This is a genomic window from Vibrio sp. THAF190c, assembly GCF_009363355.1.
Taxonomy (GTDB): domain Bacteria; phylum Pseudomonadota; class Gammaproteobacteria; order Enterobacterales; family Vibrionaceae; genus Vibrio; species Vibrio fortis_A.
The window spans coordinates 57,672-115,342 of sequence record NZ_CP045341.1 but is presented as its reverse complement, the minus strand read 5'-3'; the positions used below and the strand labels follow the sequence as shown (position 1 = coordinate 115,342).

55 protein-coding genes and 1 pseudogene (2 of these 56 cut by a window edge) are annotated in these 57,671 nt (G+C 40.9%); 20 read left to right on the top strand and 36 right to left on the bottom strand.

What is annotated here, in order from left to right; genetic code table 11:
* From FIV04_RS25745 to FIV04_RS25590, 32 genes are all read right to left on the bottom strand, one after another.
* Window positions 1–323 carry the start of a hypothetical protein gene (locus tag FIV04_RS25745; RefSeq protein WP_152471267.1) on the bottom strand. It extends 859 nt beyond the left edge of the window, so the window shows 323 of its 1,182 coding nt (coding positions 1–323); it begins with the start codon at window positions 321–323; its stop codon lies beyond the left edge, outside the window.
* Between the two features lie 11 nt (window positions 324–334).
* A complete protein-coding gene (locus tag FIV04_RS25740) occupies window positions 335–1,900 on the bottom strand; it encodes a hypothetical protein (RefSeq protein WP_152471266.1) in 1,566 nt (521 codons plus the stop codon).
* Between the two features lie 2 nt (window positions 1,901–1,902).
* A complete protein-coding gene (locus FIV04_RS25735; protein WP_152471265.1) occupies window positions 1,903–3,264 on the bottom strand; it encodes a hypothetical protein in 1,362 nt (453 codons plus the stop codon).
* A gap of 1 nt (window position 3,265) precedes the next feature.
* Window positions 3,266–4,279: a hypothetical protein gene (locus FIV04_RS25730; RefSeq protein WP_152471264.1), complete on the bottom strand. Its 1,014-nt coding sequence runs from the start codon at window positions 4,277–4,279 to the stop codon at window positions 3,266–3,268.
* An 852-nt stretch (window positions 4,280–5,131) separates the two neighbouring features.
* Window positions 5,132–5,851 carry a hypothetical protein gene (locus FIV04_RS25725; protein WP_152471263.1) on the bottom strand — a complete coding sequence of 240 codons (720 nt, stop codon included), beginning with the start codon at window positions 5,849–5,851 and terminating at the stop codon, window positions 5,132–5,134.
* Window positions 5,852–5,869: 18 nt separating this feature from the next.
* A complete protein-coding gene (locus FIV04_RS25720; protein WP_152471262.1) occupies window positions 5,870–8,023 on the bottom strand; it encodes a DNA topoisomerase in 2,154 nt (717 codons plus the stop codon).
* A gap of 87 nt (window positions 8,024–8,110) precedes the next feature.
* Window positions 8,111–8,890 (bottom strand): hypothetical protein, encoded by a 780-nt coding sequence (locus tag FIV04_RS25715; protein WP_152471261.1) that lies wholly within the window; start codon window positions 8,888–8,890, stop codon window positions 8,111–8,113.
* A gap of 187 nt (window positions 8,891–9,077) precedes the next feature.
* The gene (locus FIV04_RS25710) at window positions 9,078–9,722 is read right to left on the bottom strand and encodes a hypothetical protein (protein WP_152471260.1); all 645 of its coding nucleotides are present in this window, start codon (window positions 9,720–9,722) and stop codon (window positions 9,078–9,080) included.
* Between the two features lie 316 nt (window positions 9,723–10,038).
* Window positions 10,039–11,181, bottom strand: coding sequence for a lambda-exonuclease family protein (locus tag FIV04_RS25705; protein ID WP_152471259.1), 1,143 nt, complete (start codon window positions 11,179–11,181; stop codon window positions 10,039–10,041).
* A gap of 4 nt (window positions 11,182–11,185) precedes the next feature.
* Window positions 11,186–11,830 carry a hypothetical protein gene (locus FIV04_RS25700; RefSeq protein ID WP_152471258.1) on the bottom strand — a complete coding sequence of 215 codons (645 nt, stop codon included), beginning with the start codon at window positions 11,828–11,830 and terminating at the stop codon, window positions 11,186–11,188.
* A gap of 160 nt (window positions 11,831–11,990) precedes the next feature.
* Complete coding sequence (locus FIV04_RS25695; protein WP_152471257.1) at window positions 11,991–13,241, bottom strand: hypothetical protein; 1,251 nt, start codon at window positions 13,239–13,241, stop codon at window positions 11,991–11,993.
* A gap of 263 nt (window positions 13,242–13,504) precedes the next feature.
* Complete coding sequence (locus tag FIV04_RS25690; RefSeq protein ID WP_152471256.1) at window positions 13,505–14,803, bottom strand: hypothetical protein; 1,299 nt, start codon at window positions 14,801–14,803, stop codon at window positions 13,505–13,507.
* On the bottom strand, window positions 14,800–16,035 hold the full coding sequence (locus tag FIV04_RS25685) for a ParA family protein (RefSeq protein ID WP_152471255.1): 1,236 nt from the start codon (window positions 16,033–16,035) through the stop codon (window positions 14,800–14,802). The genes FIV04_RS25690 and FIV04_RS25685 overlap by 4 nt, the downstream gene beginning before the upstream one ends.
* 223 nt (window positions 16,036–16,258) lie before the next feature.
* Window positions 16,259–16,450, bottom strand: a complete 192-nt coding sequence (locus FIV04_RS25680; protein ID WP_253895679.1) for a helix-turn-helix domain-containing protein — start codon at window positions 16,448–16,450, stop codon at window positions 16,259–16,261.
* 106 nt (window positions 16,451–16,556) lie between these two features.
* Window positions 16,557–16,832: a hypothetical protein gene (locus FIV04_RS25675; protein ID WP_152471253.1), complete on the bottom strand. Its 276-nt coding sequence runs from the start codon at window positions 16,830–16,832 to the stop codon at window positions 16,557–16,559.
* 47 nt (window positions 16,833–16,879) lie between these two features.
* Window positions 16,880–17,449: a hypothetical protein gene (locus FIV04_RS25670; protein WP_152471252.1), complete on the bottom strand. Its 570-nt coding sequence runs from the start codon at window positions 17,447–17,449 to the stop codon at window positions 16,880–16,882.
* A 79-nt stretch (window positions 17,450–17,528) separates the two neighbouring features.
* Entirely contained in the window at window positions 17,529–19,313 is a 1,785-nt protein-coding gene (locus tag FIV04_RS25665) for a conjugal transfer protein TraG N-terminal domain-containing protein (RefSeq protein ID WP_152471251.1), read from the bottom strand.
* A 10-nt stretch (window positions 19,314–19,323) separates the two neighbouring features.
* Window positions 19,324–21,021 (bottom strand): conjugal transfer protein TraG N-terminal domain-containing protein, encoded by a 1,698-nt coding sequence (locus FIV04_RS25660; RefSeq protein ID WP_152471250.1) that lies wholly within the window; start codon window positions 21,019–21,021, stop codon window positions 19,324–19,326.
* Window positions 21,018–22,391, bottom strand: coding sequence for a hypothetical protein (locus FIV04_RS25655; RefSeq protein WP_152471249.1), 1,374 nt, complete (start codon window positions 22,389–22,391; stop codon window positions 21,018–21,020). The genes FIV04_RS25660 and FIV04_RS25655 overlap by 4 nt, the downstream gene beginning before the upstream one ends.
* 215 nt (window positions 22,392–22,606) lie before the next feature.
* Window positions 22,607–22,930, bottom strand: coding sequence for a hypothetical protein (locus tag FIV04_RS25650; protein WP_152471248.1), 324 nt, complete (start codon window positions 22,928–22,930; stop codon window positions 22,607–22,609).
* Window positions 22,931–23,181: 251 nt separating this feature from the next.
* On the bottom strand, window positions 23,182–23,514 hold the full coding sequence (locus FIV04_RS25645; RefSeq protein ID WP_152471247.1) for a hypothetical protein: 333 nt from the start codon (window positions 23,512–23,514) through the stop codon (window positions 23,182–23,184).
* 18 nt (window positions 23,515–23,532) lie between these two features.
* Window positions 23,533–23,760, bottom strand: coding sequence for a hypothetical protein (locus FIV04_RS25640; RefSeq protein ID WP_152471246.1), 228 nt, complete (start codon window positions 23,758–23,760; stop codon window positions 23,533–23,535).
* A gap of 202 nt (window positions 23,761–23,962) precedes the next feature.
* On the bottom strand, window positions 23,963–24,142 hold the full coding sequence (locus FIV04_RS25635; protein WP_152471245.1) for a hypothetical protein: 180 nt from the start codon (window positions 24,140–24,142) through the stop codon (window positions 23,963–23,965).
* A 213-nt stretch (window positions 24,143–24,355) separates the two neighbouring features.
* Window positions 24,356–24,520, bottom strand: a complete 165-nt coding sequence (locus FIV04_RS27065) for a hypothetical protein (RefSeq protein ID WP_172974339.1) — start codon at window positions 24,518–24,520, stop codon at window positions 24,356–24,358.
* 173 nt (window positions 24,521–24,693) lie between these two features.
* Entirely contained in the window at window positions 24,694–24,891 is a 198-nt protein-coding gene (locus FIV04_RS25625; RefSeq protein WP_152471243.1) for a hypothetical protein, read from the bottom strand.
* 330 nt (window positions 24,892–25,221) lie between these two features.
* Window positions 25,222–26,358 carry a DNA polymerase III subunit beta gene (gene dnaN, locus FIV04_RS25620; RefSeq protein ID WP_152471242.1) on the bottom strand — a complete coding sequence of 379 codons (1,137 nt, stop codon included), beginning with the start codon at window positions 26,356–26,358 and terminating at the stop codon, window positions 25,222–25,224.
* 176 nt (window positions 26,359–26,534) lie between these two features.
* A complete protein-coding gene (locus FIV04_RS25615; RefSeq protein ID WP_152471241.1) occupies window positions 26,535–27,635 on the bottom strand; it encodes a DUF3150 domain-containing protein in 1,101 nt (366 codons plus the stop codon).
* A gap of 72 nt (window positions 27,636–27,707) precedes the next feature.
* Window positions 27,708–28,922, bottom strand: a complete 1,215-nt coding sequence (locus FIV04_RS25610) for an AAA family ATPase (RefSeq protein WP_152471240.1) — start codon at window positions 28,920–28,922, stop codon at window positions 27,708–27,710.
* 256 nt (window positions 28,923–29,178) lie between these two features.
* Window positions 29,179–29,655 (bottom strand): hypothetical protein, encoded by a 477-nt coding sequence (locus tag FIV04_RS25605; RefSeq protein WP_216651677.1) that lies wholly within the window; start codon window positions 29,653–29,655, stop codon window positions 29,179–29,181.
* 448 nt (window positions 29,656–30,103) lie between these two features.
* Window positions 30,104–30,658 carry a Dna2/Cas4 domain-containing protein gene (locus tag FIV04_RS25600; protein ID WP_152471238.1) on the bottom strand — a complete coding sequence of 185 codons (555 nt, stop codon included), beginning with the start codon at window positions 30,656–30,658 and terminating at the stop codon, window positions 30,104–30,106.
* Window positions 30,659–30,910: 252 nt separating this feature from the next.
* Window positions 30,911–31,642, bottom strand: coding sequence for a hypothetical protein (locus FIV04_RS25595; RefSeq protein WP_152471237.1), 732 nt, complete (start codon window positions 31,640–31,642; stop codon window positions 30,911–30,913).
* The gene (locus FIV04_RS25590; protein WP_152471236.1) at window positions 31,639–31,995 is read right to left on the bottom strand and encodes a hypothetical protein; all 357 of its coding nucleotides are present in this window, start codon (window positions 31,993–31,995) and stop codon (window positions 31,639–31,641) included. The genes FIV04_RS25595 and FIV04_RS25590 overlap by 4 nt, the downstream gene beginning before the upstream one ends.
* Window positions 31,996–32,382: 387 nt before the next feature.
* Here FIV04_RS25590 and FIV04_RS25585 point away from each other — a divergent pair, with 387 nt between their 5' ends.
* Window positions 32,383–34,386, top strand: a complete 2,004-nt coding sequence (locus tag FIV04_RS25585; protein ID WP_152471235.1) for a hypothetical protein — start codon at window positions 32,383–32,385, stop codon at window positions 34,384–34,386.
* Window positions 34,387–34,456: 70 nt separating this feature from the next.
* Here FIV04_RS25585 and FIV04_RS25580 read toward each other — a convergent pair whose 3' ends face one another.
* Both FIV04_RS25580 and FIV04_RS27060 read right to left on the bottom strand, forming a co-directional pair.
* Entirely contained in the window at window positions 34,457–34,957 is a 501-nt protein-coding gene (locus tag FIV04_RS25580; RefSeq protein ID WP_152471234.1) for a hypothetical protein, read from the bottom strand.
* A gap of 58 nt (window positions 34,958–35,015) precedes the next feature.
* Window positions 35,016–35,159 (bottom strand): DNA cytosine methyltransferase, encoded by a 144-nt coding sequence (locus FIV04_RS27060; protein ID WP_172974338.1) that lies wholly within the window; start codon window positions 35,157–35,159, stop codon window positions 35,016–35,018.
* Between the two features lie 84 nt (window positions 35,160–35,243).
* On the opposite strand from FIV04_RS27060, the gene FIV04_RS25575 reads away from it, so the two are divergent.
* Genes FIV04_RS25575 through FIV04_RS25565 form a run of 3 tightly spaced genes read left to right on the top strand, consistent with a single transcriptional unit; the run spans window position 35,244 to window position 38,798 of the window.
* The gene (locus tag FIV04_RS25575; RefSeq protein WP_152471233.1) at window positions 35,244–35,867 is read left to right on the top strand and encodes a TnsA endonuclease N-terminal domain-containing protein; all 624 of its coding nucleotides are present in this window, start codon (window positions 35,244–35,246) and stop codon (window positions 35,865–35,867) included.
* Between the two features lie 2 nt (window positions 35,868–35,869).
* Window positions 35,870–37,735: a Mu transposase C-terminal domain-containing protein gene (locus tag FIV04_RS25570; RefSeq protein ID WP_152471232.1), complete on the top strand. Its 1,866-nt coding sequence runs from the start codon at window positions 35,870–35,872 to the stop codon at window positions 37,733–37,735.
* On the top strand, window positions 37,704–38,798 hold the full coding sequence (locus FIV04_RS25565) for a TniB family NTP-binding protein (RefSeq protein WP_172974337.1): 1,095 nt from the start codon (window positions 37,704–37,706) through the stop codon (window positions 38,796–38,798). The genes FIV04_RS25570 and FIV04_RS25565 overlap by 32 nt, the downstream gene beginning before the upstream one ends.
* Here the strand turns inward: FIV04_RS25565 and FIV04_RS25560 are convergent.
* A complete protein-coding gene (locus FIV04_RS25560) occupies window positions 38,795–39,109 on the bottom strand; it encodes a helix-turn-helix domain-containing protein (protein ID WP_152471230.1) in 315 nt (104 codons plus the stop codon). The genes FIV04_RS25565 and FIV04_RS25560 overlap by 4 nt on opposite strands.
* Before the next feature lie 101 nt (window positions 39,110–39,210).
* Here FIV04_RS25560 and FIV04_RS25555 point away from each other — a divergent pair, with 101 nt between their 5' ends.
* Entirely contained in the window at window positions 39,211–39,756 is a 546-nt protein-coding gene (locus FIV04_RS25555; RefSeq protein ID WP_152471229.1) for a hypothetical protein, read from the top strand.
* The gene (locus tag FIV04_RS25550) at window positions 39,750–41,129 is read left to right on the top strand and encodes a DEAD/DEAH box helicase (protein WP_152471228.1); all 1,380 of its coding nucleotides are present in this window, start codon (window positions 39,750–39,752) and stop codon (window positions 41,127–41,129) included. The genes FIV04_RS25555 and FIV04_RS25550 overlap by 7 nt, the downstream gene beginning before the upstream one ends.
* A 160-nt stretch (window positions 41,130–41,289) precedes the next feature.
* On the opposite strand, the gene FIV04_RS25545 is transcribed toward FIV04_RS25550, so the two are convergent.
* The gene (locus FIV04_RS25545; RefSeq protein ID WP_152471227.1) at window positions 41,290–43,770 is read right to left on the bottom strand and encodes an ATP-binding protein; all 2,481 of its coding nucleotides are present in this window, start codon (window positions 43,768–43,770) and stop codon (window positions 41,290–41,292) included.
* Window positions 43,771–44,020: 250 nt separating this feature from the next.
* On the opposite strand from FIV04_RS25545, the gene FIV04_RS25540 reads away from it, so the two are divergent.
* From FIV04_RS25540 to FIV04_RS25475, 14 genes and pseudogenes are all read left to right on the top strand, one after another.
* Entirely contained in the window at window positions 44,021–45,232 is a 1,212-nt protein-coding gene (locus FIV04_RS25540) for a TniQ family protein (RefSeq protein ID WP_152471226.1), read from the top strand.
* 2 nt (window positions 45,233–45,234) lie between these two features.
* Window positions 45,235–47,315, top strand: a pseudogene (locus FIV04_RS25535) (type I-F CRISPR-associated protein Csy2).
* A 13-nt stretch (window positions 47,316–47,328) separates the two neighbouring features.
* Entirely contained in the window at window positions 47,329–48,360 is a 1,032-nt protein-coding gene (csy3, locus tag FIV04_RS25530) for a type I-F CRISPR-associated protein Csy3 (protein ID WP_152471225.1), read from the top strand.
* Between the two features lie 9 nt (window positions 48,361–48,369).
* On the top strand, window positions 48,370–48,987 hold the full coding sequence (gene cas6f, locus FIV04_RS25525; RefSeq protein WP_152471224.1) for a type I-F CRISPR-associated endoribonuclease Cas6/Csy4: 618 nt from the start codon (window positions 48,370–48,372) through the stop codon (window positions 48,985–48,987).
* Between the two features lie 678 nt (window positions 48,988–49,665).
* The gene (locus FIV04_RS25520; protein WP_253895671.1) at window positions 49,666–50,100 is read left to right on the top strand and encodes a MerR family transcriptional regulator; all 435 of its coding nucleotides are present in this window, start codon (window positions 49,666–49,668) and stop codon (window positions 50,098–50,100) included.
* Between the two features lies 1 nt (window position 50,101).
* Window positions 50,102–52,822 carry a heavy metal translocating P-type ATPase gene (locus FIV04_RS25515; RefSeq protein WP_152471222.1) on the top strand — a complete coding sequence of 907 codons (2,721 nt, stop codon included), beginning with the start codon at window positions 50,102–50,104 and terminating at the stop codon, window positions 52,820–52,822.
* Between the two features lie 180 nt (window positions 52,823–53,002).
* A complete protein-coding gene (locus FIV04_RS25510; RefSeq protein ID WP_152471221.1) occupies window positions 53,003–53,290 on the top strand; it encodes a hypothetical protein in 288 nt (95 codons plus the stop codon).
* 20 nt (window positions 53,291–53,310) lie between these two features.
* A complete protein-coding gene (locus FIV04_RS25505) occupies window positions 53,311–53,535 on the top strand; it encodes a hypothetical protein (protein ID WP_152471220.1) in 225 nt (74 codons plus the stop codon).
* A gap of 419 nt (window positions 53,536–53,954) precedes the next feature.
* Window positions 53,955–54,335 (top strand): DUF3316 domain-containing protein, encoded by a 381-nt coding sequence (locus tag FIV04_RS25500; RefSeq protein WP_152471219.1) that lies wholly within the window; start codon window positions 53,955–53,957, stop codon window positions 54,333–54,335.
* Window positions 54,336–54,419: 84 nt separating this feature from the next.
* Complete coding sequence (locus FIV04_RS25495; RefSeq protein ID WP_152471218.1) at window positions 54,420–54,755, top strand: P-II family nitrogen regulator; 336 nt, start codon at window positions 54,420–54,422, stop codon at window positions 54,753–54,755.
* A 35-nt stretch (window positions 54,756–54,790) separates the two neighbouring features.
* Complete coding sequence (locus tag FIV04_RS25490; RefSeq protein WP_152471217.1) at window positions 54,791–55,474, top strand: heavy metal response regulator transcription factor; 684 nt, start codon at window positions 54,791–54,793, stop codon at window positions 55,472–55,474.
* A complete protein-coding gene (locus tag FIV04_RS25485) occupies window positions 55,471–56,790 on the top strand; it encodes a heavy metal sensor histidine kinase (RefSeq protein WP_152471216.1) in 1,320 nt (439 codons plus the stop codon). The genes FIV04_RS25490 and FIV04_RS25485 overlap by 4 nt, the downstream gene beginning before the upstream one ends.
* 106 nt (window positions 56,791–56,896) lie before the next feature.
* Window positions 56,897–57,286, top strand: a complete 390-nt coding sequence (locus FIV04_RS25480) for a hypothetical protein (RefSeq protein WP_152471215.1) — start codon at window positions 56,897–56,899, stop codon at window positions 57,284–57,286.
* 163 nt (window positions 57,287–57,449) lie between these two features.
* Window positions 57,450–57,671: the 5' portion of a TolC family protein gene (locus FIV04_RS25475; RefSeq protein ID WP_253895674.1), read on the top strand. It continues 1,098 nt past the right edge of the window; the window shows 222 of its 1,320 coding nt (coding positions 1–222); its start codon is at window positions 57,450–57,452; the stop codon falls past the right edge of the window.

Genomic DNA, 57,671 nt, shown 5'->3' with positions numbered 1-57,671 from the left:
CTCTCAAGCTTATCGACAAGGACTGTATCCAGAGCAAAAACCTCCCATTGAGCACAGCTAACTAACATCAATGACGTATCAGTCTGCTTAAGGAGTATGATTAACTTCCCTGATTCAGAGTACGATTCGTACTCTGACTTAATCTTGTCTAAATAAATTTGCGGAAGGATTGGACCGGGTTTATCTGCGGAATACCGAACAATACTTTCTTCGTAATCAATTGCTAAGTCGTAATTGTTCTTTACCGAGCTGCGCATCTTGGCTAGCTTGGCCTTTCTATCTTCTTCTCCGGAAACCGCTATTTGCTGTACTTTCAAATTCATAATTCACTCACTTAACGGTAGTCAATTGAGTTTGTGTGGACTTTTCGCGGAGTTAGGACAACTAACGTATCTGTTATTCTTTGTGTGCCTGATTTGCCGAATGTAGCGTCTAAGTACTCACTCTTGTTAGCTTCATTTGTCTCTTGTCGCATATGAGCAACAACAAATGGTTTGTTGTATTCATATGACCCAGAAATATTGAAACGTGCTTGACGAGTTCTTGGGCTGATCACCGTTACATTTTCAACAGTTTGCTCTTCAAGTCTCAGTACCTTAGACAAGACACCATTTAGTTTCAGGAATACTTTGTCTTCTTGGATGTTAGGCACTACCAACATTTTTACACCATCGCGTACTTCACCAGTTTCGATTGATGTCGTTGGATTATCGTTATCACTACCTTCATAGGTCACCTTTACTGATGCGAAATAGGATTGAATTGAACTAAGATCTATCTCTTGCGCCATATGATTAGAAGCTGCTACGCGATTATGGGTTGTTACCGAAACATCGCCCGTCATTCGCAATGCATTGATTAGCATTTCTGAGCCGGACCAGCTGCCTTCATTTGCTTTTAAACCTAACCCGATGGTGTCAATCGCATCTGCAAAAGTAGGCGAGGTTAAGTCGAATCCGAGACTGTACTTGCCGTTATTTTTAACTGCATCTACATCGATACCAATTTCTGCACCTTCATCTCTTTGGTATTCAAGAACCACAACTTCCAAAGAAACAACTTGCGTTAATTGGTCGACCATATCTTTTACATATTGCTCTACCATCAACATCATTGAAGGTGAAGTTCGAACTATGATACTTGAGACACCTTCAATTTTTTCCACATACCCAAGGGTTGGACTTGCTACACTTGACGTACTTACTTGGCTAACATCGTCACCACCAGTTGTGATATTTTTTTCTCCAGTTAGCATCTTATTGATACCGTTGAAAATTTGCTCAGTTAAGTTGTAGCTTTCTGCCTTTGAATGTGAAAATTGACCATCGCCAGAGCCAGTTGTAGCAATCTCACCACTCGCAGCTTTATCGTTATCGGATGAGCTACCACCGCCAGAGTTCGAGCCAATTTGGAAGTTGTTTGTACCTATTGTGGTCGGCAGATCAAACGTTTTTGATACGAATTTATCAATTTTTACTACCCCTTCTACAACCGTTATTCCGTAGTTGACCTTTAAAGCTAAAACGTTCAATGCTTCTTCTTTAGTCCCTTCGAAGAAGAGGCTTTCCAACTTACTTGGCTCAACACCCTCGCCGTATCTAATTTTTATGTCGTATCCAACGATTTCTTTAATTAAAAGTGTTAGCGGTAACTCTTCAGAAGCTAATTTCGTACTTTCGTCTAACCAATCTGGACGATAAGAGTTATCAACCTCTTTGATCTGTTGAGGTGGACGATCTAATACGACAACCTTTTGAAATTTGTTTTCCTGTAATGTTTGATCTATCGATCGCTTTTGCTCCTTCGCAATCGCTCTGAATTCCCCAGGTACTTCTAACGTTGAGCAAGCCGATAAGACCGTAGTCGCGAAGAGCGCTGCTACTAGTTTTTTCAAATCCATGCTTAGTTCTCCTTAACTACATAAGCTGTTCGGGTTGAAGGTACGATTGCACCGCGTAGGTTAGGGAAACCATCAAGCAACTCCGTTAGTGCTCGTTGAATGTTTCCTTTTTCAGAGATGATTGGGTAAGAAAAATCAATCTCATAGTCTTGCGCCATGAAGTGGGCGTCGAGGTTTTCTATGTTCTTGTTCCAGCCATAAGCATTAGCAAGTCGATGAAAGTTATCTTTCAAAGACCCCTTACTGACTGTGAACATAGTTACAGGCTGGTTACTTGAAGTGATGATCGCTTCATGTTTTATATCGTTTAGAAATAGGTGTACCTCTAGCTCGTCTTTTCCTAGATCACTGATAAACCCATCTCTCTCGTTTAATTCAGACTTGCGGGCTTGTTCTACCGCCTGAAGCATCAATAAAGTGGTTGCCTTGGCGAAGTCCTCATTAACAACATCACTATGAATAACCTTTTGCGCTAGGACTTTCTCAACATCCTTGTTAACAAGCTTTCCATATTTATGGTAGCCAACATCCCCAATCCATCGGTAAAGCGCTTGTTCATACGACTCACCTTTAAACAATTGATAAGATTGCTCCGGCTCTACTAATTTCGTATCAACTGGGTTGCCTTGATGATGGATTTCCAGAGCATTGTTCACTGAGTAGATTGTCGCTGTCCTAGTGGCATTGTTTAATGACACGTACAACTTAAAGTCTTTGGGTAAACTAGATTTGAAGTCGACCCCCTTCATAGAAGCGTCACTACCGATTTGGTTTAATGCCGTCGGGAGAGTGTCATAGTAAGTCGCAGACTTTTCGACATCTTCAGAAAGTGTCTCGTTCACCTCATCACTAAGAACATAAATAGTTGATAAATAACCCTCCATAACAAGCCATCGAGATATCGTGTCTTTGTATGAATCGCTCTCTTCTGTAGTGAAAGCTCTTACAGTTCGCTGACTAGGCTTACTAGGCCAGTTACCAATGAAATATCCAGCCTGATCGATTTGAGTTTGATTCATACTTAGAGATGTATGATCTACACGTTGAACGGCCGTAACTGCCGGTGCAAGTTCTGGTTGATGATTATATGAACTCGTGTGTACTCGGCCTTCAACGAAGGGCATTTGTGCCATCGAGTGGTCTGAACCAGTAGTTTTTTGGCTGTAATACTGGTTAGACTTTGGCGCAAAAGAGCTACTGTACATTTGTGTTGGCTCTTCAATAGGTACCAGTTCATTAACCTGTACTTGGTTCAAATACGAATTTTCACTAGGCTTAACCGCCTGTTTCTGATTGTTTGAACAGCCAACCAATAGTGCTAATGCAATAGCTGTGCTTATTACCTTTTTGTTATGGTTAGGCATTTTACTTCCCTCTGATAATCAGCTCTTTTGAAGATTCGACTGGATCAACACTTAATGGGTATTGGTGCAGGAACGCATCTACAGTTGGCTTTATGTAGTTTGTTAAAACAGTGGTAAATTCAGTATCGATTCGGTAGTCGGTTGCTTGGTAAACAAGACGGTAGCCAAAGTGGTCAGCAATTCGACGAAGGTTGTCTTTTACAGTAGTGGTATGAACTTCGAACGCTTCTACTTTTTCCCCTTTGCTAAATGGGTGAAAAATCACTTTGTTTGTTGCTTCATCCTTTGTTACTGAAATCGGAATATTCACGTTTTGTCGATCTAACTCATCAGCAATGAACTCCTTCATTACCTCAATGTTGTTTCGAGCAATAGTGCTGTCATTTTTGACAAGTAATGAATTAAAGAACTCGCGATGCGGACGGCTTTTAAAAAAGTAAATAGAGCCGTCATATCCACTATGCTCAGCCCATGCAGATAAAGTCTCTCTTACTGTGTAACCCTTGTAGTAGTTATACTCGACAGCTTTTTTTTGCTTAGCTAAGTCTTCTTGATATGTTCTGTACACAGCTTCTTTCTGCTGACGACTTCTCTTAAATTTTGGCGTGAAGATATGGGGAACGTTCAATCGGTCATTAAACGAATATGGAAGAATATTGACTGTATTTGTGCCCTTATCAAAAACAGGTAAAAGACCAGAGCGGTCAAATAAGTCTAAAAATGCTACTTGTGGGTCTTCGTAAGTTAAACGAATCGTCATATTACGCACTGCATAGTGGTCATACGGGTTTAAGTCTTTAGACCACTCTACAAACTCAACACCAATAGCGTCTGCTAGATTGTTAGACGCCATAACCATCTGCGAATCCTGCAATACACTTAGCTTGGGGTAAGTAATATCTGGATAACCATTTATGGTTTTATCTTCTATAGGATCTATTCCAATAGGTGGCATTGGGGTGCTTTCACAACCGGCCAATAACGCCATTGAAATTAATACTGTCACTCTATTCATATGTTTAAGAACTCCCTGTTTCCCTACATGACGCAGTTCACAATGAGCCCCCAAACATTCGATGCCAAAAAAGCGGTCTAATGGAATTGATTTAGAATTTATTGAACTCTTTGCATACGAATACAATTGACCGTCGCATTGTTCTACTTTATTTTATTTACACATGCGAAACATATCGCTCATTAAACCTAAGTTACTAATCACCCTTAACTTATTTACATGAGGAAATCGCATGACACCCCCCTAAAAAACATCTCTTTGTTGCACTCTCTCTCATTCTTTCTACTTCGGTCATTGCTGGCGTATCTGATATAAAAAGCAATGGAAGTGCCAGAGGCTATGATTTAATTCAAGATGGAGTTAACTCATCAATAGGTGACCCAGGCTTTGTAACTAACTCACTTGGTAGTGATGAGTACAAGCCGAGATTTAAACTCGACCAAGCAAGTGGTCAACCTCTAGCAATCGATATAACCAACGCAACGGGCTCACCGTCCATTGACCTATCAAGAACAACAGGATCTAACACTGCAATTGATGAAATCGTAAGTGCGAACCCTGAACCAACACTCGGTAGTTGGGTACGTTACTATTCCACAATTCCAAGCGGTGAAACTGTATTTAATATTTCTTCTCTAGGTTCTTGTACCATCATTGATAGTTTCGCTAGATTAGAAAAGTTGAACACTCGACGCCAATGTACTGGTGGAGGCCGCGACGGGGGTAGGGATTGCAGAACAGAGACTTACTACACGTATACCTATCATCAGTGTCAATGAAGCAGTTTTTGTAAAAAAAGCGGCCTACCCTTTAACTAGAAGGATAGGCCGCTTTTTTCACATTCATTTATGTCTATGCAACGAACCAGTTGCTAGCCAGAGTACTAAAGTCTGACTTACAACTAATTTGTTGAATATCTGGTTTTTTACTGTTTTGTAAAAACATCCCTTTAACTCGACCTAATAACTTAATCATTCGAGATGGTTGTCGGATAGTTTTTGGAGTTCTAAAGCCATTATGGAAGGCGTATTCTAGTAGAGTCTCATACTGTTCGATCAATAGGTCTCTATTTGAGTCGTATAAGTTGAGTTCTAATACAACTTCAAAGACATCATCTAAGTTTAGAGGACTAACTGACAACTTGGAGAATGAACCGTAATCCAAGTCAGGTTTTAGCTCAAGGCGTATGATTATATCGAGGAATTCGGTACTGACGCTTGAGACTAGCTCATTAACGCGCAGCTCAATATTAGAATCACTATCAAACTTAAGCCCCACCAATTTCATTCCAAGTTTAGGCGGCATTGGTGGAGACTCCATGAATGTTAACCTATCCTTTTCTAGACTGGTTACATAAGAGAGTGCATCGTACGTATGCAGTCCAATGTTGTCCCAGTAGTAACACGATAAATCGAACTCATTGGCATTAGTACGATGCCGTACTTGTTGATACTCAATACCAGATTTAATTCCTGACTTGATCATTTCTTCTATAAGGTAACCGTAAGAAATGATCTTCAAACTATCTGATACAAAAGGGTTAAAGAACTCTGATTTAATCTTCAAAAGCACAATCTATCTCCGTGGCACTTAAGTCCATTCTTTATAGGTACAACCGTCGGTTTTGTACCCAGAACAGCTAATGAATGGCTTCTTTTTCTTATCTTTAGGCTTAGTTACTTTTAACGGTTTACGACATTCTGGACAGGATTTCTTGAATGGTTTACCGTTTAAGTCTGGTGCTGTTTTCTCGCAATTTGAACAAGTCCAAAATGCTCCGAACTTTCCATTGATCAGTTTCATTCCATCCTGCTTGCAATGAGGACATTTAGCAGTTTGTGTCTTTGGAATTAACTCTTTTGGGATGTTTAGCCCTTGACGTTTGACGTTCTGAATTTCCGCCTCAATCGTTCTATCGACCTCAGTCAGGAAGGTACCTATATCCATACTTCCTTCACCGATAGATTTGAAAAAGTGGGACCAAATCGCAGTGGTTTCCGGGCTCGTTATTCGTTCAGGTAACAACTGATATAGTAAGTTGCCTTCTTCAGTGGGCAAGACCTTACTGTTAACCTTTTCAATAAACCGATTGTCGAATAAGCCCTTCAAGATTCCAGAACGTGTTGCTGCAGTTCCGATTCCCCCTTGCTCAGAGTTATCCGCATCTTTTTCTAGCATCCATGCCTTAATTTTTGGGTCAGTTATGTATTTGGCTGTATTCTGTAAATCTTTCAATAGAGTAGTGTTGGTATAACTTGGTAATGGCTTAGTCTCTTTTTCCTGCGACTCTACAGTACAGCTGTTGATACACTCACCTTGTTGCAATTGTGACGCACTATTCAGTCCCACATCGTCTAAAGCAGCCTCATCGCTTTCCGCGTCATTTTGAAAGACAACCGACCACCCTGGATTTATGACAGACTGACTTCGCCCGTTGAAGTAATGCTCTGTACCTTTATCGCTTTCCACTAAAAATTGATACTCAGTTATATGGCGCTCTCTTTTAGGATAGAACTGGATCAGATAGTTTCTGCAAATGAGTAAAAAAACAACCTTAAGTTCCTCTGGCATTTCTTCAAAACCCGCGACACTTCCAGTAGGAATAATCCCACCATGAGCCCCCGTTTTAGAACTGTTAAATGCTCTGGACTTTATGCTTGGGTTGCAGTGTTCAGTAAGGGGAGCCAGAAGGCCTGTTTTCGCCAAGTTAGATATAACTTCAGGAGCCTCAGAAAAAGCTTCGTCAGGACAATAACGGCAGTCTGAACGATTATAAGTAATTGCATAGTACGGCCCCTCACGTAGTTTCTGTGTGTAATCAAGAACTTCGTCCGGTGACATACCAAAATACCTACTACACTCCACTTGAAGAGTTAGCAAATCAAAAGGCAATGGTGCTGAGTCTTGTGTCTGTTTATTCTCAACTGTAGTAAGTACCGCTGAGCGTCCATGCAAAGACTGAGTTAATAAGCCTACCTGCTGTTTATTACTCAATCGTCCCTTTTCATCAACATCAAATAGGTGATTTTCATCAAGTTTCAACTTAGCTTGAAAAGCTCCTACACTTGTCACAAACTCGCCGGTAACGTTGTAGTAAAAGCTCTTTTGATGGTTCTTACGTGATAATTCTCTTCGAACGACTAATCCTAAAATGGCACTTTGAACACGTCCTACATAGAGAGTTTTCATAAACCCTTGCTTTTGCGCCTGACAAGATAAAAGGCGAGTCAAATTATATCCTAGCCTTTGGTCAGCAATGCTTCTTGCCTTCTCTTGATAGAAAAGAGTCTGGTAGTCGGCATTTGATTTCACATTTGATAGCGCTTTTGCAAGTTTTTGCGGATTATTGTCATCAATAAGAACCCTGTATGCACTTGCTGGATTAATACCAACATACTCCATAACCTCGTCAGAAATTGATTGTCCTGCAGCATCAATATCTGTCGATGCATAAATACGGTCTGCCTGCTTTAGAAGCCGCATTACTGTCTTGAGTTGCCCTCGTGTCTTTGGGTTCGGCTTGTACTCTATCCCATACTGTAGAGGCAAATGAGCAAGGTCCCATTTCTTATATGTAGGGTCGAAGTCTTCTGGGTCTTTTAGTGCTAAAAGATGGCCAATAGCCCAAGTAACTATTACACCGTTTCCACAATCAAAGTAACCATCCAGTTTTTTGGGGTTATTTGAAAGAACTGCAGATAGATGCTTTGCGACTTCGGGTTTCTCGCATACATATAAATCCATGAAAAATTCGCCTCTTCTGGTAATCAGAATTAGCTTATGCCGTTTATAGAGCTCTAGAATATGAAAAGAGTTATCTTTGAATTCCAATCAAACTACATTGAGATAATCTTCGTACTTGCTATTGAAGCTATTTTCTACGGCTTTTATATGTTCAACTCCTCCCGGAGAGTCTACCTCTCTACCAAGCCTTTCGTACTCTCTTAAAAGATACATAACTGGGGACTCAAGTTCTTTAAATGCACCGATCTGTGGGTTTTTAGACTTCTTAGCTAGATACTTTTCGAAAGCTTTATGGTCGAGCCCCAAGCCCTTTGGCATCTTATAACCACCATCCTCACGACTCTTGTACAGATAAAAATATTTCCCATATATTAGGATGTAGTCATCGAGAACATTGCTTTCATTCAACGGAATGAAGTGTGCGTTGGACAACTGAAAGTTTTCGGACTGGAAGATCAAGACCTCATCCAAAACCTTCTCAAGTTCTTCTTCCTGAAAACTAATGATGATCGAATTCTTTGTTAATGGGTTCATTGTGAAGCAGTGCCAGTCTCCTTCACTAGTTGTAGCGAAACATAACGCAACCAAGCGGGTGCGATCCTTCGCACTCTCAGGTTTGCATTCAAATTCGAACTGTACTTTTCGTAGGCTTCTAGTTTTAAAATAATCCTCGTAGAGAGCATCACAACGCGAAACACAGCCCGATTCGGTTCGTGTATGAAAGCTAGGAACGAACTGCTTTAGAAGGTGCTTTACCTTTTTATATACTATGAGGCTTTGCTGAGAATCAGCTGTTTCATAATGATGTTCCATTTCATTTATAGCGCTAAATAGCTGTGATACTTCCTCATAATATCGCTTCTGCATTAATACCTCCGGATATGGCTGAACTTAACAGGCAACCTCTTAGACTCGTCAGAAATCGCCAAACTCAACATCACTTAACGCAAATGTGTCTCTTAAGGTTAAAGTTTTCCGCTTATATTGCGGTCATCGGCTGAATTTTTTGCAAAAAAAAACTCCTGTTAAGGAGTTTTCATATTAGATGCCAGTATCATTCGAATTGTCTACTGCTATTAGATGGTCGAAATTCGGACTCAATATCTGCCACCTGAGCCTCGACTTCAGTACAAACAACGTAGTTTGCGTTCTTTGCAAGACAGGTACGAGCTTTCTTCGCTAGTCTCGCATAGAAGTCTCTTTTAGGCTGTTTTACTGAGGGGCCCAGTGCATTCATAGTTCTCTTTAGTCGACGATAGAATCTACGCTGTAGATCGTACGTTGTCAGCTTTAAAGTCATCGCACAACCACTAATGCTAAAAGCATCTTCACTATCAGTATCAAATACCCAAGCAAAAATATCTTCTAAGTTGTCAGGGCGAGCATATGACTTACTAATCAAATTAGATGCTTCACCAACGATAGCTATCTGCATATCCCTAACTGAAGCTACGTTCCACTCAACATGTCCAGAATCCAAATCAAGGTGCTCTTCTTCGTCTAAAGCAGAAATATTGATTTGGGATTGCTGGTCAAGCGTATCAGATACCAAATTACAACTGAGGTCTTTACCACTCTCAAATGTTGAAACGATGTTCCAAGCCATATTTTCTTGAGTTAGTTGAGACAAATCAGTATCTAGATCAAAATCAACGATAGCTAGTTGATTCAATGAAGTTTTACTAGTCAGACTTTTCATGGACATTTCCTTTTAAATAGACCCTTTCGGGTTCGGTGTGTGAGCCTCAAATACATGAGGCTCATAAGCTAAGAGTTTAGCCGGTGGTTCGTCTTTTTTAGACCTTTTCAGGTATATCAAGTTTAATGTGCAGCACCTTCCATCAAAGGTTGTCACTAAGCTGCTATGACATTTTCACTACTGAGTAGCAAAATCTTTCCATTGGTTAGCATTCGCTTTGCTAAACAATGAATTGATAGCCTTTATTATAGACAGCAAATCATAGATTTTAAAAAGGGATGCCCTATGCTTTTTAGCATAGGGCAACATTCTTTCATTAAGAAATGTAATAGTCATCAAGTTCTTCTAACGGCGTCTCATCAATCTCGGATGGATCACTTAACCCAAATAGCTGTTGAGCAAGTGCCTTCTTCTGATTGTTAATAACGTTGTTTTCAACTTCTTGAAGTAAGTTACTGTCCTTAACAATAGAGATTCGAGCAGAAGGTTTACCCACTTTCGTGAATTTTTTTCTGTCCTCTTCAGTTATTTCAATGCCTTTTGAAGCAAGAAATTCTTCAAACTGAAAAGTCTCTCGGCCCTTAACTGTATTGATCTTTACAGCATGCAACATGAGTTGTTTATACCCACTTGCTTTACTCATTAGATCACTAGTTAGACTTTTCTTGTCATCTTTAAGCTCTCTCAACTCTTTCATGAGCTTTCGCTCATTTTTGAGTACTTGAATCAACTCTAAAGTCTGACTATCCCAATCAACAAGTTCCTGTTCGGTAGGTTCGTAATAGTCTAATTCCTTATCTTTTTCTGGCGGTATTGCAGGTTGGATATGTTCAATAACGAACTTATCCACCAACTCAAAATTTTCGGTGATAAGATTATCATCTCTTATAACCTTATAGATTTTCAGTTTGTTTATCTTGCTGAAGTAAAAAACCAAGTAGCCGTATGGTGCATTCAACATGCCTATTTGATATTGAACTTGATCATAGTGCTCTTCAAAGAGTTTTGATTTTTGTCCATGCTCAACTAGGTCCCAAAAGCGACTAGTTTCTTTATCTTCTTCTGAAATACTCTCTGAACACTCACCAGATTTAGATGTGGGACACTTAATCTCAACTGGTACGTTAAGACCACGAATCACACCATCAAAGCTAACTTTGCGCCAAGGCTTATCTTTATCGAACCCACAGTAAACATCGATGGTAACACCTAATTTCATTGCAACAGTCTCTAGGACTAAAGGCTCGAAAAAATTGCCACGCTGTACATTAGGGTCTCTACTCAGATCTTCAGGGAGTCGAATCCCTAATTTCTCAGCCCAAAGGAGCCAACGAGTTTTATAGGGTGATTTTCCTTTTATGACTCGGACGTCACTAGCTCCACAACCCGAGTCACGCCAAGCCGACCATTCATCAGAGCCTTGTTCTAGATTTAGAATTTCTAAGTCTATTAATTTCATTGCATTATCCTTTTATAGACCCTTTCGGGATATTGTTAAGTACTGTTTGGCAACCGCTTATTAGTCGATTGATTTCTGTACTGGTGGTGCAGAGCCCAGCATGAACAAGTGGTAACGGCACCTTTGCTTCAAATGAAACTAGAGTATACGTGTCCTTCATTGATAGTCCGAAACTCTTAATCTCTTTAATCAATTGATGGAACTGTCTACGCTTCATTCGAACCGGCTGTTTAGCTGGAAGCGATACAGGAAAGCCATATTGATCGACTTTTCCAAGATAGCCACAAGTATCACATTGGTAACTATCACCTTTACGTTCGTAAATTCCAGAACAACAAGAACAGACAAACTTGCCTTTAAACGTTGTAGATTTTACCCCTAGCATTGAGCCTATTGCTAGATGTGCTACATAGCTAAGCATGGGGGCCACATCAGATCTATCAGCACTCAAGTGCATTGCCAATAGAACGTCCGAAGGTGACAAATTCTCTTTCTTACCAGAAGCAAGAAAGAGCTGTTCTGAAAACTCTCTTAGTTTTCTGTGTTCTTGTGCGTAGGCAAAATCATTCGCTTTGGGCTTATTAGGGACCGTTTTAAATTGGTCAATCACAAGCTTCGCGAACAAACGCTTTTTTCTGTCGTATGACATAGTTTTATTCCTTTTTTAGACCCTTTCGGGTTATGAGTTTTATAATCCGCGACTCGACTATTCGAGCGTCACTCAAGCGGACGTGACGTTTACTACTAAGTAGTAAAATGTATTTAAGAATACGCCCCTTGGGGCGTATGGTTTAAGTACATTTGTATCCTTATTGAATCTTGCTCTTCAGCTCCAATACCTGCTGTTCAAACCAAACTTTGGCTATTTCATCAGTTATGGCAGATCCACAAACAATCAATGTTTGTAGCGATTCCTCACCATTAGCAACCAATTGAATTAGAGGTTTAAACATCGAAAGCACATTGCGTGGCAGTGTCGCTTCGTTTATCTCTGTTTCCAATAGTGGCTCTCGTTCGTTTTCCTGCTTTTGAATTATCTCTTCCGATTTAAGTTCATCATCTTTGACGGGCTCATTGGTCTCTGTAGGAACTTCTTTTTCATCTAAAAGATCCAAGCTCGTGTCTGAGTTTTTGATGGTACTTTGCTCGAGTAACGGAGCAGTTTCAGATTCAACCACCGAGTCCTCAATAGGCTGTTCATTAACCACGTTCTGACTACTGACCACATCATCAAAGACTTCTACATCATCCAATTTGATGTTCAAACCACGCTGCTTCTTCATACCCTCTCGTTCTATGGTAGAACACGGGATACTAGATGCCTGCTCACTCTGACTACTCATGCTTTCCACACTCTTCGTGTAATGCATTTGAGTAGCAATTTTTTCATACTCTTTAGTTATGTCAGAAATAATGTCTGAATCTGCAAGACAAGAAATTCTTAACATACGTCGGAGTGCTTGAATAAAACTGACGTGACTAAGCATGCGCGCCGGTCGGCTCCATGAAGGTAGGTGATTTTGAGCATTATCGAATACTTCACTGAAGTACTCTCTCGCCAAAGATGAACCCTTAGTTTCATGCTCTAAATAACACTCTATCCATTCTGGAACTTTGTAGTTTTTGCCGCTTATCTCAATTTCTTCGGTTGATTCGCTATAACGAAAATCACGCTTAGTGATACTTTCCGCCGTAGCTATCTTCATCCACCCATCCATTGATGCCATAACCTTTAAATCACCAAATGGTGTGAAAACTCCATAGATTTCGGCATTAAATGGATTTAAGTCTGTTGTTTCTGAAACAGTAATAACTTGGGTTCGATGGAAATTAGTGATCTCCTTACCTTTCTCGATATCTGTCTTGAAAAACGTGTTATCCAAGTGGAGCAAAGCAGATGAAACATCACTTTGTCCTTTGTCATCTACGAAACCATACTTCTCTGCAAAAGAATGGTGAATTTTTTGGTCCACATCTACAGAGCGTAGGAATCCTCGACGGGTATCAGAGTTTACAGCGGTGCTATCAAAAGCTTCATGTGATGGTTTTTTTTCAACCATGGGTTTTCTCCTTGTATAGACCCTTTCGGGTTTGGTTAGTTAAGGCGATAGCTGAACGATTTCAGCTCTAACTCTCACGCCAGTTAGAATTTTGTGCCAAATGCACAAAAGCCAATACGCATAGTTTAGCTATGAGTATTGGCTTTTGAGTTAATAAGCGGGTTGAGCGCATGTTCTTATACTATATACATTTACGCTCAACCTTGTCTAGTTTTCGCCCGTTAGATTTATCAGGTGCCTATTTAGGTTTTTAGCTAGGGTAATTAAATACCGAGCTCTTTAACTAGCTCTTTGAGTTTACTTTCAAGAAGTTTAACCTTTTCCGGATCCGCGCCCTTTTTGTAAAGGTTACTGAATTTAACTACCAATTCAGTCCTAGCGCCCTTCCCTTTTGTCTCTAAAAGGGCATTCTTAGATAACTTAGTTTGAGAAGCGTTGCGAACCACTCGGTCGAACATATCAACTTTTACTTCTTTCAAAAGCTCAATGATCAAACATTGTTGCTCAGCCAGTGGAAGCAAGGATAGATCAAGGTGTGCTAAACCAGTATTTTCCTCAAGCTCCATAAGGGGCAATGAAGAAGATATCGCTTCTGTTGGGTCAAGTTGTTTTGACTCAAAGCCGTCGTCGCCGTTTACCAAACGCGAACATTTTGAAATGTAAATGTCCTCGGCACCTTTTGACTTTGCCTTACTAATGAAATTACACAGCGCTATATACTGGGCGCCCGTTAGCTTGCGACTATTAGGAATTAGTTCTAGAAATTCGGACGGTAGTTCAAAAGCTTGTAAATATCGGCTGACTGTAGTGTGACTTTCATTGAGATAAACGCCAAGTTTACGTGTAGAGGTTAAGTCTTCAACTGACTCACCATCAGCTGCATTCGCTGCTTCTTCTTTATTAGAAGCCATAATTTCAGCTATGTTTTTTCCATTTTCCCAGTAGCTTAAATCCTTTCGTAGTCTGGAAATATCGGCTATCTGTTTAGCTTCTTGTTCTGTTAGCGGATCGCGAGTAACGAAAACAACAAACGTTAAGTTTCTATGAAGAGCTAATTGGCGACGACGACTGCCCTCCAGTACTTGAATTTTTTCTTTACCTTCGATTACAGCGGCGATACCCGGATAGGTATTTTGGCCATTAAGCACCATTGTCTCTTCGATGTCAGAAAGTTCTTCAATTGTTTGGTGTTCTTGGTCACGACCGTTCTTATTGAAAACCTCCGTATTCAACTCAATCGCGTCTTTGCCTTCAAATCGCATAACATCACATTTAATAGTGCGATTGTTGACAACGAAATAGAACGGCTTCTCATCAATAGAAACATTTTCTAGGCCCAACTTTTCAGCAATCTTCGAGATAGCAATCGAGCGAGTAGCGTCGTCATAGCCCTTGTTGTCTAGGGAACGAAGTATCGTATTAATTGAGTTGTTTTGATCAGCCACAAAACCAGAAACCTTCGCTTCCATGGCTACTTCATTTGAGTTTCCAGTATTTGATTCAGCATTGTCCATTAAACTGTCAAAATCTGCTGTCACTGGAACACCATTGGAATTACTCATTCTGCTGCCTCATCAATTAGGTTGTAATCTTGGAATGGGATTAATGTTGCGCTGTTATAAATACTCTTCAGGTTATCTCTTACAGTATTCGCTTGACGAGACGTTGACTTAAACAATTGAACAGGAACATTGTTAGCACTCGCGTCTTCATAGAGCTTCTTCGACTCAATCATCATTGTACCCAGTGAGCCGTGAGTGCCGTTGATAGTTTCAGCGCGCTCCTTGGCATCTGCATTTGTTTTAGAGTATTTAGTAACTGCAGTTCTAACAGACTTCATACCCTTAGCGTCTTCCGGTTGTAAATTTTCAAGAATCACTTGGCAAACCTCAAGGTATTCAACAAATGCGTTAACATCTTGCTGTAAGCCAGTAACAGGAATGATGTGGTGATCAGCTGCATAAAAGAATGAATATAATGTGGTATCTACACTCGGGTTAGCATCAATAATAATCAGGTCAAAATCATCATAAAGTGGACGAAGAATTACATCTGAATACAAGGAGTATGCTTCATTACCTTTCTCATTTTGAGCAAGTGAAAGGGTAATATTCAGGTACTTTTCCATCTCTGAGGATGGCATGAGCTTCAAGTTTTCCATGAAGGTATCAAGCACCATGTTCGTTCCGTACATGTACTTGCGAAATTTTGCTTGAAAGTCGCTGCTTAAAAGCTCTGCTCGACTCTTACTTTTAACAGAGTCAATCAGGGTTCGAGCACCTGCTGTAGTTTTTAAGTTCGGTGCAAACAAATGACGAAGTGAACCTTGTGGATCACCATCAATTAATAAAACTCTCGGACGGTTAACAACATCAAGGCCACCTTCTACAGCCAAAGCCGTCGCTAGTGCTGTTTTGCCAATTCCGCCTTTACCGTCATGAACATTGATGATCGCAGGTTTAGTTTTGCGTCCATTCGCCTCTAGTTCAGCGCGTTTCTCTCTGATTGACTGGATATTTAGAGCTTCTGCGATTTCAGTGGCTTGTTCATAGTTGAGGTCTTTGACATTGTTGCCTTTCTTCGGGTACTTAATGCCTTTTTCTTCTTCAAGCTGTGCCATCTTTGTTTTAACAACGGCACTAGTTACCCCACTAGCGGAGGTAAATGAGTTTTGTTGATAACTACGCTTTTCCATCAGATCGATATTATCGATGACAATAGTGTTTGCCTTAAGCGGCTTTACATTACGGTGAATTAACCCGTACTCATCGATAGATGCTTGAATATCGCTCATGCCCTAAATCCTTTAATCAGTAAGTTACAAACTAGTTTATACCCAATTTCAACTATTGCAACAGCAATTTGCATGCTTAGCATGCAAATTGCTGATTGAGTGTGACAATTACAATTAAAGGGAGCATTTTGCGCATTGAGCTTGTAAGGTGGGTTTTTGCGAATGAAGTCAGAATTTAAACATAAGTAGCTAAGAACTGGCTGACCACCAGCTCTTACTGGTACTAACGAAATGTCATCAACGATATCTTTGTAGGATCAAAATTTAATTGTTCTACCTTTATCCCAAGAGCATTTGACACTTTCACCAATGTGCCTTTCTGGTGCTTTTTTCTGTTACAGTATTGGCTAATAGCAGGTTGAGTTAAGTTTAATCGTTGAGCGAGCTCTTCTTGAGAAACACCTAAGTAAATCATCCAAGCCTTCAATGCTGAGTCATGATCGATAGCAAGTTGCCTCACCTGCATTGGTATGTAAGTCATAGTCATTACAGAGAAAAGTTTCCTCTCTCTACCTCAATTGTTAGTGTATGCCTTTGAGTGTCAGTTTGGTTCTTCCAGACCAAACTAATCGACCATCTTCAAAATCCGAGATCGTTAGGTTGCCGTGTTCTGGCTCATAATCGATATTCAGTAATAACGAGCTTTCACCATCGACAGTAGTGGCGGAATTAGTTGTTATTTGCCCCTTTCGACCTGATGGATGCACCAATTCATTTGCTTGGTTGATGCTTGATTTTATGGCCATTGCTTGACCACTATCTTGATTTTCTAAATTTACAATCGCTTCAAAATTCATAGCATTATCCTGTTGATTGAGGCGGGTATACCGCCATGTTTACGTAGTTACTTTTTGGGCTTCTCTGATATTGGACTCTTATTCAACACCGAGATAGTATCTACCATCGATAGGTTAAAGCGCCCCCCGTATGCCTTGTACGCCAAGATAAGAAGTTGAGAGACTTTCGTAGGCTGAAGAACTCCATTGTGTCTCTTTTGCCCTTCTGAAAGTCCTAACATCACGCTCCCATCTTCATTTTTGGTCAATCGCATTGACTTATTGTTGTCCTTTCCATGGTATTTAAAACACAACTCATTTTCGTGTATCCGGTGAGTCAGAAAATCAATAAGTTGTTGAAGCTCAGTATCAGGAGATAGTTGAAAAATTATCTTTTTATTCCAATCCCCTTGTCTTTTACCCAAAACAACTTTGATGCACGTTTGCTCAAAGGTGAGCGTGGGAATTTCGTCCTTTGTTTCACCAAGCTCAATTTGAGTTGCTGCATTCGTTATTGCCTTGATTTGAATAGCCGCACGCTCTTTTCTACTCATTTGCGGACGGTTAGAATCCTGCCCATGTGGGTATGTCCGCTGCTCAGGCATATAGCTTGGTATTTGATGTGGATGACCGCTCATAAAAAAACCTCTGTTCTACTGATACATTCATTAGAACAGAGGTTTTAACCGCCGCAAGAGTCAGTTAGAAAGTTAAGGTTTACCTATTTCGAACTGAATTAGAACCTGAAATTCTTGGTACAGCAGCTCCCACATTAGCTGAAGAGGCACCCGGAGTACTTGTGGAGTTTGAACCACCTCCCATAGAGTTTCCGAAGCTACCCAACCCGCCTCGGGTAAGTCCGCGCCCCGTACTTAACATTCCTGACACAGTAGCTTGGGAGCCGCTTTGTCCAACAACAGCTGCACCCGCGACCATATTCATAAAGGCACTGCCGCCAATGTTCCCGATAATCTGAACCAACATGATCCAAATCGTTGGAAGAAGATAAACGAACGTCGAAGCAGTAGACGAAAGTAAATAAATGTTAACCCCGTTTTGCTCCATGATATTGTCAAGGTGAACCGTGACCGACTCTGAGTAATCAGCCATAGAAAGCAATAAGGTTTCGAATTGAAGAGCTATGTTAATCCAAAGCGGTACCAACGAAATAGCAAAGTATAGTAGTACCCAGTTATATATGAATTTCCCACTGTATCCTGAAATTACAACTAGCAAAGGAAAAGAAGCCAATAGAACAACTTTTACCATTACAACCATCGTAGGTAACATCATTGCAACTGCAAGACCTTTCGCTGACTCTTCAATATTGGCGAACACTGAACCAATAGAGACAACTACGTTTGAGAAACTGTTCATGAGATTCATGTCCTTGTTTTCAAACTGCTCCATGTTCTTTAAGTACTGCTCCCCTTCCGTCGTAGGAGTGGCCATGCCCAAGCTTGCAGATAAGTTTCTTGCAGTGTTTGCATCAGTCCACAGAAGTTGTTGTGAGGCGTCACCATTAACAGCATTGTCGAAAATGATGTTCACTAGATCGTGACGAACTGTTGCAGCTGTAGCCCTTGCATTGAACATTTGTGTATACGCAAGTACCTTGCTTTCATTGTCCGAATAACCCGGATACGCTCTCATATCTGATTCAAGCTTGTTATATAGACTATCTGCAAGCACTGAACACCTTTCATTATCTCCTCGTATAGAGGCATCAAACCAAGTGTCTGGAACTTGCATAGTTAGAAAGCTACTTGGGGCACCACCAGCTCTCAAATGATAATTATCGTATACGTCCATCATCAATTGAGAGCCCCAACTAGCAGGTTTGAAACCCCACCCATTCTTATCTGCAACATCCCCTGGGTTATCAAACTGCTTATTCTGCGCTAAATCTCTACGTATTACGTTCTTGGCTACGGTATAGCACTTTGCATTGAATTCTTTAGCACTTAGATAAGTCGACTCTGTTTTTGGTAGAGCATTGCTAATGATCCTTGATATTTCTGCCTTACCCGCTCCTTTGGTGCATGACATTTGCGAAATTGCAGCACCATTAATGCCGTTGAATACATTATGCAAAAAGCCCAATCCAAGAGGTATTGAATGACTGTGAATCCCTAGTGAGGCCAATACTGTTGAGCTCGCAGTGTTAATGTCCCTCATGGCGTTGTTTGATACCGACGGGTTATCTAAGCATGAGTATTGTCTATACGTAACATCGATCGTATTGCTTATAGGTGACAGAAGAACCATGATCACCAAGATATATGGGTAAAACCCCTTTTCTATATACTTAATGATCAACACTCCTGACGAGCCTTCATCCGCACCTTGTGTTATTGCTTTAGTCCAAGACACCACAAACAAAACTAAGAATGGAACAAATGCGAGTCCAAGCTCGTTAAAGATTTCCCATGAAGAAAGGTTGAGTGATACGCCAAGTGGTAACAAAAACAGTCCGCTGGCATCTGAAGTTACTAAATTCATAAAAGTTTCCTTAGAACTGTGATTTGTCGCCGCCGCCTTTACCCGAGACTCTAGGGTTCGCAGCTTTATTGCTTACATCCTTACCTGCTTTTGCTGCCGCTAGTGCCGCGCCTGTGAATAGGCCGACTAAGAACGGTGCTAACTTCATACCAGCCATAGTGCAACCTGCCGTCCAAACAAGAAGAACAATAAAGGGCATCGAGTAACCTATGTAATGCAGAGATAGATAGCTATTCGTCAGTATTTCGGTACCACCGTAGAAACTATCAGCGATCAGCCAAACAATGTTGGTAGCTAGGAAGGAAACATTCAGCCAAAAGTGACACATAGCTAAATAGAAGAAAATGAAGCCGATATTAAAGACCATTTCCCATTTATAGCCAGATAGAATGATTAACATAGGTGAGGCTATTAAGACTGCTCCCATGATGATTGTGACAAACAGGGGTAACATTCCGTATAGATTTACTCGCTCCGCCGACTTGAATGGGTTTTCCATGGCCAAACCAATAGCCGCTACCATATCGGTACCTAGTCCCGTTGGATCGTCTACTGCTCCGGTGACACGATTCCAGAAGTACTTGAGTGACTTAATGATCGGACTTTCATTTTCAATCTCGGCCTGTGCGGGTGTGGCTTGGTAGATTGTGCGTTTACCCGTATAAGCGTCTACAAAAGCTTGTTGCGTAAATCGATTTATAACGTCCTGTTCCGTGACATTATAAAGTGCTCCATTCTTATCTTTTGGTACAAGAGAAGCTGATTTGAACTCTAACTCAATACGCTCGGGCATTATTTGCTGCAGTCTTGTAGCTATCAAGACTCTCAAGTCTTGTGCGGCACTATCACATCTAACTGTCAGCTCATCTGTTTTGTATTTTTGTGTGTAGTCATAAGGGGTACTACTTCTCCCAGAACTGTAGTTAGCAGGGTAGTAATAGCTCTGAATAGGGGCAACGTACTCTTCATTCTTTATGCGGATATAGAGAGGCATTGGAGCCGGTACCGAGCCACTATGGTTACTCACATAGGCTTTGTTTAAGTTAACACCCCAAAAAACATTTGACTCATCATCGTACGGGAACGCGATTGTAGAACTCCCGTCGACCGTAACCTCCGCAATTCTCTCAAGAGCTGGTTGATAACACTGTTTTGCGAAATGCTTAATATTTCCTATTAGGGGCTCGTCATTTAGTTGAATGTAGTCCTTATTCATTTCAGACAGGATAGTAGCTTGATCCTTATTACAATCTAGCTGACTACTCAGCGCTTCGGAGCTGCCGACTGATAAGTTGTTAAACAAACCAAGTAATAAAGGTAACTCAACATCTCTGGTCGCTAGCCAGGTTCTCGTATCATTCAGAACTGGCCGTGCTTTGTAGATGTCCCCCATAGCTGAACTTGTCTGAGAATAACCACAAACGTAAGTTTTATTGGACACCTGTTGAGTCCCTTGGGACGGAATAACACAAATAACAAGAACAACCACCATAGAATAAAACTTAACTTCTAGGTTCTTAATTATTAATATCCCTGGCTGCCCTTCATCCTGCCCTTGAGAGCGAGCCTCCAAGAAGCACTGAACAAAAATGACTAACATTGGCAAAAAAACGATGGCGAGTTCATTTGCAATATCAAACATCGTTCTACTCAAACTAGCAGAGTATGGGATTATGATTTCAGCAAAAGTGCCTTGTACTAAAATCATAAGTCATTACCAAACTTGCCAAGAGGAGAAAGACCTTTTGATACACGGTCTGTTACCTGTAGTAATGCTGATACGTACATTCTCGGGGTATAGTTGTTTTTGTCGGTAAACTCTTTCAACTCTCTCCGTCTAAACTCAACTTGCATGAGTTGGCGGTCGTAGTGCGCCGTTAAACCAGACTTGGCCACATCATCAGTGTTCATGGCAGCTATGATCGATGATTCGAGCATGGTTAAGACAGTTAACGTTTCGAAGTAGGCCATATCAAACGCCCAACCGGAAATATAATCGGCTTTAAGCTCTAGGTCCTGATTCAGCACCGCTAGATTTCGAAAGTAGTTAGCGTCAGCAACGATTGAGTTGTTTATGCTTACACTTTTGTATTCATCTTCTGTTATCTGGCTAATTTGCTTGAGCGATAGTTGCTTAATCCTAGCCTCAAATACTTTTTGAACCTGCAATAGATAGTGTTTTGACTCTTTTGCAGACGTATTGATCGTGCTGCACCCGTTACAGATGCTCACATGAGAATTGCCAAGTAGCATTTCGGCTGCTTGGTTGAAAGCCGGTACATTCAGTAGCACTTTAGAGTCGGATTTATCTGAATCCGCGAGCTTGCTGATATCACTATTCCTAAAAGCAATACACTCGTTCTTGGTGAAGCCACGATATACACACCACCCTATTGAGAGCGTATCAGTAACGATATCCAGTGCAGGTTGACTATCACCGCCACGCTGACTACCAAATATTGAAAATCCTGCTTCTGCAGCAGCTTCGGCACCTTTTTTGAACACATCATCTACGTCTATGTGGTTCCATTCCTGATCTAACGCTGTTTGTGCATTCGCTTCGATAATTTGGTTTAGGGTAGATTGGCGTTGCATCTCAATCACTGTATCGTCAGCAACGTTCTCAATAATGGAGTTCGCCATAGCTTCGCAGCTTGCTATACCAGATAGGAAATCAGTAACGGTTACATCGATACCTTCTTGGATAAGTTGCCACAACGCAGGATTACTTTTTGATACATACAAGGAACTTAGATAGATCAAACCTTCTCGGCTTGCCAGCTGCCTTAAAACAGCATCGAAGTTGTCATATATTTTCTGTAGAGTACCGTCCGTAAAAGCATTTGATATAGCGAGTCCAAAGTTACCCTTACAAGATGTCGGGGCGACTACTTTTGCTGACATCAAAGTTAGCCGGGGCATTGGTGGAATTATAGATGCGGCGTTCTTAGATAAGTTAGAAGCGCCAAAGAACAGATTTAATTGGGCCTTGTCATTGGCCGACGTTACAACAGCGTTCGCATTAGCCGATAGTGTGATGGCCGATATTGCTGCACATAGTGTGAGTAGTTTCTTCATCCTGCGTTTCCATTTTCCCCTTATATAAGGAAAAACGCCGAATGAATTTAGTATCGCATTTTAGAGTGCCAAAAATACGGCCAGTTTTGGGATGATCGGGCTTTAGGATTTTGACATTTCCTTGTTCGGAAACGTCGAGGATAGAAATGTCAGAAAACTATCTGTCAGTGGGTTTCCTACCCTCTTTATTACATTCACGAATTACTCCCGCTTCGTCAATTTGGTTGCCCGTCTAGAAAATGAGGGTTGTAGTGTATAATTTCATCTATAGACGTCCCACTATCAAGAGCTTCGCCTGCATAATACTTTTCATCACGGTTGAGCTTTCGACCAATTTTTTGTTCCAATTTTTCAATCTTATTCATTGACTCAATAGACACGATATCTCCGTCGTAGTTTAGTTTTCTTGCAAGACAACGCACTAACTCAACTGCATTTTTACTAACTACTTCAGGTGAATCACCCTTTGTTGTGTACCCCTGTATAGCAGCGACAAGGCATGATTTTGTGAAATCATCTAATTTTAAGTAATCTTTCATTTTTCTAACAATCCTCTGAATGCACTTTCACATTTCGAACTAGTTGAACATGTTGGCGCTAGTAACGATTTCCTAATCAGATACTTGATATGGGGTGGGCTTCGTTTCAGTTTCTTCTAGCTCAGCAATAAAGAAGTTATAACATTCAAAACACTGACCAGTAGGAGATCCTAAGCAAGCTTCACAATCGGTTTGTACTTTATTGTCCATGTTAGTATCCACGAACTCCCTCCGTTTAATTATGTTTCGTACTAGTATAAAAGGGATTTATCTTCAACCACTTTTATTAAAGGCAATACCTTGTTGCTAAAATCTTTTGATGTTTCACTATCAATACCCTGCTCTACACATTCCCCTATATGCAAAGCTAACTTTTCAGCATTTTGCGATGCAATTTCGGCGTTAGGTTCTATCGAAACAACCTTAAAATTGAATTTTCGACAATCTCTTACGAACAAACTAACAACATTAAGAGGATCGAACTTTAAGGTTGTTTGAATAGCATCAGTTTTAGCATTTTTAAACTGGTCTTGTGCCTGAGATGAGCGAACGTATCCTAGTTTATTCATTAATTTTTCGAACATATTGTGCTACCTCTGTGCCTATATGTGCGTCGTAGATAGACGCTTTTCAGCATCGTTGGCGCATTTCAATAGCTCTGCCTTTGCATCGAATTTAGGATCTCTTTTCTGCTCGGCTTCAACGTAGTCAACGCAAGTATCAAGAATCATCCAACGGTCAATTACCTCTTGAGCTGTTCGATATTCACCCGCGATAACAGTACTTGATGACACAGTCGTCAAGACTGCAATAAGTAGATTTTTCGACATCTTAGTTCTCCTTTTCTAAGGAGGGACGCCAAGAGAGGTTAATATTACTATTTGGAGCGCCAAAAATGCGGCCATTTATATTAAGCGGCCGTGGATTGCCCGGTTAACTCTTTAGTTTCGTTTGTGTCAGTATGCAATCATTGAGAGGACAATGTGAACAATCATATTACCTATCAAATAACCGATAGATGAAAATCAGTCATTAGCCTTGCAGCATAATCGATTCGATATCTTTGATCTCTTCGTTTGAAACTGAATGACTGATTTCAATTCCAAGAGAGCGACAAGCAGCTTTTACATCTGAAATTTCTACTCGATTAGGCAACATTCCACGTTCGTTGCACCAATCAGCGATCTGCCATATTTCCGAATTTTTGAACATATCTCTAATTACTCCTTATACATCAGGTTGTACGATAATTGTTGATAAAGCCTGATTAGTTGCGATTTCAAGGGAGATTTCATTGTTACGATAGGCCCGTACAATTGAGTTAAATTTCTGGTTATCACAAACACAGAAAGCCAAATTGACCCCGCTAGTTTCATATAACGAGTTTTTAATATCTTCAATAGCTTGTGTGCTATACATGGCTTGTTACCTGTTCTCTAGCTTCTCAGCCATTGCATATAATTTAGCTGCCACTTTCTTGTTTTCTTGCTCCATTATCTCAGCTTCTTTCTCGGTTAAACCGATTTCGTCATGTTCAGCACCACCACTAAAATAGTCATCAATCATGCTTGCAGCAGTAGTAAGACTCATAATACGCATTCGTCTTCTAGTGTCGCCTAAAGGCATATATTCCCCTTAAATCTGAATTTCAGACCATCGCTTGCCACGCTTGATATCGGAGATATGGCTTTGATGGACGTTAAACTGTTTTGCTATGGCGGCTTGAGTTAAAATGCCAGCCTCAAATTTGACTTTTATTTCTCTTACTTTTGATTCTTCAGCTCTAAAAGGTCTTTGCGAGTTTTAGGGGTTCTTTGCTCTGCGATACGGTTTTCAACTGCCTTGAACTGATCTTTAACATTGGCAACAGTAAAGCCGCAGTAACCGCAACAAACATCAAACTTACTATCCACAAAAAAGTCTCGAGCATTTTTACACTGAGGACATAGCTTCCCAGACATTTCAAACTCCCTTCTATAATACTTTCGACATAAGCGTTTTAAGTGCTTCAGTATTCATAGATTAACCCAGTAAAAGTGACTCACAAGTGCACTATAAGGAGCGGGGTCATAACTACATATTGTTTAGCCACAAGAAGTGATCACTTAACTCTGAGTACGGATAATAAAAAGCCCCACACCAGATGGTGCAGGGCTTCAGGCTTACTTATTTCGTTCATTCAGTTTTCCATAAATGAACTTCGCAGTCGTTTTAGACACGAAAAAACGTGCATGTTGAAACATCGTTTCCTTCCTATATCCCGTCAGGGAAAAGTTAAATAATTAAACCGGCTATAAGCGTATTGGCATCACAACATGAAATGTACTGATGTTGTCGCTACCAACACCGTGAATCACAGCTGAACCATTTGGCCCATTCAAGCGGATGGTAATATCACCTTCTTGGATGGCATTCAGAGCGCTCAAAACATACTCTAAGTTGAATCCAATTGTGCAATCATCACCTTCAAACCCTTTAATCTCGATCACTTCGTCATACTTACCTATTTCAGAATGTGAGCTCAAGTCACAACGTTCTGGTACAAAAGTAAACCGACCTCCCTTAAATTTAGGGTTGGCCAGAGTAATCGAAGATTTAATGCTCTCTAAGAAGTCTAAACGATCAAGAGTTATTACCGCCGTATGAGTACAAGGTACAACGCGCTTCCAGTCTGGAAATCTACCATCAATGATTTTCATCCTGATGGCAGTACCGTTAGATAGCTTTATGCTCATAAACTTACTAGATAAGAACAAAACTACTTGCTCATCGCTCGTATCCTTCAACAAACTAGTCAAGTAAGAAACACATTCGTTAGATACGATCACGCTTCTCTCCTTTTCGTAGTCATGGGCTAAGAATTCACATTCACCCTTTGACATTCTATGACCATCGGTCGCTATAGCGTGTAGCAAGTTATTTGCATCAGCATCAGTTTGAAAACAGATACCATTTAAGTAATAACGAACATCACCTTTAGCTGTTGAAGCGCAGACTTGGTTGATTAAACATAGAAAATCCTTCGTCTTAACACAGACTTCATCTTGTTCTAATTCATCGTCTTCAAGTTGCGGTTTGTTGAACTCAGTTACCGCCAGTTGAGTCTTAATTCTCCCGGCATTAATAAGAAGCTCATTCCCAACAAGTTCAATGTTAACGTCTTTAAAGCGTGTCGCCACTTTACCGATAACAGCTTTGAACGCGTTATAATCGACCTGAAAAGAGAAGTTTTCGCCATCACCTTCAGCCTTTATCACACGACTCTTTTTAGAAGCGTGCATACCGATGCGCTCGACGATTAAGCCACTATCATTTACCTCAACGAATACTTTGTCGATGTATTTGTCAGCTTCTGCTTTTGAACGCTCGGACAGAGCCACGAAGTTAATGACGCTAGTTAGTTCTGTAGTGCATAGTTTAATTTTCATAGTTTATTTCCTTTTAAAGACCCTTTCGGGTTAATTAAGTTAGTATCCGCACTCAACAATATGAGTGTTACCTTAGCGGTGGTAACGTTTTGCTATTGCAGCAAATACATAAAAGCACTCGACTAAGTACTTTTATGTATTGGCAAACATGCCCTCCAATGGAGGGCATTATTTGATTAGCTATAGTAATAATCTTCTTCGTCATCTTCGTCAGAACCTTCATCCAGTAGATCAAGTACGCTAGGTTTCTTACTAGGACTTGCTGGACCACCAAAAGTCATATCCGTATCAACATCAGTATCGAAAGGTGAATTTAGTGTTTGATCTTGTTCAGAACCCGGCGAAGACTGTATTTCGCTTTCTACGTCAGTTGTAGTTGAGTCGACATAATCATCGAACTCAACCTCATTACTTGAGTCCATGGAGAGCACCACACCATCAAGTTCGTCAGCTGACTGCAATAGCTTAAGTGTTGTCATCACATGACTGGTTTCATCCAGATAATCTTCAGACTTCACAACAGTTGAGGGTAACACCGCGATAGTCTTTTTAATTAAAAGACTGGCGTTGTGAAGAACACTAGTGAGAAACATAAATCTCATGCAGTAATCTTCCATTTCAACTAGTTTGCTACGTGTAAAACGCGTTATTACAGGTCTTGTATTACCTTTCTTAGCGGCCTTTAAGATCGATTGTTCATACTCTCTAGCGATTCGGCCAAGACCTTGAATGGCGCCAGTAGCGATTCCACTCATGATCTCTTTTTGCGGCGAAATATACATCGAAACTTGGTCAATGATATGTTCTTTACTGAAAGCATTTTTTCTAACAATCTCACCAAAGCCTGGACGCATGTCCTCAGCTTCTGCCGCGAATTTCTCAAGTTCATCTTGATAGTTTGCGACTAAAGCATCTTTTATAACGTTACGCTCCATTTGCTTGTGTCTAAGTTGCTCATGAACTTCGTTATAAATGTCTAGAGGCACGGCCCAAGTACCAAAACTTCCGAAACGCACACCCATTTTATCCATGTAGGTATAGGTCTGCTCTTTGTTTTTACGCAGTTGCAATGGGTACTCTTTGCCAAGCACGGCCTTACGACCAAGTGAAGCTAGCTCACGTTGAATGTCTTCGCTCAAACCAAGATCTTTATACGATAACGAACGTTTAAAATCCGAACCGTTGATTGAGATATTGATTAGTGCCATTCCCTGTGATTTAAGGGCATCAGCGACACCTAGCACTTCACTAGGGTTTTTCTTTTCGTTATTACTCATAAGGGTATTTCCTTCTAATAGACCCTTTCGGGTTCAAGTTGCCCTTTAACATATAGTTAAAGGGCGATTGCGTTATTTTCCGCCAATAGAATCATCAAAGATTTGCTCAACGATTGACTTCTCTTCCTCAACGATGCCGTTTATGAAAGATAGTTTAAGTCCTGTTTTAAAAACATCCTCATTAAGATTTGGTGCAGAGCTCGCGTAGAAGCTCATGAGCCCCAACGTTTTTTTACACCATTCAATCAATGATCTAGTAGACATCACAGACTCAAGTGACATACCGCTTTTGCTCACAGACTTTTTGCCATTGATATGAGCTTTTCGGATGCGTTCACATACAAGCAACATTTGGTCGATAAGACAAGGGACAGGTGTGACAGAGTCCTCCACTGTTCCACAAATCAACTTGGTCAGTTGATTTATTTTTGCTTCCTTACCTTTTTCATCTTTAATCGCTCTCACTTCGGGGTGCGATGCAATGAAGGGTTTTGACACTTCCATCAAAATCAGCTTTTCAGCGTCTTTTGGAAGATACTGCTTCTCATAAAAGAACCAACGTTCATTTACAGAAGCATCATAACCACCAGAGACAAACATGCCGCCCCCAGTTCCAGTGTTGTTTGTGTTTGCACATGCACATACTCGCCAGTTTTTATGTGCAACTACTTGTTGTCCAGTCACTTCGATAGTAAATCGCTTATTCTCCAATACGTTATTCAACATTTTTTGTTGACGTGTTGGAAGCAAATCATACTCATCAAACATGATCGTCCAGCCATAGCGCATACTCTGAACTAGCAAGCCCTCATGAAACTTCATACCACCAGCCTCAGTAGGAAGCATTTGGCCACCTAAGTCGATTACCTCTGAGTCTTCACCCAAGATAATGTCAACTTTTGGTAAACCAAGGCGAGCATGTAGTTGATCAAAAAACGAAGTTTTGCCAGTGCCATGATACCCATAGAAATATGGTGCAAAGCCTGTCCCATTTAGAAAATACTCTATACATAACGCGACTTCCAAAACATCAAAGATATGAAAAGGGTTTAGCGCAGGTACTAGCGGATGTGGGAATACAACATCTTGACCAGGTATATAGTAAACTCGTACAGGAACTTTACGGCCCAATGCTGGAATTTGTTTAGCTTCAGATTGTTTGAAACCAAATAGCTTCCAAATAGGCGTAAAGTGAATCTCGTACTCAAGATTCATACCATCGAATTCTTCTTTGGTACGACGCTTTCGTTCGATCGGTGTAACTTTTGCTGTGTTTTGATTAGACATAATCAGATTTCCTTTTAATAGACCCTTTCGGGTTAGAGATTTGCCAAGGTTGGCTAGGTAGGTTAGATGAGCCGAATCCTCACATTTAAGGTGTCACTTAATCGGCGGTGACGTTTTGCTACTGAGAGCAAAATCTAGGAAACATGTCTGTTATTAAGTTCAATATAGAATAAAAAACAATCGGGATCTATACCCAGTAACAGCAATATCCCTGAAATATAGAATGAAAAAAGTCCGCGTATGCGAACTTTTTATCTTAATCCATTTTAGCAATGGCAATTTTTTGATCCAATCTTGTTAAGAATCTTCGGTCTAAGAACGTCCTTAACTCTAGGTTTATCCATTCTGACAATGTTGGTATTGGGAAGCCAACCTCTGTATCGCGTAGGACCGAGTAGTTCAGCTTTAGAGATGTAAGTTCAACTGGAGATAAGTTAGCCTTTGCCCCCGCATCAAAGAACAGCTCTAATGCCAAGTTGCAATTTTGGAAGTGCACCTTATCATCGTTGAAATCAGAGAGGGATGAGCATCTGCAACAAAAATCGTCATTACAATCGTGATAATCACAAGTCGAACAGGTAATGGAATAGTAACTGTTTAGACTCCCACCATCGTTTCTATCGTAATCCTTATATGTTGCCAGTGCGCCGCATTCCGGGCACTCGACAGTATCGGAATTACCGTGATTAAAGACTTCTTCAAGCACAATTTGATTGTATTTAGTGTTATTCATCATGGTTTCCTTTTTATAGACCCTTTCGGGTTAGATTTTCTAGAGAGGTTAAGTGTGCCGAGTCCTTACAGTAAAGGAGTCACTTTATCGGCGGTGACTTTTGCTACAAAGAGCAAAATCTAGGATGTGCATTTTCTATAATTCTAAACGATTACATTGCCATAATGACTACAATCTCACCTGATACATATTTCAATAACCTGTCTTACGACTCTTACCGACAATACTGAAGCTGATTTCACCACTAGGTTTCAAGTCACCATTGTATAATGCCTCTGCCTCACATTTTTCTTGATACTCTAGTAAGCGTCTTCGGCGCTGAGTAGAACTCATCACCGTTGCATTTTGTGTCGACTCGCTAATTTTTGATTTAGAAATTTTCAAAAATATGCCTCGCTACGGTCCGTAACCAATATTAACTAAAAGTTTTATGTCAGATACCCTGCAGTTAGCTCTCAGAAAAGCAATGCTCCTTGTACCCACAACTATCGCATTTTTTTGAGCACGAAAGACGCTTTGGTAACTGATTTCTAAACTTCACTTGTTTCGCTTTTTTGTGAAGAGGTTTTAGCTCTCGATACAAGCGCGCACTGCTGCCCGCTTCAATTATCTTAGTTTGTCTTCCCGTTACTATATACGCTTCTGTGATATTAAATTTCGACCTTGCGGCGATGATACTAGCAATGACCTGAATAGTGTCCGACTGCTTTACCTGCCCAACTCTAGACTTAAACTCCACAATTGCATACTTAAATAGACCAATCCTGAAAATGAAGTCAGGTTTAGCGCTCAATTCATACCTGTGGTTCACAAACACTTCAGCATTTGGCGAATCATCACTGTAAATGAGTTTTCCTCTGAATCCAAACTTGGTTTCTGGTAATGAGGATTGATAGATCCTGTCTGCTATTAGCAGTGTTATCTTCAAAGTGATAAAAAAGAGGAACAAAAGTACAAGTGCATCGAACCAATATTGGCTTAGTAGTTCAAGAATTTGTTTCATCTAAACATCCACCCAAACAGCCAACGAATAAATCGTCTAAATATACCCAAACTCCGTTGCTCATAGCGTACTTCTTCTGACAACTGTTCGTGTGCAATTTTCCCTCTTAGTCTTTGTTTACTGTTAATGTAGCTGCTTGGAGCTCGATTAACGTTGTAGTAATAAGCTCTCGCGCAAAAAGACACGGCCCCCAATTCACTTGCCGAAACATATCGGCGGCGAGGATTAAACGATTTTTTGCTCTTCATGCTTTCACCAGTAGCGCCTTACATCGTCGATAAGTTCATTTTCATCCAATTCGTACGTAATCGGGGCGTGTTCTAACTGCTCGATATAGAAATCGGAGTCAACGGCGATGCCAAAAATGGAGATGTCGTTTAGGTCTTCGGATAAACAGCCTATATCACTTGTTATTGATCCATCGTCATCCCAGAAACAGTCATATTGTGTCGTATTGAAGTTGTATCGTTTCGTTTTAGATAGCTTGCCATTCGTTATTACAGATTCTTTAATGCTATCGCCACTATAGCGATCAACTGTTTCAACGAGATCAAAGAGAGATTCATTTTTCCATACCTGTTTCGTAACCAACCCATTTTCGACATACTGCTCCTGCCATTGACCTTCCCTATCTAACCGTTCAGCTTTCGAAGACAAATAACCGCTAGAGTTTGTGTAATATTCAACACTATGTACTCCATCATGTTCGACCTTATTGCCAAACTCGAACCAACTGTACTTCGAATTAGAGCTATCAATGTGTGCTGCGCTACATTCTGAATGTAGGGTCAACCCCCCACCTTTCACATAACCAATACTTTGTTCTGCCCCGGAGTTAACGGATATTACGTCACGAAAACCGGTGCCATCGATTTCTATTCTACTATTCTCGACAGTTGTGCATAGCTGCGAGGTCTTCTCTAGCTCAGTATCACACGCAGTCAGTGTTAGACACGACAATAAAATCGGACTCATCTTCTTCATGCTACGACTTCCTCTATAAGAATTAGATAAGGTATCTCGATTGCACTACAGTTTGGCACCGCTCCGTGAACAAGGTGGGTTTTAATGTTCCCCTTACCGGCCCCAGCTATCACGACTTCATTCCACTGTTTATCAGTATCTTTGAAAGCCATTATTTTACTGTCATTAAGGTGAAACCAAGCAGCCACATCATCTAAGCAGTCACGAATTGCTACGTATGGCCCATTTTCTGACTCATCTATAAGGACAACACAATCTCTACCTTTTACAACCAAAGTTATATATGACGCGCAAGTAAGTCCCTTGCTAGTTTTAATTCGCAGATCCTTTGCTTCCACTGATACTGATGACATAACCAACTAGATCCTATTTAGTAATTTGGATGGAGTGCGTTTAATTACTTAATTTAGTCTATCCCTAATTCAAGTAACTAACTGTAACTTAACTCTATGGTAGGTTTTTATGCACGCAACTGATGGTCAATAACTCATGGAAATCTGCTGTCATTGTAGGGTGTTTAGAGTGGTTTGAATTGATAAACCAATGGTCAAGCATTGACTCAGAATTTGATACAGCCATCAAATATAAGACCCAAGAATGACTGCTGTATTTTTGGGCAGTTAATATCATGTTACTGTGGAAATTCCGTTTTCAAATCAATCACCTCCTAATCCTCTTTTCGGAGAGCTACAACGACTAGGAAACGAAAATAGCCTACTTCATATAATGGATGAATCTGAATGACCGAGAACACGACTCCACCGCCGAAGGTAATGTCTAAAATTACACATGTTGTACATTTGGTAACTGTGCGGCCAGTTTCTTTGTTCTTGATTGGTTTTCTAGAATTAATACTCACGTTAACAATGATGAAACGCGAACCTAGATGGCCCTGGGTTACCCCTGTATGTGCCCTTATTCTCGCGATATTAGCTTTGGCCGGTATTATCAGTATCTACCAAAATATGCTTGCTTATGAATTAACAAATCGCTTCTCTGCTTATGATTTGCTTAGTCAAGAAAAACCCTCACCTGTAGCCTTCAGTAAGACAATCAACGAATTGGTTGCTATCGAACCTGTGGAAGACCTTACTTATACAATCGAAACTAAAGGGCTAGTTCTTGAAGCTTGCAACCCCGTATTGGAATTCTTTAACTTTTGCGAACCTAGTAAGTTATATGGTTCAACTCGTAAAAATGAAGTAATTTTCGACTCAATATCAGGTGGAATTGTAAGTACCACTGCATACTCTGCACCTATAACTCAAAGAAACATCGTTGACTCTATAGCTTCTACTCACGCTGTGGGGTCTAAAGTCAAATTAGAAGATACGAGCAATGCCATTGTGTCATTGCTTGGCATACGAAACACACTAAGTGGTGAAAAAATCCAAGACTCTACGATTATTGTTAGAACGGAAGAAACACCCGAATGGCGCGATTTCGCAAACTGGTATAAAGGAAGCACAAAAACAAAAGAAACAAGCCTGGTTCAAGATTTCTATTCAGAAATATTGGCAGGGAAGAATGGCTCTTTTGTTCATGAAGATTCTTCCTTCAATCTAAGGGACGCTATGCTTCTTCCTGAGCATCAGCGAAATGAACATGGAGTAACTGGAGGCCTAATTCTAATAAACAACTTTTTCCCGTTCATTCGAAACAAAGAAGCGAAAAAATCTAGTTTGTTCGAAATAGAACACGCAAGAGATATTGAAGCATCAGTTGCTAACTTTAATCATGACTTATGTGCTATGCACTTTTTGGTTTGTTATTCGGATTCTACCAAACTAAAAAAACTAAGTAAGATTGAACTGAGTAATGTACAAAATTCTCACATCGTATTGTATGGTGAAATTCATGGTTATATCAAAAACTTAGTTAGTAGTAGCATTTCAATATCAGGGAATACATTAGGCTACCCCATACAAATACAAGCCTTATCAGGAGACATTAACTTTGTTCAATACCAAGACAATTTTCTACAACATTTTCCATCTCTATCTATATTGAACGGTCGTATCTATGATAATGCCGATAACCACAAGCGGTTACATCGTTTAATTGATAATGGATATCCACACATTGAAACTAGAAGGCTTTATAACTTAAAAGGACAAATTAGAGATTTAGAACGAGCTAGTTGGTTGGAGAAAAATCGTTCGAGTCGACAAGCTTTTCTTAAGGAAGGATTTTCAAGACTTCGAACCCAAAACACAAGATCGGTTAAGAACCTCAATCTTGATATTACTGAGTCTAGTGACAAAGATGGCAAAAGCACCACAAAAATCAATTTTTTCAATAATGTAGAAGACTCAATTATCAAAATTCAGTCTGATTCGGTACATTTTTATGGTTCCGTAAGTCGCAGTATCATCGCTCTTGCTGATGGCACTGACATAGACGCGCGGTTTCTCGACGAAAGTATTGTTCATATTCAAGGTTCTAGCGACCATATTTGCTCTAAGTTAGAGAGTGCAAAGCATAGAAAAATCATGATCGTCAACAAAAAGTGCCCTAATCTAGATGGCATCAGTGAAGAAGAACTCATGGCATTTTTGCTATCTCTTAAACACTCAAAAATAGAAAAAAACGAAGCTGCATTTTATGGTGTATATAGAAATCCAAGTCGGATAGGACTCTCAAGTTCTATAGATAAGAATAGAATAGCTAACCTAAGCAAACAGTTTGAAAAAGACAAAGTTTCGCTGAGCAACCTTCACAGTTACATCACATCAAATCACTAACTTTTGCACTGTCCTCCATCCTGATGATTGAGGACAGCTCACGCCGAAGTAACGGGTTCTAAAGTCACCTTCACTCAGGTTTTGTGTAGAGCACTAAATCTACTGAACCGTCATCGTTAAGTTCATGCAAGATAAAGTCGCGACCACCATTGACGACTTCGATTGGTGTTGGATACAAAGGAAACTCCCCAACATCACCAACAGGATCACTATAGGTAATCAGTCCATCGCTAACTTTATAGGTCGCTTTGCCAGAAAAACTATAACTAAATGGAAGTACAAAAAACGTATGGCCGCTCATATGTGCGGTATAAGTTAGACTGCCCTGATTAAATACATAGGTTCGATTAACAGTACCCGTCAAAAGTGTGTCATTTATGCTAAATGAAGATGTATAAACTCCGTCTTTGACCTCATGTTCACTTAATGGATGCCATTTGGAAATATAACTGGCTATTTGTGGTGTTTCGACTCGGCGGGTTTTCGCTATCTTCTCAATAGATGCTTCGTCAGTACAACCAAGAAGCGAAAAAGCTGAACTTAGCATGATTACTTTAACAATCTTTATCATGAATATTTGTACCCTATACTGATTATATTTCTAGTGTATGCCTTACCACTGGAAGTTCTTATGCAGCTTTCAATACGGCTTCTGTCACTCGCCTTGCCATCTCGGGGGGAACGGCATTGCCGATCATTGCTTTAGTTGGGACAGCCAGTTTCGGCCAAATGTAACCTTCATCAAAAGTGAAGCCTGCAATATATGTTCGCATAAATTGCAGGCTTTCTTCATATTTGCACCATAAGTCTTCATAGTCTATTTTTTGTTGTAGGTTTACAACAAAAGTGATTTTGCTATGTTCGACCAAACCAAGAAATCATCTCACGTACACAACATCTGTAAGTTCATGAGCTTGAAGAATGATGCGGTTGTTCGTACTCTCTCCATTTTAGAGTTCGATTTCTGCTTTCACCTCGAATATAACGCAGACATCAAAAGCTTTACGTCCCAACCTTTTGGTTTCCACTATCAATTTAATAATCGAAAGTGCCGATATACCCCCGACTTTTTGGCGACAGATCACGATGATCATTCAACTTTCTTCGAAGTAAAACACTCCAGTCAGATTCTCAAACCTGATTTCAGGGACCGATTCGAAGAAAAACAAAGAGTTGCGTTCAGTGAGTTTAACAGACGCTTGGTTTTAGTTACTGAGAAGCAAATTAGAATGGGACCAACTTTAGATAACTTCAAGCTACTACACCGTTACTCCGGATTGCGAACCGTGACTGAGTTTCAAAAGTTAGTGTTGGCGTTTATTCAACGTAAACAAATGGTGAAGTTACAAGAAGTGTCTTTGTATTTCGGTTTATCGGAGCAGGACACACTTATCTCTACTCTACCTTGGATCTCTTCAGGGCAAGTTAAAACAGACCTCAATAATATTGGCTTTGGGCTCGAAACTTACGTTTGGTGTTAACTATGTCATCGGACTCTAATAACATATTTGGGTTCTTTGATGAGTTTGAAGCTTCAGAGGGAGAGTCTCAGCCGCTTCCAATAGAGCTAATTCAAGAACCTATTGAAATCTCTTCAACTATTGATTCTCAATCACCGAAGGTACAGAAAGAAGTTATCCGTCGTATTAAAATTATCGATTTCGTGGAGAAGCGTTTAAAAGGTGGATGGACCGAGAAAAACTTGAACCCTATTTTAAGTCTCATTGAACCAGAATTACAGCTCACTCCCCCGAGTTGGCGAACTTTAGCAACTTGGAAAAAATATTATTTTGAAGCGGGTAAAGACCCATGTGCACTTATTCCGAAGCATACGTTTAAGGGCAATCGCCAAAAAGAAATGGATTCGCAATCCTTGATTGACGAGGCAATTCAGAACGTATACCTGACACGTGAGCGACTTAGCGTTGCAGAAGCATACCGATACTATAAGAGTCGAGTGATTCAAATAAATCGTGGGATTGTTGAGGGGAAAATTAAACCAATTTCAGAGCGCTCTTTTTACAATCGAATACACGGCTTACCTCCATATGAGGTCGCGATCGCAAGGTTTGGCAAACGATACGCAGACCGAGAATTTCGTTCGGTTGGTCAGCAAGTAGCTGCGACCAAACCAATGGAATATGTCGAAATTGACCATACCCCAGTACCAGTGATTTTGATTGATGATGAGTTGGATATTCCTTTGGGGCGCCCCTACCTGACTATGCTTTATGATCGTTTCAGTAAGTGTATCGTAGGGTTGAGTGTGAATTTTAGAGATCCCAGTTTCGACTCTGTGCGGAAGGCTTTGCTTAATACTCTAATAGATAAAAGCTGGTTAAAAAATAGCTACCCTTCTATAAAGAATGATTGGCCATGTCACGGAAAGATTGACTACCTAGTTGTTGATAATGGCGCTGAATTTTGGACCGATAGCTTAGAAGATTCTTTAAGACCATTTGTAACTGACATTCAATATAGTCAAACTGCTAAACCTTGGCGAAAGTCAGGGATCGAAAAACTCTTTGACCAGATGAATAAAGGGTTAGTGAACTCACTACCTGGAAAAACATTCACCAACCCTACTCAACTAGAAGATTACAACCCAAAGAAGGATGCGGTGGTTAGAGTTTCTGTATTTCTAGAACTACTTCATAAATGGATTGTCGACTATTACCATATGGCACCTGATTCAAGAGAACGTGACATTCCATACCACAAGTGGAAACAATCGGAGTGGACTCCCTCTTACTACAGTGGTGCTGAGAAGGAGCAGTTGAGAGTTGAGCTAGGTTTACTTAGACACAGAACCATTGGAGTGTCAGGGATCAGGCTTCATAACCTCCGCTATCAGTCCTCAGAACTTATTGAATACCGTAAATATTGGGCGTCCAACAATGGCAAAAAGCTGTATGTTAAGACCAAAACAGACCCTTCTGATATCAGCTCTATTCATGTTTATCTAGAATCGGAAAAGAAGTACATAAAAGTTCCAGCGGTAGACAACACCGGATATACAAGTGGTCTATCACTTTTTGAGCACGAACGCATACAGAGAGTACGCAGGCTTAACATCAGACAACTTGCTGATGATGAGTCGCTTGCAGATACATTTTTATATATGAAAAATCGTATTCAGGAAGAAACTGATAGATTCCGCAATGCAAAAAGTAATAAGGCTAGCTTGCCTAAAACGGGCAATACTTCGAAGTTAGCAAAGTTTAATGATGTAGGTTCTGAAGGGCCAAGCTCAATTAATACGACTCCAGATAAACAAGATACCACCTCAGTGTTCGATGCCCCAGAGCAGTTATTTGATGATGATTTCGAAGATATTGAGGGGTATTAATTTGAACTTAACATCTAGTCAGTTTGAGCAGCTAAGATCTTTCGAAACCTGTTTTATCGAATACCCTGCAATAACTGAAATCTACTCTATTTTCGATCAACTTCGTTTTAATCACTCCCTTGGCGGTGAACCAGAGTCTTTCTTGTTAACAGGCGAGGCCGGAAGTGGAAAGACGGCTTTGATTAATAATTACCTATCACGCTTTCCGTCGAGTTCAACTTGGAGCAAGCAACCTGTTCTTAGCACCAGAGTGCCGAGTCGCATAAATGAACAGAGTACGCTTACGCAGTTTTTAGTCGATTTAAATGGAAAGTCCGGCGGAAGAGGTACCCGTCGACTTAATGAAATTGCCCTTGGTGAGGCAGTCGTAACGCAACTTAAACGTAAATCTGTTGAGCTGATTATCGTCAATGAAATTCAAGAGCTTGTGGAATTTTCTACAGCAGAAGAAAGGCAAGCTATTGCTAATACGTTCAAATATATAAGTGAAGAAGCAAAAGTCTCGTTTGTGTTGGTTGGTATGCCTTATGCCGATGTGATAGCGACAGAGCCACAATGGAACTCGAGGTTAAGTTGGAGACGAAAGATTGAGTATTTCAAGATCTTGAAAGCTAACAGTTATTCGAGTGGAACGGCATCTTATGCTTTTGACTTGGAACAAAAAAAGCATTTTGCGAAATTTGTCGCGGGTTTGAGTGCGAGAATGAGTTTTGATGAACCGCCAGTGCTTACAAAAAATGAAGTTTTATATCCTTTGTTTGTTATGTGTAAGGGAGAATGCCGAGCGTTGAAGCACTTCCTGAAAGATGCACTACTGATGAGTTTCAATGACAACGTTGATACGATAGACAAAGCGATATTGTCGCGCACGTTTTCATTTAAGTTCCCCTATTTGGATAACCCATTTGATGCTCCTGTAGAGGAGCTTCGTCTTCATCAAATTGACTCTGGCTCTGCGTACAACCTAAATGCTATTGCCGCAGAAGATAAAATACTTGCCCCGCGATTTACAGATGCAATTCCGTTGAGCATGTTGTTGAGTAAAAGCGGACTTAAAGCTTAGAGATTACTTTCGCCATTTAGGTTTTCCAGTAGCGCCTTTTTCTCTTCATCACTCATCTTATCAATGGCACACGCCAGTTCAGCACTTAATTCGTTCCTACAGAAAAAATAGTTCAAGGGAACATTTAACTCTTCAGCCATTCGTTCGAGTGTACCAATATCCGGTACGTGTCTACCTTTCTCATAATGGTTCATTCGCCCACTAGCAGAACTTGGTTCCATGCCGATTTTCACCCCTAAATCTTTTTGGGTGATCTTGGCTTTTTTACGCGCAGCTTTGAGCCTCGCTGGGATTGGGTTGTCTTTCTGCACTTACACATTTCTTTTCAACCTTTAGATAACTTAGATTGTCTAAGTTTTACTGATTTTTGTATACTTAGCAATCCTAAGTTTTTATTGCATGTAAGAGTCACATGAAGAAAGTAACCAGAATTAACCCTCATATGTTTAACCTATTGATTGAAAAAGGGATGGACAATTTCTCTGTTATAGAAGCTAGGGATGCTTTGTTAAATGGTACTTCAACCTTTACGAGCAGTGACGAAGCTCGAAAGTATGTTTATAAGCAACTTCTATCACTTGAGGAGAAAGGCTGGCTTTCTGCCATTGGGGCTCGTAGAGGGAAGCGTTACCATCAAACTAATGAATTCAAAGCGCTCACAATTGAGCCTCGAGCAGCTAGAAATAAGAAAGCAAACGTTGATTCAATAACTGTTCAAACTCCGGAGTTCTCTCTAAATGCACTAGAACAAGAGAAAAAACAACATGAAGGTGAGTTAGCGATTACTTTGGGCGAGATTGAGGAATATCAATCTTTGTTAACGCGTTTTCCAAACAACAAACATGATATGGAGCCGTTATTCAATGCAGCGAGAGAGCGATCAGCTAAGCTATTGGGCAAAATCAATGCACTAACCAACTGGATGCAAGTAGCCCAAAGCAAGGCTTCCCAATGTTAAGAACATGGCAAGCTGAATGTGCAGCTCAAGTTATCGATAAATTCACTTCAAACAAACGTTCACACTTCTTCTGTCAAGCGACTCCAGGAGCAGGTAAAACTGTTATGGCTGCAGAGGTTGCTAAGCGTCTTTTTCAAGAAGGTATGATTGACTTAGTGCTCTGTTTCTCACCATCACTTTCGGTCGCTGAAGGAATGAGAAAGACCTTTTCATGGAAACTGGAATGTTCCTTTAATGGAGGCTTGGGCTCTTTAGGTGGGTCTTATACCTATCAATCCATCCGTTTTTTAGATGAAAACTTCTGGAACACTGTCAGTAAATATCGGGTACTAGTCGTATTTGATGAGATCCACCATTGTTCGTTTGATGACGAAGGGAGGTCAAACTCATGGGGGCTAGAAATTGTCTCGAAGATCCAAGGCTTTGCTCATTATACTTTGGCGCTGTCCGGCACTCCTTGGCGTTCTGATCGACTGCCGATTGTTATGGCCGAGTATTCTGGTCCTGATGGCAAGGTTGTTTGCGATTACCAATACGGCTTGCAACAGGCCGTTGAAGATAAGGTATGCCACCGCCCTAAAATCGTTTTAATCGATAATGAACACCTGAGCGTTAAGGCTGGCAGTGACAATCAACACTTCGCCTCTATTCTTGATTGCCTTAAACAATCCGATGTCTCTTATCAAAGCGTCATCCACAACGAAGACGCTATGAATTACATACTAAATAACGGTTGCCAAAAGCTAGCCCAAATAAGACAAGAGTCCCCAAATGCAGGTGGTTTAGTCGTCGCTGCTTCTATCAAGCACGCTAAACATATTCAAAAGCGACTGATTGAGCACTTTAATCAGTCAGCATGCATAGTGACTTATCATCATGATAATCCGTTGAATGAAATTGAGTCTTTTCGTCATTCGAATGTTCAGTGGATAGTCAGTGTTGGAATGATCAGTGAAGGCACGGACATCCCTCGGCTGCAGGTTTGTTGTCATATGAGTTCGGTCAAAACAGAGCTTTACTTTAGACAAGTCCTTGGAAGGATATTGAGAGTTAATGATTCACCCAACCAAGAAGCATGGTTGTATACCTTTGCCGAAGAAAGTTTGATTGGGTTTGCTGAACGAATTGAACAGGATGTTCCAGAAGTTTGTATGTTAGTAGAGTCGAATCTACATTTTGTTACTTACGAACATAGTGAATTAAAATCGGATCATCAAAGTAAAGAGCTACGTGGCTTGGTTTCTACTAAGGTGGATAATACTGTTGCTTGGGGTGACAGATTAGATTTTAGTCTAGACCCCCTCTCGTCGCTCAACAGGGAGCTTTGCTTTGGAAGTTTTAAGAAAAGGGTATTGTCAGCTTTTTTGAACTGAAGAATATTCGTCCAAGTACTAATTTGATATTCGTACTTGGACAAAACAAATCAACTAGTAACCTCGTTAACTTGTAACTGAAAGCTCACCGAGTGTGGTAATACCCCATAACTTGATTGAACTTGTTATTGGCACGTGACCAATATGCTACAAGAGACAATTAGCTTGCTTTATCTATTGCTTTAACCTGATTGATATGTCGAGAAAGTGCTTCTATGAGATCCTTTTTTATCAGAGGCTTAGTTAATACTTCGTCCGCTCCAGCCTCTAAGAAAGCATGCGTTGACGTTTGCATAATATCTGCAGTCCACCCCATGACTACAATGTTACCTTTAACTGCTTCTCGTATTCTCCTAACCGTTTCCACACCACTTATTTTCGGCATGTGATTATCAATGATTACAAGGTTGAAGTTACCTGACTCCAGATGACTCAAGGCCTCAAACCCATCCCCACAAGTAACACATTCAACGTTCAACTTATCTAAAAAACCTTTGGCGATAATCCGGTTCATCTTGTTGTCATCAGCAACAAGGGCTTTAAATTGGGATAGGTCTACTACCTGAGATTCTGTATTCTTCTCATCCGAGTGGGCAATTGTAGGGAGGTCAATGACAAAACTGAATCGACTTCCTTTAGAAAGCTCACTTTCCACACTGATTTGACCATTCATCAATGTTACAAGCTTGTGGCAAATTGCTAGCCCCAGCCCGGTGCCACCGTAGTTTCGCGTTGTTGATATATCAGCTTGTTCAAACTCATTAAAGATTGATTGCAACCTATCATTAGGGATCCCAATACCCGAGTCCTGAACAGCAAACTCCATTTTAGAATGACTTAATTGTTTAATATCAATATCAATCGAACCACTTTCAGTAAACTTCATTGCGTTTCCAGCCAAATTAAGTAGTACTTGCCGGATTCGGACAGAGTCACCGTAGTATGTTAACGACGGATCGCAATGATCGGTCAGATTGAACTTAAGGCCTTTCTCCGAACACAAAGTTTGGTAAGTGTTTAATACTGGACTAATAATTTCAGACATTTTAAATGCGTGCTGATCAATCTCAAGGCTATCGTTTTCTATTTTAGCTAGGTCCAAAATATCATTTAGAATTGCAATCAAATGTTCTCCTGAACCTAGGGCTAATCTCAGAACCTCTCTCTGTTGTTCTTGCTCTAATTCGTCTACAAGCATCTGTAGGAGCCCAAGTAAACCATTCATAGGGGTTCTAATTTCATGGCTCATCGTTGCCAAAAAGAGTGATTTCGCTTGATTGGCCTGATGTGCTTTGCTCGCTTGCTCTTCAAGCTCAAGCTCAAGCTTTTTGAAGTCAGTAACATCACGTTCAATCGCGATAAAATGTGCAATCTCGCCGTCTTCGTTACGTAAAGGCACGATGTCAATATCCACCCAATAAGGCACTTTATCAATTGTATAATTCAAAATTTCAGCTTTAACTTGTTTACCTTTCTTCAGTGCAGAGCCAATTCGGCTTGCTGTTTCATTACATGTGTCCTCACCTTGAAGAAATGAACCTGGCGTCAAACCTTTCACCGAGTCTAATTGATGCCCAGTCATGACCTCAAAAGCGTTATTGACCCACTCAATACGCCCTTCTTTATCAGTAATAACAACGGCATCTCTTGCAGCTTTGACTACTGTTGCAAGAAGGTGGCTATCATGCTCTCTTTCTGCTAGTAATTTGTTAGACTCTTCTAGTAGTTTCTTTGATCCTTCTAACTCCTTATGGGGGTTTACAAATAGCTTTTGGCCCAGTAAAAAGACCAAAATAGAACTAGTGATTAGAACGATCAAAAGTCCATTCAATAGTTCTCTTTTAAGAGTTGATAGTTGTTCTTTAAGAAAAGAGCGACTGATACCTTGGGTTAACACTAAGTTGCCTCTAGCGAGGGGGGTTTGAGTTAGCAACCAGTCCTTTTCATTGTATTTACTTGCGTGTGAGCTAAATGAGTGATGGTTGTGCTCAAGTTTACGGTTTGTCTCTACTAGAGAAGCAACTGGAGGCTCCGTCTGGCTCAATTCATACCAACGTTCCCTATTTGTTACAAATGATCCAAAAAAGTCATCGTAGTCAACGGCAGTTTCCCCATATATAACACCAGTAAACTCACCGGATTGATACAAAGGCATAAACAGTTTTATGCAAATATGGTTAGTATCGTCATGCAAAAGATACAATATACGTTCATGCACGTTTTGATTTGCGATTGCAGAAAAGATTGCTTGTTCTTGTTTAGCTGCAGGGTGGCGAAAAGTATCTTCAAACAATAATTTCCCTGTACGGTCTCGGACTGCAAATTGCATCGATTGGTTTTGCCCTTTGAAGCGCTCTAGGTGATAAGAAAGGCGTTCTATGTTCGATTGTGATGCGGCGTCAATCACTCCTTGATGTTGAGAGGCTAATACAATGCGGTCCTCCGCCACCTCTAGATACTTTTCCATAAAAATTTTAGCGGATTCAATCTCGAAACTGCTGTTGCCTTTTTGTAACTGTTTGGCAGTCGATTGACTATGATTAGAAAGCACATAGAGTGATATACCACCGAATGTTAAAGGTGTGAGTAATATGAAAAGAAATAGCAACACTTTAGGGCTAACTGAGGATAGTTTGACCATATCAAATGACTTCTATGTGGTTCCGATTAATTCATATGAAAACTATAGAATAGATAACGTTGCTAAAGTAGTGAGGGAGTCCATTTTTATCAAATTGCTCAACTAAAAAGTATTTCGTTACGAAATTTTTAGAAAGCCCTATCAGTTAGGCAGAAATGCATCATCACAGCACAAAATAAATATTATGGTTGCAATATACGAAAGATCTTCAATACTAAAACTTAGCAATTCTAAGTTTTAGTGGTGGCATGTGAAAACGGACATTCAATTTTACCTTGACGAATCGCTCGAAAGCTTCTTGTTGCGTTTATCGCAAGAGCAAGGTTACGAGCGATTTTCTCATTTTGCCGAAGATATCTGGTTCGACACCATGGATCAGCATAAGGCGATTGCTGGTGCTTTCCCCTTAGAGCTCAATCGCGTCAATATCTACCACGCTCAAACGACAAGCCAAATGCGAGTGCGGGTTCTTATCCACCTTGAGAACCAATTAAAGCTCAATAACTTTGGCGTACTTCGCCTAGCGCTATCACATTCAAAAGCTCAATTCTCTCCGCAATACAAAGCTGTGCATAGATTTGGTGCTGACTACCCTTATGCTTTTCTCCGCAAATGCTTCACGCCTATTTGTCCTCTGTGTATTGACGAAGCTCCCTACATTCGCCAGCAGTGGCAATTTATCTCTCACCAAGCTTGTGAACACCATGGCTGTAAACTGGTTCATCACTGTCCTGAGTGTAAGTCGAGACTTGAATACCAAAGCACCGAGAGTATTAGTCAGTGTGAATGCGGTTATGAACTCCGAAACTCGCCAGTAGAGGATGCGCAAGAGGTTGAGGTATTGGTCGCTCAATGGTTGTCAGGAAGCGATTCAAAACTCTTGGGATTGTTAACGGGGAAAATGACGTTATCCGAGCGCTATGGCTTTTTACTTTGGTATGTAAATCGTTATGGTGATATCGATGACCCTAGCTTTGAGTCATTCATTGAATATTGTTGCGCTTGGCCAGCGGCACTGTGGCAAGACCTCGATGTTTTGAAAGAGAAGGCAGAACTTGTTCGAGTAAAAGATTGGAAAAAGGTGTTTTTCAATGAAGCTTTTGGTGCTCTGCTTAAAGATTGTCGCCAGTTACCTAGTCGGCAGTTGAGTCACAATATCGTGCTTACTCAGGTGTTAGCTTACTTTACACAGCTGATGGCAGCAGTACCTTCAAGCGTGAAAGGAAATATTGGTGATGTACTGCTCAGTCCCTTAGAAGCTTCTACATTGCTCTCTTGCACCACAGATGAGGTATATCGGTTGTATGAGTTTGGTGAGATCAAAGCCGTTATTAGGCCGAGAATGCATACAAAGATAGCGAGTCATGAATCGGCGTTTACTTTACGAAGTGTCATCGAGACAAAGCTGACTCGAATGAGCTCTGAAAGTGATGGCTTAAATGTGTATTTGCCAGAGTGGTAATTATGACGAAATTAAGTGACTTATTGGCAATTGAAGACGAAGCGGTAAAGCAGGTTACGCTAAAGAAGATGTTCATGCCCTATACGGAAGATGTCTGTGTCAAAGGGTGTGAAAAAGAAGCGTTAACGATCTTGCTCAATCTCAGCTCAAGCCATCAATCAGATAGATGCTCGGATTGGTTGGATGTTGCCCGTGCTAAAAGGCATTTAAAAGCCGCAGAGAGCCTAGAGGCATCCCTTGATGAAATTAAGTGGTTCCACACTCATAATCTCAAGTTTCCAGACTGCCGAGTTAAAGATCAGCGAATAATTGCACAGCCTCTTTTGACAACCGAGGCATTGATTTCAAGCGCAGTATTAGAGCAACGCTTAGGGTGGGCGCATAATTCTGCAGTGTATCGCCATACATTGTGGTTATTGAATCCTTTCCGCTGGCAATCACAGTCCGAGTGTCTTCTTTTACTTGTTCAGCAAGAAACCTCTGTTTGGGTTGAGCTGCTCAAAGAATTTGGTTTAGGCATTAAGTCACTTGCTCGCTTAAAACATACAATTGAAGAACAACTTCCTGAAAATAGTTTTCCTGACAGTGTCAGCACTTACAGCAAGCAACTGCGGTTTCCATGGGGGGGGATTATGTTTCGGTGACCCCAGTGGTCAGTCATGCCATCCAAAGAGAATTAGAAGTGAGATCGAGAAGTCGAGAAAGTAAGCTCAGCTTTGTGTCTTCATCGCTGCCAAACTCGGCAAGTATCGGGAATCTGTGTGGCAGTTTAGGTGGGCATATGAAAGTCCTAAACTACCCGTTAGACGTCAAACCAGCGCAGGGTGGGACGTTAACTGAAAGTCGCAAAAAGAGTGGCCACTACTTTGATGACCATCAGGTAACTAACGTTAAAATCTGTCAGGTGTTAAATCATCTAATTGGTTCAGAGCCATCAAAAACACAGAAGCAAAGGGAGAGCGCTCGTAAGGTTAGAAGTAAGATATTGCGAAAGCAGATAGCCCTGTGGATGCTTCCATTAATTGAATTAAGAGATATCGTTGATGTTGACCCTAATCAACAGCAATTGGAACATGATGACACTTTGGCTCAAGCCTTTTTGACCCAACCAGAATCGGATTTGGGCTCTTTAGCTAGCGAGTTTAACCGTTGCTTACATCTCGCGTTTCAGAATAACAAGTATGCCGCCAAGTTTGCCTATCATCCTAAGCTAATGCAGGTCATCAAAGCCCAAATCGTATGGATACTTGAACAGCTCAGTAAACCAAATGGCAATGAAGATAAGGTAACGGGTGAGCAGTATATCTATTTGTCATCAATGAGAGTGCAAGATGCGGTCGCAATGAGTAGCCCATATCTGTGTGGTGCTCCTTCTTTGGCGGCTATTTGGGGGTTCATGCACCATTACCAAAGAGAGTTTAATAAGCTAGTTAATTGTGATTCCCCGTTTGAGTTTTCGAGTTTCTCTTTTTATGTTCGAAGCGAGAAGATTCAACCGACAGCGAAGCTTACCGAACCCAACTCTGTCGCCAAAGCACGAACGGTTTCGAACGCTAAGCGACCAACCATTCGTAGTGAACGATTGGCGGACCTAGAAATAGACTTAGTTATCAGAGTACATAGCGACAGCCGAATTTCAGATTTTAAGTCCGCGCTTAAAACGGCACTTCCCGTTGCTTTCGCCGGAGGGGCATTATACCAACCACAGCTTTCGACACAGGTTGAGTGGCTTAAGACGTTTACCAGTAGGAGCGAGCTCTTCCACGTCATAAAGGGGTTACCCGCATACGGGCGATGGTTATACCCAAGTGAGAGCCAACCGAGTAGCTTTGATGAACTAGAGCGTTTAGTGACTAAAGATGCCGATAATTTGCCAGTTTCTATTGGCTACCATTTGTTAGAACGTCCAACTAAACGGTGCAACTCGATCACTGATTGTCACGCGTATGCAGAGAACGCCATAGGGTTAGCTAAAAAGGTGAATCCAATAGAAGTACGTTCTAGTGGAAGAGATCACTTTTTAAACCATGCCTTTTGGTCGATAGAATGCAGTAGCGAAACTATTCTTATAAAAAAACTATAGGGATTAATCGTTTATGGAACTTTGCACTCAGTTAAACTACGTTCGATCACTCTCTGCTGGCAAAGCATATTTCTACTATCTATCTAAAAGTGGTGAGATGTGTCCCCTTGACATTGATAGGACTAGGTTGCGTGCGCCAAAAGGTGGTTATTCAGAAGCCTATAAAGGAGGTAAGTTCGTAAAAAAGAATGTTGCTCCACAAGATTTAGCTTACTCCAATCCACAGTTTATCGAAGAGTGTTATGTAAAACCTGGTGTCGATGATATCTACTGTGCATTCTCCCTTCGAATTCGAGCCAATTCTCTAACTCCAGATACCTGTAGTGATGACGAAGCGCGCTCTAAACTTTCGTTACTTGCGAAAACATATCAAGAGCTCAATGGGTATCAGGAACTTGCTCTTAGATACGCGAAGAACATTCTGCTTGGTACTTGGCTTTGGAGAAACAGAGAGTGTCGAAAATTGTCGATAGAAGTGGCCACCAGTGATTCACAAACCTTGATTGTAGAAAACGCAACAAGGCTTTCTTGGTATGGTCATTGGGATAAAGCTTCAGCAGAATGCCTAGAAAAGCTCACAGCCTATTTGATGCGAGCCCTATCTGACCCGACCGAATATTTCTACATGGATGTCAAAGCTAAAATTGGAGTTGGTTGGGGGGATGAGGTTTACCCAAGCCAAGAGTTCTTGGATGATCGAGAAGATGGTGTTCCTACCAAGCAGTTAGCTACTGTCGAACTATTAAACGGAAAGGAAACTGTTGCATTTCATGGTCAAAAAATTGGTGCAGCGTTGCAATCGATTGACGATTGGTGGCATGAAGATGCAGATAAGCCCTTAAGAGTGAATGAGTATGGAGCTGACCGAGAGTACGTTATAGCAAGGCGACATGTTTCCTATGGGAATGACTTTTACCAGTTAGTCAGAAATACAGAGAATTGGATTGAGACAATGATAGCTTCTCAGACCATCCCAAATGACGTGCACTTTATTATGTCGGTCTTGATTAAAGGTGGTCTTTTCAATTGTTCCAAAGCGAAGTAAGGGATAGATATGACTAAGCGTTACTATTTCTTAATACGTTACATGCCTGCACAAGCCGACCATGAATTATTGGCAGGGCGGTGTATATCTCAAGTGCACTTGTTTATGGTCAATAACCGACAAGCGATGAATAGGATTGGTGTGAGCTTTCCTGATTGGAATGAATCGACAGTCGGCCAAACTATTGCCTTTGTTGCCGAAGATAAAGAGATGATGGTTGGGCTCTCTTTTCAGCCCTATTTCTCTGTGATGGTAAATGAAGGTTTATTTGAGATCTCTAGTGTATGTGAGGTTCCAGCCAATGCTTTAGAGGTAAGGTTTACCCGTAATCAAACGATTGGGAAAAGCTTTTTAGGCTCTAAGAAACGCCGAATCAAACGTAGCATGGCGAGAGTGGAACTATCTGGCGCTGGAACATCGTTACCAGCCACTAATGAAGAGCGAGTCATCGAGAGTTTTCATCGAATCCCAGTTTCTAGCGGCTCCTCAGCGCAAGATTATATTTTGTTCGTGCAAAAGGAGTTTGTCGATGAGCGCGTTGCAGCAAACTTTAATAGCTATGGTTTAGCCACCAATCAAGAAAGAAAAGGCACGGTACCTGAGTTACGCTTTTTACCTTTTTTCTAAAGCTCTTTTTTAGAGAAGTAAAAACAAGGGCTACAGAAGTAAGAAGAAAAAGGGTATTTTGGTGAATTGTGACTTTAAGCATACAGAATGAGATAGTTAAAGACTATATTCTACAGTGTCCTGCCGAATAGGCAGCTAAGAAAATTTCCGGCGGTACTGCATTTCCGATCATCATGTGTCCTGCCGAATAGGCAGCTAAGAATAGGTCAGGAAGAAAGCAACCTACCTGCTGAACAAGCAGTAGATAATCAAAACCATCATGTTTAGGCTTGATGGTTTTTTATTAGTTGGTCGATTTTATCGGGGGGGATTTTTAATACGGAAATAAATTTATCTTTGTCCCCACGTCAGTTAAAAAATACTCGTGCGATTATCATATTAGTTGTCCCACAACTCTTGCACTCATCAATAAAACTCCTCTTAGATTTTTTCTCAATATGCTTGACCTATGTCTAACACATAGGTTTTAAGCTACAACTAATACATCATTAATTACGAATTGGAGAGAGTTATGAGTTGTTGTAACAAAGCCCCAAATGGTGGGAGCAGTGACCCTAAGTTGTTGTTAAAACTGTTCATCGGGTTGTTTGTGATTATATTTTTAGTCGCCTTTATTTTTGGCTAGCAACATAAAACGAACAAAGTCTCATGTGCATTAAACCTTCAGAGGAGTTGGTTATGTTGACAACTGAAATTGCGAGAGTAGCGGGTGTGACCGCTGAAACAGTCAGGTTTTACACTCGAAAAGGTCTTCTTTATGCAGAGAGAGATCCTAACAATGGCTACAAGATATACCAGCAAAGTGCGGTTAATCGCCTGAAGTTCATTTCTCATGCAAGAGCTATTGGTTTTAGCCTTAGTCAGATTCAAGAAATCATTGATTACTCTGAGCAAGGGCAGACTCCTTGCCCTGCTGTGAGGCAAATGCTGACTGATAAAATCGTAGAAACCAAGCAAAAGATCGAAGAATACCAACGACATTTAGCGATGATGGAAGCGACTTATACAGAGTGGGATGAAAAGCCGGATATGGAGCCCAACGGCAACGCATTGTGTTGCCTAATCGAAGACTGGTCCGAGAAACACCATCAAGTATTACCCGAGGAAAACTAACATGAACACCACACAGTATTCTCTAGCACTTTCCGGCATTAATTGTGGCCGATGTGTCGCTAAAATTGTAGATGAGTTACGTGAAAGAGACCCGGATGTATCTTTCACTATTAATGAGACAAAACACAGAGCAGAGCTTATTACCACGTTAATGCCGGAAAGCGCGATAGAAGTCATTGCAAAGTTAGGATATGTGGCTTCAATACCTACGCAACAAGAGTATCGTACATCAGTATCCAATGTTACTTGTCAACACTGTGTAGGTAAAATCACTAAAGCAATAGTTGAACTGGACGCTACCGCTCAAGTAGTTGTTGATTTAGACAAGCAAACATTGGTGGTGAATAGCAGTTTGAACGGCGATGAAATTGAAAGCGTATTAGTCGAACAGGGCTATAGCGGTAGTACTGATGGCACACAACCACAAACTACGGATGTTACTAAATCGAATAAAGTGAAAACAACACAGGCGGTGGATGTCAGTATTGAGCTGTCATTAATCGGTGTCACTTGCGCAAGTTGTGTCAATACGATTGAAGGTGCGCTTAGATCGGTGTCAGGAGTCGACTCTGTTGACGTGAACTTTGCGAATCGTACGGCGACCGTGGTTTCAAGTCAGCCTGCCAGCGTACTCATTGAGGCGATACAAGGCGCAGGATATGACGCAGAAGAAATTGTCGATCAGGCGTTAGCAAGCGACCTAAAAGAAGAGCGTGAAGCTGAGGAGTATCGCTTTAAAGTAAAACAAAGCGTTATTGGTCTTGGTCTCGGCGTGCCGTTGATGGTATACGGTCTGTTCGGCGGACCAATGAATGTTAATACGCAATCTGAGCAGTTGCTATGGTTGGCCGTAGGTTTAGTGACATTTTTTATTTTAGTCCGTGCGGGCAAGCACTTTTTTACTGGAGCTTGGAAGACCTTTCTGAGCCGTAATGCGAACATGGATACGTTGATAGCGTTGGGAACGGGTACCGCCTGGCTCTATTCAATGGTGGTCGTAGTCGGGCCGCAGTGGCTTCCAGAAAGTGCAAGGCATCTCTACTTTGAAGCTACTGCCATGATCATTGGTTTAATCAATTTAGGACAGGCGCTTGAGTTAAAGGCGCGAGGCAGAACTTCGCAGGCCATCAAGCGTTTGCTTGATTTGAGAGTCAAAACTGCCATGGTGATTCGTGACGGCAAAGAGATGTCTATACCGATTGAACAAGTTATCGCACGCGACTTGATTCGCGTTAGAGCCGGTGAAAAAGTCCCTGTTGATGGTGTGATTACAGAGGGGGAGACAACCATTGATGAGTCTATGCTCACTGGAGAGCCAATTCCTGTTGTTAAACAAGTGGGCAGCTCAGTGTCTGCCGGGACGATTAATGACCACGGAAGTTTCGTTTTTGAGGCACAGAAAGTGGGCAGTGATACTGTTCTTGCTCAGATCATCAGTATGGTGTCGAACGCGCAAAACTCAAAGCCACCAATCAGCCATCTAGCCGATAAAGTGTCTTCAGTGTTTGTACCAACTGTGATGATTCTATCGATTCTGACAGCGCTGGCTTGGTATAACTTTGGCCCTCAACCTTCCTTAGTTTATATGATTGTGGCAGCAACCTCGGTGTTGATCATCGCATGCCCATGTGCACTTGGTCTCGCAACGCCGATTTCTACTATGATCGGTGTCGGTAAGGCCGCCGAGTTTGGTGGGCTAATCCGAAATGGTGAAGCACTGCAAAGAGCCAGTGAATTGGATGTCGTTGTATTGGATAAAACTGGCACGATTACTCAAGGTAAACCTGAAGTAACAAATTTTGTCTTGTTGTCAGAGGACTCAGAGCTTCTGCCTTTGGTCAATGCTTTGGAGAAAGGGTCTAACCACCCGCTAGCTAAAGCGTTAATCGCATTTACTCAAAGTGAAGTGAGTGATGAAGCGAATCTACTAGAAGTGTCAGACTTCGAGTCATTAACCGGACTTGGTGTTCAGGCTCAGTATGCGAGTCAACGCGTGTTGCTTGGCAATCGCAAGCTGATGAACCAGTTTAAGGTCAATGTTGAATCGGTAACAGAGCATGCGTTGCAGTGGGAGCAAGAAGCTAACACAGTGGTGTATTTTGCGATAGGCGATCAACTGAAAGCGCTGTTCGGTATCAGTGATCCGATTCGAGATGATGCTCGAAGTGCGATAAATCGTTTTCATCAGCAAGGCATCCATGTCGTGATGCTAACGGGGGATAACCACAATACAGCGAAAGCGGTGGCATCACTCGCGAATGTTGATGAATATCACGCGCAATTGATGCCTGAGGATAAGCTTCACTGGATCAAGCAGTTGCAAGCGAAAGGGCATGTTGTTGGCATGGTCGGTGATGGTATCAATGATGCGCCAGCACTTGCTCAATCAGACGTTGGCTTTGCTATTGGCAGTGGTACGGATGTCGCGATTGAAAGTGCCGATATTACCTTGATGCGCAGCTCACTCCACGGTATCTCAGATGTGATTGGGATCAGTACTGCCACAATGAAGAACATTAAGCAGAACTTGTGGGGGGCGTTTATCTATAACAGCTTAGGTATTCCCGTGGCTGCAGGGCTTCTGTTTCCGTTCACAGGGTGGCTATTAAGTCCGATCATCGCTGGGGCAGCGATGTCACTGTCCTCTGTTACCGTCGTAACCAATGCGAACCGCTTGCGCTTATATACCCCACCTTCAGCCCCTACAACCAATGAGGAGTAGTACCATGTTAGTCAATTTTTTAGGTCTTACAGCAATCGTATTTATCGTCTGGTGGTTTTGGGGTAAGAAGAACGGCTAAGATGACAAAATTGTCATGAACCCCTCCCCATTACTGATCTAAGTGCTGCGATAAACTGAGTCTAAGTTAAACGAGTTCAAGTAACTTTGGAGAGCAAGAGAATGAAAAGCAAAAAGCCTGATTGTCACAAGAATGGTCATCACAAAGGTCATGGATGGATGATGATTCTATGTGCGTTATTAATGGTAGGTATTCCATTGTTTATTCTCACTTCTAGTCAAGAAGTGTTTAGTTGGGCATACCTGAGTAGTGCGATTGTTCCGTTAATCATCTGTTTAGCTATGCACGGTTTAATGATGAAGATGATTATGCCGAGTGAAAAGAAAGATTCAGAAACTAACGATCAATCGATGGCAAAGATTGAAAACAATCCAGAGTTCAAAGCATAAGTAAGGGTTTAGGTGATTTTATGAAAAAGTTATATGTATCAGTAATTCTTAGTAGTTTGATAGCTGCACCAGTGTTTGCGACTAGTACTAGTGAGCAGCATCTCAAGAGTTATACAAATCAAGATGTTCAGACACACATGAAGCAATCTAAGATGAGCAGTCAACAGGAATCCAATAGTATGATGGATGGTAAGAGTATGGAGAATATGCTTAACGATTGCAGAAAAATGATGGATAAGGTCTAAACATGGAAATGTAGGATTAGCGAAAGGACTTCAATTCTTCCAATTAAGTAAAGAGCTACTTTTGAAGTAGCTCTTTTTTTAATGAACATCAAACATAGTGCTGAAGCTTTGAAAGGTGTAGGACGAATTATAAGAACTGTTGATATTTTTGGCCAATTGAGCTCCCAGCATTTACGTGATCTGTATCTATTGGCTAACGGCCCTACCAGCCCCAACCTTGATCTCCTGGATTGATAGACACAGCTAACTAACGGTTCCATATATAAAATACAAATTAGTTTTAGGCGATTTCGAATTGCGGATTAACGATAAAAATGAAGGGCTCATCCAATTATGACAAAAATGTCATAATTGGATACCAATAGAGTCAGACCTGACCTGCTAAATTAAATTCGTCAACAACGAGAAAGGAAAGACGAATGAATACTCTTAATAAGATTTTGTTATCAGTTACTTGTTTATTGGTTAGTTCAGTATCAATTGCACAGCCATTACATTCCTCTGGTAATTATGTGAGCAGAGTAGACCATAAAACTGTTTCTATCGATGCGGTTAGCTCAAAACAAAGAGCATATATGTTAGGGGCAAAAAAATTGTCAGAGTTTGAGGGGATGAGTGGCAGAGAATTAAGTACGACTCTTATTCCTGTAACAACCAATGGTAGCCGACGAAATTCTACTCATCTGAAAGATGGAGGGTACGTAACTGTTCAAGAAAGGCTGAACAGTCAAGGGCAGCTTGAGTACGTAGCCAAAATCCACATTAATGTCCACTATCAGGAACGAGATAGTAATAACTAAACTGGCAATGTTCTTAGAGTTCTATACTACTTAAGGAGCTAAGGAGCTAAGGAGCTAAGGAGCTAAGGAGCTAAGGAGCGAATTATGATTGATAAAGTATCAGTAATATTTCAGGAGCATAGACTCGAAGAAATCGAATCTATTCTTATGGATGAAGGTGTTCGAAAGTTCACTATCTATCCAGTGCAAGGTCGCGGGACTCAAGCCAACTTAATTGATACACATGTATTGAGCTCGTACTACAAACTGGATGTGTTTATTGGTCAAAATTACACTGGGAGATTAACAGAAATATTGCTTAATACCGTAAGTGTATCGCAAGAAGGCAATGGGGTGACCTCTGTAGAAAGAAATGTTTTAGTATATGATAACAATACGAAACAGCAGATTTCATTATCCTCATACAATCACAAGCCGTGAGAGAAATTTGAGATCTGAAAAAGGTTTAATGTTATATGAAACTACTAGTGGTCGAAGACGAAGAAAAAGCAGGAGCTTATCTTAAGAAAGGGCTAATTGAGTCGGGCTATAGTGTAGATTTGTCAAAGGATGGCGTCGACGCATTATACTTAGCTACGTCTGGTGATTACGACCTCATCATCTTGGATATCATGCTTCCAAAATTGAATGGTTGGCAGATATTACACACACTTCGAAGCAGTGACATTTCGATCCCAGTAATTATTTTATCGGCAAAGGATGAAGTTGAAGATCGAGTTAAAGGGCTTGAACTGGGTGCGAATGACTATCTTGTTAAGCCTTTTGCATTTGTAGAATTACTTGCGAGAGTAAAAAACGTATTGCGTAATCAGGCTAGTACCAGCCGAGAGGTATCCACTTTAGATATTGCCGATTTGAGCTTTGATCTACTCAAACGTAAAGTTACACGTCAAAGTGATACGATTCAGTTGACGGCGAAAGAGTTCTCCTTACTAGAATATTTCTTTTCGAAAAAAGGACAAGTTGTGACTCGTACACAAATCGCATCGGCTGTTTGGGATATGAACTTTGATAGTGATACGAATGTTATTGATGCAGCAGTGAAGAGACTGAGGTCGAAAATCGACAAGCCTTATAAGCAAAAACTAATCCATACTGTCCGTGGTATGGGGTACAAACTTGATGACGCGGTAGAATGAAAAAATTATTAAGACAATCCATCGCTCGCAAACTGGTGTTTATGTTTGTCACTGCCTCTTTTGTTGTTTTAGTCGTTTTTGCTTTGACGATTCAGCACGCTATCAAGAATCACTTTAATGAACAAGATTATAAACATCTAGAAACAAAGCTCCTTCCTTTGATGGGCACTATCGAGCGAGATTTAGATATTTTTCATTCTTGGGATATCTCGGCTTGGATCTTAAACAACAAACAAGTGGTTCAAACGAATAATGGAACTATTGACTTTCCACCTGAACTGATAGAGGGCTCCTCATACGAATGGAGTGTAGGCAATAATCATTACCAAGCTTTTAAGTTTGATTATTCAGAGGTAGAAGGTGGTGCTATTGTTCTTGCAATAGATGTGACTCACCACAAGCTGTTTTTCGACAAGTTAAATACTATCCTATTTTGGACATTGGTTTTGACTGTAAGTTTATCTGGTGCTTACGCTTTAATTATTGTTAGAAATGGCCTGCTACCTCTAAAAACATTGAAGGAGTATATTGAGCAAGTGAATACGAGCAATCTCAGTATACGTATCCCAAGTGAATCACTTCCAAAGGAGCTAAGCAGTTTAATTGTTTCTCAAAACGAAATGTTAGAGAGGTTGCAAACAGGCTACCTCAGGTTGAGTGAGTTTTCATCCGATATTGCTCATGAGTTAAGAACACCGTTGAACAATATCATGACTCAGACTCAAGTGGCACTTGGTACAGAGCGCTCCATTGAAGAGTACGAAGATATTTTAGTATCGAATATCGAAGAACTAGAACGATTCAATAAGACCATTTCGGATACGCTGTACCTAGCTAAATCAGAGAACAAACTTTTGCATAAGACCGAATCAGAGCTTGAGTTGAAAGAGGTTATCACGCCCTTACTTGAGTACTATGAGGTATTGGCGGAAGAGAAAAACGTTCGATTTACTCTAGATGGTTCGTCGACTCTGTTCGGTGACAAAGATATGCTTCAACGAGCATTTGGCAATGTGTTGTCTAATGCGTTAAGGCATTGCTTTCATAATACGGATATATCGGTAGTAATCTCCGAATCAGAAACGAGCAACAAGGTGACAATTAGCAATACCGGTGAGCCTATTCCTTTGAGTTCTTTGCCATATATATTTGAACGGTTTTATCGTTCCGATAAGTCGCGTGTCCATAACGGAAGTGTTGGCGCTGGATTGGGGTTACCGATAGCTAAAGCGATTATGAAAGCGCATAGCGGGGATATCTTGGTGAACGCGAAGGATGAGCGAACTGAGTTCGTCTTTATTTTTAACAACTCTTAATTCCAACAAATTTTAAAGAACACTATTGCCCAACAGTTTCTATACTGTATTATGAATGCAAAGTAAAAGGTACGATATGATAAACTCTCTGAGACAGACAAGTATTATGATTATCAGCATCTTAGCAATGTTGATGTCTAGCTATGTCTCGAGTATGTCAATGATGGACATGAGTCCAATATCGACCTCTTCTTCACTTCAACCTAAACTTTCTCATCATGACTCGATGGGAATGACTGAGACAACAGCAAGTCATCATGCGATGATAGGCTGCCAACCGATGGAAGTGGCAGAGAGTGAAAGTTCTACTCATTGTGGTAGCTCATCTGTATTTGGTGGTGATTGCTGTAAAAGCGTTTGTTCTAGCGTATTCTTCCCACTCTCATCTTCTCGCTTAATCAATATATCTGAACCTGATTTAGCTCTGCGCCACCCAATAAAAATAGGCGTTACAGTAACTCGCATTCAGAGTTTACTGCGTCCACCCTCTGTTTAATTCAACTATTCTAACTATTTAGCTCTCAATTATTTCTGCTGGAAGGCAGAGGTTGAGGTATGTCCATATCGTTTTACGTGGATAAACAACAATGAATATTGAATCAAATGGTTCAAGGGTTCTTAGAACCTTGAGCCTTGGGGTTGCAATTGCACTTTATGCAATGCCTGCCCTGTCACATACGAAGTCGAACGTGACTCCTCAAACTATCGCTACTTCGACGCACCAGCTGAATGCACTAATTGAAGTGGCTCTAGAAAATGATACGAGTCGTTCTCAATATGCTGCGCAATCACAGGCTGTGCGTGAAATGGGCGTTGCAAGCGCTACTCTCATGGATCCAAAACTCAAGGTGGGTTTTGGGGGGTTACCCGTCGATTCATTT

Bases quoted from the DNA above. Each gene is read 5' to 3' on its own strand.
- FIV04_RS25580 (WP_152471234.1), bottom strand. From the start codon at position 34,957: ATGATAAAGATTGTTAAAGTAATCATGCTAAGTTCAGCTTTTTCGCTT.
- FIV04_RS25655 (WP_152471249.1), bottom strand. From the start codon at position 22,391: ATGAAGAAACTACTCACACTATGTGCAGCAATATCGGCCATCACACTA.
- FIV04_RS25550 (WP_152471228.1), top strand. From the start codon at position 39,750: ATGTTAAGAACATGGCAAGCTGAATGTGCAGCTCAAGTTATCGATAAA.
- FIV04_RS25735 (WP_152471265.1), bottom strand. From the start codon at position 3,264: ATGCCTAACCATAACAAAAAGGTAATAAGCACAGCTATTGCATTAGCA.
- FIV04_RS25515 (WP_152471222.1), top strand. From the start codon at position 50,102: ATGAACACCACACAGTATTCTCTAGCACTTTCCGGCATTAATTGTGGC.
- FIV04_RS25625 (WP_152471243.1), bottom strand. From the start codon at position 24,891: ATGTCTGGGAAGCTATGTCCTCAGTGTAAAAATGCTCGAGACTTTTTT.
- FIV04_RS25490 (WP_152471217.1), top strand. From the start codon at position 54,791: ATGAAACTACTAGTGGTCGAAGACGAAGAAAAAGCAGGAGCTTATCTT.
- csy3 (WP_152471225.1), top strand. From the start codon at position 47,329: ATGGAACTTTGCACTCAGTTAAACTACGTTCGATCACTCTCTGCTGGC.
- FIV04_RS25505 (WP_152471220.1), top strand. From the start codon at position 53,311: ATGAAAAAGTTATATGTATCAGTAATTCTTAGTAGTTTGATAGCTGCA.
- FIV04_RS25570 (WP_152471232.1), top strand. From the start codon at position 35,870: ATGTCATCGGACTCTAATAACATATTTGGGTTCTTTGATGAGTTTGAA.
- FIV04_RS25690 (WP_152471256.1), bottom strand. From the start codon at position 14,803: ATGAGTAATTCCAATGGTGTTCCAGTGACAGCAGATTTTGACAGTTTA.
- FIV04_RS25705 (WP_152471259.1), bottom strand. From the start codon at position 11,181: ATGAAATTAATAGACTTAGAAATTCTAAATCTAGAACAAGGCTCTGAT.
- FIV04_RS25615 (WP_152471241.1), bottom strand. From the start codon at position 27,635: ATGAGTAATAACGAAAAGAAAAACCCTAGTGAAGTGCTAGGTGTCGCT.
- FIV04_RS25740 (WP_152471266.1), bottom strand. From the start codon at position 1,900: ATGGATTTGAAAAAACTAGTAGCAGCGCTCTTCGCGACTACGGTCTTA.
- FIV04_RS25480 (WP_152471215.1), top strand. From the start codon at position 56,897: ATGATTATCAGCATCTTAGCAATGTTGATGTCTAGCTATGTCTCGAGT.
- FIV04_RS25660 (WP_152471250.1), bottom strand. From the start codon at position 21,021: ATGATTTTAGTACAAGGCACTTTTGCTGAAATCATAATCCCATACTCT.
- FIV04_RS25555 (WP_152471229.1), top strand. From the start codon at position 39,211: ATGAAGAAAGTAACCAGAATTAACCCTCATATGTTTAACCTATTGATT.
- FIV04_RS25685 (WP_152471255.1), bottom strand. From the start codon at position 16,035: ATGAGCGATATTCAAGCATCTATCGATGAGTACGGGTTAATTCACCGT.
- FIV04_RS25590 (WP_152471236.1), bottom strand. From the start codon at position 31,995: ATGTCATCAGTATCAGTGGAAGCAAAGGATCTGCGAATTAAAACTAGC.
- FIV04_RS25605 (WP_216651677.1), bottom strand. From the start codon at position 29,655: ATGAATAACACTAAATACAATCAAATTGTGCTTGAAGAAGTCTTTAAT.
- FIV04_RS25635 (WP_152471245.1), bottom strand. From the start codon at position 24,142: ATGTTCAAAAATTCGGAAATATGGCAGATCGCTGATTGGTGCAACGAA.
- FIV04_RS25485 (WP_152471216.1), top strand. From the start codon at position 55,471: ATGAAAAAATTATTAAGACAATCCATCGCTCGCAAACTGGTGTTTATG.
- FIV04_RS27065 (WP_172974339.1), bottom strand. From the start codon at position 24,520: ATGAGTCTTACTACTGCTGCAAGCATGATTGATGACTATTTTAGTGGT.
- cas6f (WP_152471224.1), top strand. From the start codon at position 48,370: ATGACTAAGCGTTACTATTTCTTAATACGTTACATGCCTGCACAAGCC.
- FIV04_RS25600 (WP_152471238.1), bottom strand. From the start codon at position 30,658: ATGAAACAAATTCTTGAACTACTAAGCCAATATTGGTTCGATGCACTT.
- FIV04_RS25700 (WP_152471258.1), bottom strand. From the start codon at position 11,830: ATGTCATACGACAGAAAAAAGCGTTTGTTCGCGAAGCTTGTGATTGAC.
- FIV04_RS25610 (WP_152471240.1), bottom strand. From the start codon at position 28,922: ATGTCTAATCAAAACACAGCAAAAGTTACACCGATCGAACGAAAGCGT.
- FIV04_RS25695 (WP_152471257.1), bottom strand. From the start codon at position 13,241: ATGGTTGAAAAAAAACCATCACATGAAGCTTTTGATAGCACCGCTGTA.
- FIV04_RS25675 (WP_152471253.1), bottom strand. From the start codon at position 16,832: ATGAATTTTGAAGCGATTGTAAATTTAGAAAATCAAGATAGTGGTCAA.
- FIV04_RS25640 (WP_152471246.1), bottom strand. From the start codon at position 23,760: ATGTCGAAAAATCTACTTATTGCAGTCTTGACGACTGTGTCATCAAGT.
- FIV04_RS25545 (WP_152471227.1), bottom strand. From the start codon at position 43,770: ATGGTCAAACTATCCTCAGTTAGCCCTAAAGTGTTGCTATTTCTTTTC.
- FIV04_RS25715 (WP_152471261.1), bottom strand. From the start codon at position 8,890: ATGCAGAAGCGATATTATGAGGAAGTATCACAGCTATTTAGCGCTATA.
- FIV04_RS25500 (WP_152471219.1), top strand. From the start codon at position 53,955: ATGAATACTCTTAATAAGATTTTGTTATCAGTTACTTGTTTATTGGTT.
- FIV04_RS25720 (WP_152471262.1), bottom strand. From the start codon at position 8,023: ATGGATTTATATGTATGCGAGAAACCCGAAGTCGCAAAGCATCTATCT.
- FIV04_RS25585 (WP_152471235.1), top strand. From the start codon at position 32,383: ATGACCGAGAACACGACTCCACCGCCGAAGGTAATGTCTAAAATTACA.
- FIV04_RS25575 (WP_152471233.1), top strand. From the start codon at position 35,244: ATGTTCGACCAAACCAAGAAATCATCTCACGTACACAACATCTGTAAG.
- FIV04_RS25645 (WP_152471247.1), bottom strand. From the start codon at position 23,514: ATGTTCGAAAAATTAATGAATAAACTAGGATACGTTCGCTCATCTCAG.
- dnaN (WP_152471242.1), bottom strand. From the start codon at position 26,358: ATGAAAATTAAACTATGCACTACAGAACTAACTAGCGTCATTAACTTC.
- FIV04_RS25510 (WP_152471221.1), top strand. From the start codon at position 53,003: ATGAAAAGCAAAAAGCCTGATTGTCACAAGAATGGTCATCACAAAGGT.
- FIV04_RS25565 (WP_172974337.1), top strand. From the start codon at position 37,704: ATGATGATTTCGAAGATATTGAGGGGTATTAATTTGAACTTAACATCT.
- FIV04_RS25495 (WP_152471218.1), top strand. From the start codon at position 54,420: ATGATTGATAAAGTATCAGTAATATTTCAGGAGCATAGACTCGAAGAA.
- FIV04_RS25730 (WP_152471264.1), bottom strand. From the start codon at position 4,279: ATGAATAGAGTGACAGTATTAATTTCAATGGCGTTATTGGCCGGTTGT.
- FIV04_RS25650 (WP_152471248.1), bottom strand. From the start codon at position 22,930: ATGAAAGATTACTTAAAATTAGATGATTTCACAAAATCATGCCTTGTC.
- FIV04_RS27060 (WP_172974338.1), bottom strand. From the start codon at position 35,159: ATGCGAACATATATTGCAGGCTTCACTTTTGATGAAGGTTACATTTGG.
- FIV04_RS25710 (WP_152471260.1), bottom strand. From the start codon at position 9,722: ATGAAAAGTCTGACTAGTAAAACTTCATTGAATCAACTAGCTATCGTT.
- FIV04_RS25680 (WP_253895679.1), bottom strand. From the start codon at position 16,450: ATGATTTACTTAGGTGTTTCTCAAGAAGAGCTCGCTCAACGATTAAAC.
- FIV04_RS25595 (WP_152471237.1), bottom strand. From the start codon at position 31,642: ATGAAGAAGATGAGTCCGATTTTATTGTCGTGTCTAACACTGACTGCG.
- FIV04_RS25665 (WP_152471251.1), bottom strand. From the start codon at position 19,313: ATGAATTTAGTAACTTCAGATGCCAGCGGACTGTTTTTGTTACCACTT.
- FIV04_RS25520 (WP_253895671.1), top strand. From the start codon at position 49,666: ATGTTGACAACTGAAATTGCGAGAGTAGCGGGTGTGACCGCTGAAACA.
- FIV04_RS25670 (WP_152471252.1), bottom strand. From the start codon at position 17,449: ATGAGCGGTCATCCACATCAAATACCAAGCTATATGCCTGAGCAGCGG.